The sequence below is a fragment of the Shinella sp. M27 genome (assembly GCF_049199905.1).
Classification (GTDB): domain Bacteria; phylum Pseudomonadota; class Alphaproteobacteria; order Rhizobiales; family Rhizobiaceae; genus Shinella.
This window is the reverse complement of sequence record NZ_JBLZPK010000027.1, coordinates 69,528-124,346: the sequence shown is the minus strand read 5'-3', so window position 1 is coordinate 124,346 and position 54,819 is coordinate 69,528. Positions and strand designations below refer to the sequence as shown.

Annotated in this window: 56 protein-coding genes and 1 riboswitch (1 of these 57 cut by a window edge); of the genes, 33 read left to right on the top strand and 23 right to left on the bottom strand. The window is 63.5% G+C overall.

The window, feature by feature from the left end; all coding sequences use genetic code 11:
- Positions 1–623, top strand: the 3' end of a protein-coding gene (locus ACOZK4_RS10430; RefSeq protein WP_421591832.1) for a trimethylamine methyltransferase family protein. Its footprint begins 919 nt before the window's first position; only the last 623 of its 1,542 coding nucleotides appear in the window; its start codon lies off the left edge, out of view; the stop codon is at positions 621–623.
- A gap of 60 nt (positions 624–683) precedes the next feature.
- Here the strand turns inward: ACOZK4_RS10430 and ACOZK4_RS10425 are convergent, their stop codons facing one another.
- From ACOZK4_RS10425 to ACOZK4_RS10405, 5 genes are all read right to left on the bottom strand, one after another.
- Positions 684–1,364: a PRC-barrel domain-containing protein gene (locus tag ACOZK4_RS10425; protein ID WP_421591831.1), complete on the bottom strand. Its 681-nt coding sequence runs from the start codon at positions 1,362–1,364 to the stop codon at positions 684–686.
- A 221-nt stretch (positions 1,365–1,585) separates the two neighbouring features.
- The gene (locus tag ACOZK4_RS10420) at positions 1,586–2,470 is read right to left on the bottom strand and encodes an SMP-30/gluconolactonase/LRE family protein (protein WP_421591830.1); all 885 of its coding nucleotides are present in this window, start codon (positions 2,468–2,470) and stop codon (positions 1,586–1,588) included.
- Positions 2,467–3,105 (bottom strand): 2-dehydro-3-deoxy-6-phosphogalactonate aldolase, encoded by a 639-nt coding sequence (locus ACOZK4_RS10415; protein WP_421591829.1) that lies wholly within the window; start codon positions 3,103–3,105, stop codon positions 2,467–2,469. Before ACOZK4_RS10415 ends, ACOZK4_RS10420 begins: the two co-directional genes overlap by 4 nt.
- A gap of 23 nt (positions 3,106–3,128) precedes the next feature.
- Complete coding sequence (locus ACOZK4_RS10410) at positions 3,129–4,046, bottom strand: 2-dehydro-3-deoxygalactonokinase (protein WP_421591828.1); 918 nt, start codon at positions 4,044–4,046, stop codon at positions 3,129–3,131.
- Positions 4,046–4,807, bottom strand: coding sequence for an SDR family NAD(P)-dependent oxidoreductase (locus ACOZK4_RS10405; protein WP_421591827.1), 762 nt, complete (start codon positions 4,805–4,807; stop codon positions 4,046–4,048). Before ACOZK4_RS10405 ends, ACOZK4_RS10410 begins: the two co-directional genes overlap by 1 nt.
- A 106-nt stretch (positions 4,808–4,913) precedes the next feature.
- On the opposite strand from ACOZK4_RS10405, the gene ACOZK4_RS10400 reads away from it, so the two are divergent.
- The 14 genes from ACOZK4_RS10400 (at position 4,914) to ACOZK4_RS10335 (ending at position 18,476) form a co-directional block, all read left to right on the top strand.
- A complete protein-coding gene (locus ACOZK4_RS10400; protein WP_421591904.1) occupies positions 4,914–5,696 on the top strand; it encodes an IclR family transcriptional regulator in 783 nt (260 codons plus the stop codon).
- A 263-nt stretch (positions 5,697–5,959) separates the two neighbouring features.
- The gene (locus tag ACOZK4_RS10395; RefSeq protein WP_313531896.1) at positions 5,960–6,697 is read left to right on the top strand and encodes a LuxR family transcriptional regulator; all 738 of its coding nucleotides are present in this window, start codon (positions 5,960–5,962) and stop codon (positions 6,695–6,697) included.
- 84 nt (positions 6,698–6,781) lie between these two features.
- Positions 6,782–7,525, top strand: coding sequence for a helix-turn-helix transcriptional regulator (locus tag ACOZK4_RS10390; RefSeq protein ID WP_421591826.1), 744 nt, complete (start codon positions 6,782–6,784; stop codon positions 7,523–7,525).
- A gap of 121 nt (positions 7,526–7,646) precedes the next feature.
- The gene (locus tag ACOZK4_RS10385; RefSeq protein ID WP_421591825.1) at positions 7,647–8,846 is read left to right on the top strand and encodes an Mrp/NBP35 family ATP-binding protein; all 1,200 of its coding nucleotides are present in this window, start codon (positions 7,647–7,649) and stop codon (positions 8,844–8,846) included.
- Positions 8,847–9,000: 154 nt separating this feature from the next.
- A complete protein-coding gene (locus ACOZK4_RS10380) occupies positions 9,001–9,984 on the top strand; it encodes a magnesium transporter CorA family protein (RefSeq protein WP_313532390.1) in 984 nt (327 codons plus the stop codon).
- 14 nt (positions 9,985–9,998) lie between these two features.
- Positions 9,999–11,900 (top strand): potassium transporter Kup, encoded by a 1,902-nt coding sequence (locus ACOZK4_RS10375; protein ID WP_313532391.1) that lies wholly within the window; start codon positions 9,999–10,001, stop codon positions 11,898–11,900.
- A 503-nt stretch (positions 11,901–12,403) separates the two neighbouring features.
- Positions 12,404–13,633 (top strand): hypothetical protein, encoded by a 1,230-nt coding sequence (locus ACOZK4_RS10370; RefSeq protein ID WP_421591824.1) that lies wholly within the window; start codon positions 12,404–12,406, stop codon positions 13,631–13,633.
- Positions 13,634–13,642: 9 nt separating this feature from the next.
- Positions 13,643–13,963 (top strand): hypothetical protein, encoded by a 321-nt coding sequence (locus ACOZK4_RS10365; RefSeq protein ID WP_421591823.1) that lies wholly within the window; start codon positions 13,643–13,645, stop codon positions 13,961–13,963.
- Between the two features lie 326 nt (positions 13,964–14,289).
- Complete coding sequence (locus ACOZK4_RS10360) at positions 14,290–15,465, top strand: cell wall hydrolase (protein ID WP_409530437.1); 1,176 nt, start codon at positions 14,290–14,292, stop codon at positions 15,463–15,465.
- 268 nt (positions 15,466–15,733) lie between these two features.
- A complete protein-coding gene (locus ACOZK4_RS10355) occupies positions 15,734–16,129 on the top strand; it encodes an AtpZ/AtpI family protein (RefSeq protein WP_421591822.1) in 396 nt (131 codons plus the stop codon).
- Positions 16,130–16,189: 60 nt separating this feature from the next.
- The gene (locus ACOZK4_RS10350) at positions 16,190–16,942 is read left to right on the top strand and encodes a F0F1 ATP synthase subunit A (protein WP_313532393.1); all 753 of its coding nucleotides are present in this window, start codon (positions 16,190–16,192) and stop codon (positions 16,940–16,942) included.
- A gap of 65 nt (positions 16,943–17,007) precedes the next feature.
- On the top strand, positions 17,008–17,235 hold the full coding sequence (locus ACOZK4_RS10345) for a F0F1 ATP synthase subunit C (RefSeq protein ID WP_117368645.1): 228 nt from the start codon (positions 17,008–17,010) through the stop codon (positions 17,233–17,235).
- Between the two features lie 90 nt (positions 17,236–17,325).
- Positions 17,326–17,979 carry a F0F1 ATP synthase subunit B gene (locus ACOZK4_RS10340; protein ID WP_313532396.1) on the top strand — a complete coding sequence of 218 codons (654 nt, stop codon included), beginning with the start codon at positions 17,326–17,328 and terminating at the stop codon, positions 17,977–17,979.
- Between the two features lie 11 nt (positions 17,980–17,990).
- Positions 17,991–18,476: a F0F1 ATP synthase subunit B gene (locus tag ACOZK4_RS10335; protein ID WP_421591821.1), complete on the top strand. Its 486-nt coding sequence runs from the start codon at positions 17,991–17,993 to the stop codon at positions 18,474–18,476.
- A 130-nt stretch (positions 18,477–18,606) separates the two neighbouring features.
- On the opposite strand, the gene ACOZK4_RS10330 is transcribed toward ACOZK4_RS10335, so the two are convergent.
- Positions 18,607–18,783, bottom strand: coding sequence for a hypothetical protein (locus ACOZK4_RS10330; RefSeq protein ID WP_298099928.1), 177 nt, complete (start codon positions 18,781–18,783; stop codon positions 18,607–18,609).
- 160 nt (positions 18,784–18,943) lie between these two features.
- Between ACOZK4_RS10330 and ACOZK4_RS10325 the strand changes: the two genes are divergently transcribed.
- Positions 18,944–19,372 (top strand): VOC family protein, encoded by a 429-nt coding sequence (locus ACOZK4_RS10325; protein ID WP_421591820.1) that lies wholly within the window; start codon positions 18,944–18,946, stop codon positions 19,370–19,372.
- A gap of 50 nt (positions 19,373–19,422) precedes the next feature.
- On the opposite strand, the gene ACOZK4_RS10320 is transcribed toward ACOZK4_RS10325, so the two are convergent.
- Positions 19,423–20,076 carry a ribonuclease HII gene (locus ACOZK4_RS10320; protein ID WP_421591819.1) on the bottom strand — a complete coding sequence of 218 codons (654 nt, stop codon included), beginning with the start codon at positions 20,074–20,076 and terminating at the stop codon, positions 19,423–19,425.
- Positions 20,077–20,363: 287 nt separating this feature from the next.
- The gene (locus ACOZK4_RS10315; RefSeq protein WP_313532768.1) at positions 20,364–21,521 is read right to left on the bottom strand and encodes a PA0069 family radical SAM protein; all 1,158 of its coding nucleotides are present in this window, start codon (positions 21,519–21,521) and stop codon (positions 20,364–20,366) included.
- Positions 21,522–21,681: 160 nt separating this feature from the next.
- Between ACOZK4_RS10315 and ACOZK4_RS10310 the strand changes: the two genes are divergently transcribed.
- On the top strand, positions 21,682–22,215 hold the full coding sequence (locus ACOZK4_RS10310; protein WP_421591818.1) for a glycosyl transferase: 534 nt from the start codon (positions 21,682–21,684) through the stop codon (positions 22,213–22,215).
- A gap of 13 nt (positions 22,216–22,228) precedes the next feature.
- On the opposite strand, the gene ACOZK4_RS10305 is transcribed toward ACOZK4_RS10310, so the two are convergent.
- The 5 genes from ACOZK4_RS10305 to ACOZK4_RS10285 form a co-directional block, all read right to left on the bottom strand.
- Positions 22,229–23,218, bottom strand: coding sequence for a calcium-binding protein (locus tag ACOZK4_RS10305; protein ID WP_421591817.1), 990 nt, complete (start codon positions 23,216–23,218; stop codon positions 22,229–22,231).
- Positions 23,219–23,294: 76 nt separating this feature from the next.
- Entirely contained in the window at positions 23,295–23,843 is a 549-nt protein-coding gene (gene moaB, locus ACOZK4_RS10300; RefSeq protein WP_421591816.1) for a molybdenum cofactor biosynthesis protein B, read from the bottom strand.
- 9 nt (positions 23,844–23,852) lie between these two features.
- Positions 23,853–24,734, bottom strand: coding sequence for a 4-(cytidine 5'-diphospho)-2-C-methyl-D-erythritol kinase (locus ACOZK4_RS10295; protein WP_421591815.1), 882 nt, complete (start codon positions 24,732–24,734; stop codon positions 23,853–23,855).
- Positions 24,735–24,738: 4 nt separating this feature from the next.
- A complete protein-coding gene (locus ACOZK4_RS10290; protein WP_421591814.1) occupies positions 24,739–26,580 on the bottom strand; it encodes a tetratricopeptide repeat protein in 1,842 nt (613 codons plus the stop codon).
- A gap of 164 nt (positions 26,581–26,744) precedes the next feature.
- Complete coding sequence (locus tag ACOZK4_RS10285) at positions 26,745–27,761, bottom strand: polyprenyl synthetase family protein (RefSeq protein ID WP_257947931.1); 1,017 nt, start codon at positions 27,759–27,761, stop codon at positions 26,745–26,747.
- A 108-nt stretch (positions 27,762–27,869) separates the two neighbouring features.
- Between ACOZK4_RS10285 and ACOZK4_RS10280 the strand changes: the two genes are divergently transcribed.
- The 6 genes from ACOZK4_RS10280 (at position 27,870) to ACOZK4_RS10255 (ending at position 32,393) form a co-directional block, all read left to right on the top strand.
- Positions 27,870–28,091: a DUF2007 domain-containing protein gene (locus tag ACOZK4_RS10280; protein ID WP_421591813.1), complete on the top strand. Its 222-nt coding sequence runs from the start codon at positions 27,870–27,872 to the stop codon at positions 28,089–28,091.
- Positions 28,088–28,885: a tRNA1(Val) (adenine(37)-N6)-methyltransferase gene (locus tag ACOZK4_RS10275; protein WP_421591812.1), complete on the top strand. Its 798-nt coding sequence runs from the start codon at positions 28,088–28,090 to the stop codon at positions 28,883–28,885. The genes ACOZK4_RS10280 and ACOZK4_RS10275 overlap by 4 nt, the downstream gene beginning before the upstream one ends.
- 77 nt (positions 28,886–28,962) lie before the next feature.
- On the top strand, positions 28,963–29,838 hold the full coding sequence (locus ACOZK4_RS10270) for a S49 family peptidase (RefSeq protein ID WP_421591811.1): 876 nt from the start codon (positions 28,963–28,965) through the stop codon (positions 29,836–29,838).
- Positions 29,839–29,862: 24 nt separating this feature from the next.
- On the top strand, positions 29,863–30,054 hold the full coding sequence (locus ACOZK4_RS10265) for a hypothetical protein (RefSeq protein ID WP_421591810.1): 192 nt from the start codon (positions 29,863–29,865) through the stop codon (positions 30,052–30,054).
- 206 nt (positions 30,055–30,260) lie between these two features.
- Positions 30,261–31,340 carry a dTDP-glucose 4,6-dehydratase gene (locus ACOZK4_RS10260; RefSeq protein WP_421591809.1) on the top strand — a complete coding sequence of 360 codons (1,080 nt, stop codon included), beginning with the start codon at positions 30,261–30,263 and terminating at the stop codon, positions 31,338–31,340.
- Positions 31,341–31,433: 93 nt separating this feature from the next.
- A complete protein-coding gene (locus ACOZK4_RS10255; RefSeq protein WP_421591808.1) occupies positions 31,434–32,393 on the top strand; it encodes a glycine--tRNA ligase subunit alpha in 960 nt (319 codons plus the stop codon).
- Between the two features lie 199 nt (positions 32,394–32,592).
- Here the strand turns inward: ACOZK4_RS10255 and ACOZK4_RS10250 are convergent, their stop codons facing one another.
- Positions 32,593–32,790 carry a hypothetical protein gene (locus ACOZK4_RS10250; protein WP_421591807.1) on the bottom strand — a complete coding sequence of 66 codons (198 nt, stop codon included), beginning with the start codon at positions 32,788–32,790 and terminating at the stop codon, positions 32,593–32,595.
- A gap of 198 nt (positions 32,791–32,988) precedes the next feature.
- Between ACOZK4_RS10250 and ACOZK4_RS10245 the strand changes: the two genes are divergently transcribed.
- The 4 genes from ACOZK4_RS10245 (at position 32,989) to ACOZK4_RS10230 (ending at position 38,185) form a co-directional block, all read left to right on the top strand.
- Positions 32,989–33,537 carry a LemA family protein gene (locus tag ACOZK4_RS10245; RefSeq protein WP_421591806.1) on the top strand — a complete coding sequence of 183 codons (549 nt, stop codon included), beginning with the start codon at positions 32,989–32,991 and terminating at the stop codon, positions 33,535–33,537.
- A gap of 14 nt (positions 33,538–33,551) precedes the next feature.
- Positions 33,552–35,486 carry a DUF2207 domain-containing protein gene (locus tag ACOZK4_RS10240; protein ID WP_421591805.1) on the top strand — a complete coding sequence of 645 codons (1,935 nt, stop codon included), beginning with the start codon at positions 33,552–33,554 and terminating at the stop codon, positions 35,484–35,486.
- 85 nt (positions 35,487–35,571) lie between these two features.
- Positions 35,572–37,686, top strand: a complete 2,115-nt coding sequence (glyS, locus tag ACOZK4_RS10235; protein WP_421591804.1) for a glycine--tRNA ligase subunit beta — start codon at positions 35,572–35,574, stop codon at positions 37,684–37,686.
- 13 nt (positions 37,687–37,699) lie between these two features.
- Positions 37,700–38,185 (top strand): DUF523 domain-containing protein, encoded by a 486-nt coding sequence (locus ACOZK4_RS10230; RefSeq protein ID WP_421591803.1) that lies wholly within the window; start codon positions 37,700–37,702, stop codon positions 38,183–38,185.
- A 100-nt stretch (positions 38,186–38,285) separates the two neighbouring features.
- On the opposite strand, the gene ACOZK4_RS10225 is transcribed toward ACOZK4_RS10230, so the two are convergent.
- From ACOZK4_RS10225 to ACOZK4_RS10215, 3 genes are all read right to left on the bottom strand, one after another.
- The gene (locus tag ACOZK4_RS10225) at positions 38,286–38,750 is read right to left on the bottom strand and encodes a plant virulence effector HPE1-like domain-containing protein (RefSeq protein WP_421591802.1); all 465 of its coding nucleotides are present in this window, start codon (positions 38,748–38,750) and stop codon (positions 38,286–38,288) included.
- Between the two features lie 106 nt (positions 38,751–38,856).
- A complete protein-coding gene (gene purD / locus ACOZK4_RS10220) occupies positions 38,857–40,128 on the bottom strand; it encodes a phosphoribosylamine--glycine ligase (RefSeq protein WP_421591801.1) in 1,272 nt (423 codons plus the stop codon).
- Between the two features lie 77 nt (positions 40,129–40,205).
- Positions 40,206–40,445, bottom strand: a complete 240-nt coding sequence (locus ACOZK4_RS10215; RefSeq protein WP_244760133.1) for a hypothetical protein — start codon at positions 40,443–40,445, stop codon at positions 40,206–40,208.
- Positions 40,446–40,612: 167 nt separating this feature from the next.
- Between ACOZK4_RS10215 and ACOZK4_RS10210 the strand changes: the two genes are divergently transcribed.
- Positions 40,613–41,422 carry a MipA/OmpV family protein gene (locus ACOZK4_RS10210; RefSeq protein WP_421591800.1) on the top strand — a complete coding sequence of 270 codons (810 nt, stop codon included), beginning with the start codon at positions 40,613–40,615 and terminating at the stop codon, positions 41,420–41,422.
- 60 nt (positions 41,423–41,482) lie between these two features.
- A complete protein-coding gene (gene ubiA / locus ACOZK4_RS10205) occupies positions 41,483–42,448 on the top strand; it encodes a 4-hydroxybenzoate octaprenyltransferase (RefSeq protein WP_421591799.1) in 966 nt (321 codons plus the stop codon).
- Positions 42,449–42,458: 10 nt separating this feature from the next.
- On the opposite strand, the gene ACOZK4_RS10200 is transcribed toward ubiA, so the two are convergent.
- The 3 genes from ACOZK4_RS10200 to ACOZK4_RS10190 all read right to left on the bottom strand — a co-directional run bounded on the left by ACOZK4_RS10200 (position 42,459) and on the right by ACOZK4_RS10190 (position 44,918).
- Complete coding sequence (locus ACOZK4_RS10200) at positions 42,459–43,829, bottom strand: class I SAM-dependent methyltransferase (RefSeq protein WP_421591798.1); 1,371 nt, start codon at positions 43,827–43,829, stop codon at positions 42,459–42,461.
- Between the two features lie 110 nt (positions 43,830–43,939).
- Positions 43,940–44,110 carry a hypothetical protein gene (locus ACOZK4_RS10195; protein WP_313531497.1) on the bottom strand — a complete coding sequence of 57 codons (171 nt, stop codon included), beginning with the start codon at positions 44,108–44,110 and terminating at the stop codon, positions 43,940–43,942.
- Between the two features lie 244 nt (positions 44,111–44,354).
- The gene (locus ACOZK4_RS10190) at positions 44,355–44,918 is read right to left on the bottom strand and encodes a DUF6101 family protein (protein ID WP_421591797.1); all 564 of its coding nucleotides are present in this window, start codon (positions 44,916–44,918) and stop codon (positions 44,355–44,357) included.
- Between the two features lie 296 nt (positions 44,919–45,214).
- On the opposite strand from ACOZK4_RS10190, the gene ACOZK4_RS10185 reads away from it, so the two are divergent.
- Positions 45,215–47,536 carry a DUF1217 domain-containing protein gene (locus tag ACOZK4_RS10185; RefSeq protein WP_421591796.1) on the top strand — a complete coding sequence of 774 codons (2,322 nt, stop codon included), beginning with the start codon at positions 45,215–45,217 and terminating at the stop codon, positions 47,534–47,536.
- A 3-nt stretch (positions 47,537–47,539) separates the two neighbouring features.
- Here ACOZK4_RS10185 and ACOZK4_RS10180 read toward each other — a convergent pair whose 3' ends face one another.
- Positions 47,540–48,970, bottom strand: a complete 1,431-nt coding sequence (locus ACOZK4_RS10180; RefSeq protein ID WP_421591795.1) for an FAD-binding oxidoreductase — start codon at positions 48,968–48,970, stop codon at positions 47,540–47,542.
- A gap of 14 nt (positions 48,971–48,984) precedes the next feature.
- The gene (locus ACOZK4_RS10175) at positions 48,985–49,959 is read right to left on the bottom strand and encodes an L-threonylcarbamoyladenylate synthase (protein WP_421591794.1); all 975 of its coding nucleotides are present in this window, start codon (positions 49,957–49,959) and stop codon (positions 48,985–48,987) included.
- Between the two features lie 157 nt (positions 49,960–50,116).
- Between ACOZK4_RS10175 and ACOZK4_RS10170 the strand changes: the two genes are divergently transcribed.
- The gene (locus ACOZK4_RS10170; RefSeq protein WP_421591793.1) at positions 50,117–51,166 is read left to right on the top strand and encodes a diguanylate cyclase domain-containing protein; all 1,050 of its coding nucleotides are present in this window, start codon (positions 50,117–50,119) and stop codon (positions 51,164–51,166) included.
- A gap of 58 nt (positions 51,167–51,224) precedes the next feature.
- On the opposite strand, the gene ACOZK4_RS10165 is transcribed toward ACOZK4_RS10170, so the two are convergent.
- Positions 51,225–51,839 (bottom strand): DUF6656 family protein, encoded by a 615-nt coding sequence (locus ACOZK4_RS10165; protein WP_421591792.1) that lies wholly within the window; start codon positions 51,837–51,839, stop codon positions 51,225–51,227.
- A 313-nt stretch (positions 51,840–52,152) separates the two neighbouring features.
- Positions 52,153–52,361: riboswitch (cobalamin riboswitch) on the top strand.
- Between the two features lie 105 nt (positions 52,362–52,466).
- Here ACOZK4_RS10165 and ACOZK4_RS10160 point away from each other — a divergent pair.
- Entirely contained in the window at positions 52,467–53,708 is a 1,242-nt protein-coding gene (locus ACOZK4_RS10160) for an aromatic ring-hydroxylating oxygenase subunit alpha (RefSeq protein ID WP_421591791.1), read from the top strand.
- Position 53,709: 1 nt separating this feature from the next.
- Entirely contained in the window at positions 53,710–54,813 is a 1,104-nt protein-coding gene (locus tag ACOZK4_RS10155) for a 2Fe-2S iron-sulfur cluster-binding protein (protein ID WP_421591790.1), read from the top strand.
- Positions 54,814–54,819 lie beyond the last annotated feature (6 nt).

Genomic DNA, 54,819 nt, shown 5'->3' with positions numbered 1-54,819 from the left:
CCTCCATGTCGCTGCGCTCGGGCTCGCCGACCTTCGGCACGCCGGAACCGGCGATCGGGTCCATGGTCGTCGGACAGCTGGCCCGCCGCCTGAACCTGCCACTGCGTTGCGCCGGCAATTTCTCCAATTCGAAGCTGCCGGATGGGCAGGCCATGCAGGAAGGGCTGATGTCCATGCTGTCAGCCGTGCATTGCGGCGCGAATTTCATCCTGCATTCCGCAGGCTTCCTCGATGGCCTGCTGGCCATGTCCTACGAGAAATTCGTGATGGATGCCGATCTTTGCGGCGCGCTGCATTCCTATCTCGCCGGCGTCGTCGTCGATGACAACACGTTGGCCATGGATGCCTTCCTGCAGGTCGGCCCCGGCAGCCATTTCCTCGGCTGCGATCATACGATGCGCAACTACCAGACGGCCTTCTGGGATTCGACGCTCTCCGACAACGAGCCCTTCGAGAAATGGAGCGAGGAGGGCGGTTCGACCGACATCGCCACACGCGCCAACCGCCAGTGGAAGAAAACACTTGCTGAATATGAGGCCCCGCCGCTGGATGTGGCGATCGACGAAGCGCTGTGTGACTATATGGAGCGCAAGAAGGCCGCGATGGCCGATGCCTGGTATTGAAGCATGAAAAACCCGGTGGCGCAGGGAGCGCCACCGGGCTGGAGGTCAGAAGACTGACGCTTATTCAGCCGGCTGGGTCGTGGCCGGAGCCGTGCCCGTTGTGGTCGTCGACGAGGTCGTCGAGGTATCGACCGGGGTGTTGGCCTGGCGTTCGGCGACCTGCTGCGACTTGGTCTTGAATTCCGGCGCAGCCTGCAGGCTTTCGGCGGTTTCCGTGGTCGTCAGCTTGACGTCGTCGGAGTCCGGAACCTGCGTGATCGCGATCTTCTCGAACGGAACGGCGACCCACTTTTCACCGATGCCCAGGAAGCCGCCGACACCGATGATGGCTGCGTCAACGCCGCCGGTCTTGGCCATGATCAGGTCGGAGATCTTGCCGATGCTTTCATCGCCGCTGTTATAGACAGACTGGCCGATATAGGTGTTGGCGCTGATCTGCTCATCCGACTGGGCTGTCAGATAGTCGCCACCTGCGGCCGGAGCCTGGGCGGTGTCTTCCGTAGCGGTACCCGTTGCCGGCGTCTGGGCCGTGTCTTCGGTCGGCGTCGTGGACGGGTTGGCGGCGGTGTCGCCCGGAGTGGTGCCTGTGGCGGCGTCACCGGTCAGGCCCGGCTGCTGCTCCATGGTCTGGGTCTGGTCGGCCGCGGGCTTGGTGGTGTCCTGCGCATAGGCCGCGGGAGCAAGGGCCGCGCCGAGGAAAATCGCACTGGCGGCAACGGAAGTAAGAAGCTTGTTGGTCATTTGGAACCTGCCTTTTCGTCTCTCGTTGGCATCAAGGCGCGGCGGTTATTGAAAGGCCGTCCGCACCCGCTGATGTCTAGAAAACGACGACCCCTCGGTTTGGTTCCGATAAAAATTGCCTTCTTTTTGATCGTCCAGATACTTAAGTCATGCATAAAAGACGGCTCCGGATCGATAAATCCGGAGCCGCGGGGCTCGTACTCAGTTGACTGGACGATGTCTCAGATCGAGAATTTCGGCTCGAAGCGGCCTTTGACGGCGATGCCGAGCTCGAAGGTCCGGCCGGCATTGGGGTCGGCAAGGCGGGCCGCCTCATCCATGTCCGCCCAGGCTGAGGTGACCAGCAGGCGATCCGCCTTCGCGCCGATGAAGGCAGGGCAGCTGGATTGCGAGGCCGGCACGCTGTAGCGCGCGACCTTCGTGCCGTCGGGCTTATAGACATCGACCGCACCCTGGCCCCACCGGGCGTTCCAGATGAGACCGTCGGCATCGCAGACGGCGCCGTCCACGTCGCCCGGCTCGCCGCTTTGATCGGCCAGCACCTGGGGTTCGCCTGAGGGGAGGCCGGTTTTCGGATCGAGCGGCACGCACATGATCTTGTTCACAGCGGAATCGACGAAATAGCCGGTGCCGCCATCCGGCGAGAAGCAGATGCCGTTGGGAATGGTGATATCGGAAAACAGCTTCGTCACCGTCGTGCCGGCCACATGATAGATCGCGCCGGAATGCTTTTGCGCCGTGCGGCCCATCGTGCTGGCCCAAAGCGCACCGGAGGGATGCACGCGGCCGTCGTTCGATCGGTTTTCGGCCTTGTCCTCCAGCGTTGCGAAGGGAGCCAGCGTGCCATCCGAGACACTGCGGATGAACAGGCCCTGATCGGAAACGATGAGCTGGCGCTCCGCGTCGATGACGGCGAGCACGCTGCCCAGGAAGGGCAGGTCGTGCACGGTCTTCTTCATGGTGGAGAGATGCAGTTCGTGCAGTTTCCGGCTCTTGATGTCGAACCAGAACGCCGTGTCGGTCGCCGGATCATAGGTCGGGCCTTCGCCGAGCTGGCAATCGACCGCGTCGAGAATGCGGCCGGTGAAGGAATGATTGTCGCTCATCGGCTGGCTCCATAGACGGCGTCATAGGCTTCTATCGTTGCCTTGGCCCGCGCCCGCACCTCGTCGGCACCCATGCCGACCTTGTAGAGGCTGGAGCCGAGGCCGAAGCTGCGGATGCCGATGGCGGCATAATCGCCAAAATTCTTTTCCGACACGCCACCGACGGCCGCGATCTCCAGCTCTGCCGGCAGCACGGCGCGGATGGCCTGGATGCCGGCCGGACCGAGCACGCTGGCGGGGAAGAATTTCAGGCCGGTCGCGCCGGCGCGGGCGGCGGCGAGCGCCTCGGTCGGCGTGAAGACGCCCGGCATCGTCACCATGCCCCTCGCGGCAGCCGTCGCGATGACGTCGGGCTCGACATTCGGGCTTACCATCAGCTTGCCGTCGACGGCGTCGAGCCTCAGCACGTCCTCCACCGTCAGCACGGTGCCGGCGCCGATCAGGCAGCCTTCCTGCGCCATCTTCGCGGCGATCTCGATGGATTTGAACGGCTCGGGCGAATTGAGCGGGATTTCGATGGCGGTAAAGCCGGTCTCGATCAGCGCGCCGACAACGGCCTCGGTCTCGCTCGGCTTCAGCCCGCGCAGGATGGCGATCAGCGGATATTTCATCGGGGGAAAGGGAATGCGGCTCATCTGTCTGCTTTCGTGGGGAGGAATTAGAGGGACCAGAGCGCCTTGGCGCCAGCGGCAAGGCCGTTTCGCACGGCGGTATCGGCATCGATGACGACGGGGGAAAGGCCGGCGGCGGCAAGGGCTTCACCATAAAGCACGCCAAGCCCGCCGGAAACGACGAGCGCCACGGGCGTGCCCTCGGCGACGAGCGACAGCGCGCCGGCGATCTCCAGCCCGATCAGGGTGCCGGAGAGGCGGGCCTTCGCATCGTCAGGCGTAAGGCCTGATATCAGGGCACCGGCCCGCACCGAAAACAGCTGGCTCGTCGCCAGTGCCGGGTTTTTCACCATACGGCTGACGGCGGCGCGGAAGGCATCGCTGCCGCCTGAGACTGGACCGGCCTCGGCAATCGAATGGCTGAGGATGGTGTTCTTCGCGATGGCGTCGAACAGTTCGCCCGTCATGAAGGTCGAGAAGCCCTCGACCCTGCCGCCCGAGAGGCGCACCCATTTGCTATGCGTGCCGGGCATGCAGACGAGATGGTCACCATTGCCGAGTTCCGCAGCGGCGCCGAGCAGCTGCGTTTCCTCGCCGCGAATGACGTCCGGGGCCGCCGGATCGCGCTGGGCAAGGCCGGGCAGGATGCGGATATCGGCCTCGACGCCGGGAATGCGCACGGCGGCGGCCGGAATATCGAGAAGGGCGGCGGGCGTATCGAGATAGCCGGCCTCGACCCAGCCCTGCTTGGCACCGGCCATGCCGCAGATCAGGACGGGCAGACCTGCCGGCGCGGCAATGGCAGAAAGGTGGCTGTTCAGCACCTCTGCAAACCCCGTGCGGGCGGCGGTCGTCATGCCTTCGCCGCTGCGGCGTTCGGCGAGCACGCCGCCGTCCTTGCCGATGAGCCAGAGGCGGAAGCTGGACGTTCCCCAGTCCACCGCGACGTAAGCGGGTTCAGTCATCAGAGCATGCCTCCATCGACAATCAATGTTTGTGCGGTGATGGCGGCGGACGCATCCGACGCCAGGAAAAGACAGGGGCCGACCAGATCGTCGGCAATGAGCGAGCGCTTCAGGCATTGCCGGGCGATGCCGCCGGCAATGTCGGCCTCGTCGATCCACAGGCGCTTCTGGCGCTCCGTCAGCACCATGCCGGGCAGGATGGCGTTGACGCGGATCTTGTCCGGGCCGAGCTTGCCGGCGAGCGACTTCGTCAGGCCAACGATGCCGGCCTTCGCCGCCGCATAGCCGGGAAGCTCGCCCATGTTGAGCAGATAGGCGATGGAGGAGAAATTGACGATCGCTCCACCGCCGGCCTTTTGCATATGCGGTGCGACCGCCTGGGCGGCGAAGAAATGGTGGCGGAGGTTGACCGACTGGTTCTCGTCCCAGTCATCGGGCTCGACCGCCTCCAGATCGTGCCGATCGTCGCGCGCGGCGTTGTTGACGAGGACGCGCAGGCCGCCGAGCGCATCGACCGCTTCGACAATGGCCACGCGCAGTGCCGCGATATCGCGCAGATCCACCCTTATATAATGGGGCCGTTGTACGACCTTGCCGTCGAGGCTGGCAACGAGCGCGCGGCTATCCGCCTCGGCGATGTCGAGGAAGGCGACGCGCGCGCCCTGCGCCGCAAAGCCGGCCACCAGCGCCGCGCCGATGCCCGAGCCCCCGCCGGTGATGAGCACGCCCTGTCCGACAAGGTCGGGATAACGGCCGGCCATGGGTTTCTCCAAATTTGTTCCAATATTTGGAACTGAGTTTGATTATTCGGAATTATTCCGCTAGCTTTGTCGCAAGTCAAGACAGGCGGGGTGCGGCACGATGGAAATGGAGCGGGACGGCGAGGGTGGTACGGGCACGCTCGGCAAGGCCATGGCGATCCTCGAAACGGTGGCGCTGTCGGATCGCCCGTTGCGCTTCACGGATGTGCTCGCCGTCAGCGGCCAGCCGCGCGGTACGCTGCACCGCCAGCTTACCCATCTCGTGCAGGAGGGCCTCTTGGAGCTTCGCCCAGACCACGCCTATGTGCCGGGTCTGCGCCTGCTCAAGCTCGCCTCGGCAAGCTGGGCGCGCAACGAGGTCCGCGCCGTCTCCGCGCCCTTTCTGGAGGCGTTGCACCGGCAGACCGGCGAGACCGTGCATTTCGGCGTGCTGCGCGGCCGGGAGATCATCTATCTCGACAAGGTGGAGAGCCGTCAGGCGGTGCGCATGAATTCGCAGATCGGCAATGCCTCGCCCGCCTTCTGCACGGGAGTGGGCAAGGCCGCCCTTTCCACGCTCGACGCCGGGGCGCTGGACACCATCCTCGCCGATATGGAATTCCGCCGCTTCACCCCGCACACGATCACCGACCAGCCGTCCTTCATCGCCGAACTCGACCGCATCAGGCAGAGCGGCATCGCCTTCGACCGAGAGGAGCACGAGCCGGGCATCCGCTGCGTCGCCGCACCGGTTTTCGACGAAAGCCGTTCGCTCGTGGCGGGCGTTTCGGTGACGGGACCGGCCTATCGCGTCAGCGAGGAGCAGCTTGCGGCATGGGCGCCGCTGGTCGGCGAAGCGGCCCGCAGCATCATGGGAGAACTCGCGGCACGGCTTGGCCCGCAACGATAAGTCGTGGTGAATGGTCCGTAAATGGTCACATGGTTGTCTTGTGCCCCCATTTTACGGTAAATTAGAAAATCACGCTGGACGTGGATGGGGGCCGCCATTAGCTTCCGTGACGACCAGCTTCTAAGTTGCGTCGCTTGCCGCGAACTTGAGCGCGGTTCATCGAACATACTTGCATTGGGATACGGGGGTTCCTGAAGCAAGCAGTGCATTGTGCCGGCAGGGTCTGCCGCGCGGTTGCGTGCGTTGCTGAAGGAAGATTGGACATGGCGGATCGATTCCATACGATATCTGCGCAATCCCAGACGCGTTGGGGCCGTGCCCCCTTGGCCATGGGTTCGCAGGACGATGTTGCTGAAAAGCTTGATGGTCTCGCCAAGCGCTTTGACCTGCGCGGCTACCTGCTGATCAACGTTCCCTCGGAAACCTCGACGGATTTTTCCTCGAACGTGCTGATGACGTCCTGGCCGGACGAGATGCTGAAGACCTATGACCATGCCGGTCTGATCTTCGGAAGCCCTGTCATCGAGCGCCTGCGCCAGAGCACCAATCCCTTCGCCTATGATGCTGACGGCACCAACCGCCGCCGCACCGATGGCAAGGCGGCGATTGCGGCCTCGCTTTTCGAGAAACACGGCATGACGCGCGGCGCTTATTTCCCGGCGCACAATTCCGCCGGCCTGCGCGGGGCCCTTGCCTTCGGCGGCACGCGTGAAGCGCTCAATCCACGGGAAATGGCCGAGCTGAATGCCATGGCCAACCTCATCTTTACCGAAGTCGTCGAGCTGAAAGCCGCCGCGGGGCAGCACGTTTCGCTGTCGCGCCGCGAGGTCGAATGCCTGTCCTGGGCCTCGGCCGGAAAGACGAGCGTGGAAATGTCCGAAATCCTCGGCCTCTCGGAATATACGGTCAATCACTATCTGAACCGGGCGACCCGCAAGCTCGATGCGGTTAACCGGGTCCAGGCGGTCGCCAAGGCGATCCGCGCCGGTCTTTTGAACTAATGCATAAAAAACACCTTGAGATAGTCTGGAATGCGCACGGTCCCGCTCCAAATGCCCAAGGCGACAAAAGAAATGCGGGGAACAATGACAACGGATGAAACGAGCGGCGGTGAAAACCAGCTCCAGGACGACGGCAGCGAGATCGCTGCCCTTGAGACCCAGTTCGACATCGTGCGCTATATGCGGCGCAAATGCGAACAATATGGTCTGAAATATTTTATTGTCTTCACGCTGCCCGGCTTCGAGGCGGAAAAGCTCTCGGCCTATTCCATCGTCAGCAACTGGCCGCAGGAAATCATCGGCAAATACGATGCGTTGCGCATGGTGCGCCACAGCGCCGGCATCCGTAAACTGCGGCTGACGACGGTGCCGTTCACCTACGACATGCGTGAATGGATTGGAGAATCGTCGGAACAGACGGATTTCACCGAGCTGCTCGACGTGATGAACAATCACGGCATGCTCGTCGGTCACTTCTTTCCGGTGCACGACGCGCTCGGCAATCGCGGCGCGATCGTCTGGGGTGGAGACAATGCCGCGCTCAGCCGCGATGACCGGCTGATGTTGCAGATGATCTCCGTACACCTCTTCAACCGGCTGGCCGAAATCGGTGCGGCCTGGAAGTCGGGGCAGGTGGTGCTCACCGAGCGCGAGATCCAGTGCCTGAGCTGGACCGCGGCGGGCAAGACCAGCCTGGAAATCGCCGAAATCCTCGGCCTCTCCGAGCACACGGTCAATCACTATCTCAACCAGGTCACCCGCAAGCTGGAGGCGGTCAACCGCACCCAGGCCGTGGTGAAGGCGATCCGCCGCGGGCTGATCGCCTAGGTTCTTGCCGTCAGGCAAAGATGCCGCTGCCCTTCGTCCGTAAATTCGTTTGGCTGCCGCCTTTTCGTGCACTATCTACGAAGGCGGCGGGCCGATCCCGCGGCAGGTTGATGAGGATTTCATGACGGACGTAAGCAAGGAACAGGTGCTGGAACGGCTGCGCACGGTGCGCGGTCCTGACATGGACGGCAACATCGTCGATCTCGGCATGGTTTCCGACGTCTTCATTTCCGACGGCAAGGCCTATTTCTCGATCACCGTGCCGGCCGAGCGCGCCCGCGAGCTCGATCCCATGCGCGCCGCCGCAGAGCGTGTCGTCAAGGAAATCCCCGGCATCAAAGCGGCCATGGTGGCATTGACGGCCGACAAGCGCGCCGCCACCGGCCCCGCCGCCGCCCGCGCGCCCGCACCGCCACCGCCAGGCCGCGGTGCCGCCGAGCACAGCCATGCCGGCCACAATCACGCTGGCCACAGTCATGCCGCGCCGGGCCAGCCGCAGCAGCGGGCCAAGTCGGGCATTCCCGGTGTCGGCGCCATCATCGCGGTCGCCTCGGGCAAGGGCGGTGTCGGCAAGTCGACGACCTCGGTCAATCTCGCGCTGGCGCTGAAGGCAAACGGCCTGCGCGTCGGCATTCTCGACGCCGATATCTACGGCCCCTCCATGCCGCGCCTCCTGAAGATTTCCGGTCGGCCGCAGCAGATCGAAGGCCGCATCATCAAGCCGATGGAGAATTACGGCATCAAGGTCATGTCGATGGGCTTCCTCGTCGACGAGGAGGTGGCGATGATCTGGCGCGGGCCGATGATCCAGTCGGCACTGATGCAGATGCTGCGCGAGGTCGCCTGGGGCGATCTCGACGTGCTCGTCGTCGACATGCCGCCGGGCACGGGCGATGCCCAGCTCACCATGGCCCAGCAGGTGCCGCTTGCCGGCGCCGTCATCGTCTCCACGCCGCAGGACCTCGCCCTCATCGATGCCCGCAAGGGTCTCAACATGTTCAACAAGGTCGAGGTGCCGGTGCTCGGCATCGTCGAGAACATGAGCTATTTCATCGCGCCTGACACCGGCAACCGCTACGATATCTTCGGCCATGGCGGCGCGCGCAGGGAGGCCGAGCGCATCGGGGTGCCCTTCCTCGGCGAGGTGCCGCTGACCATGGATATCCGCGAGACCTCGGATGCCGGCACGCCCGTCGTCGTCTCCAATCCGGAGGGCGCGGCGGCCAAGACCTATCGCGCGATCGCCACCCGCGTCTGGCAGGAGCTGGAAACCGTGCAGGGCAAGGGCGCCCGCGGTGCGCCCGCCATCGTCTTCGAATAGCCGAACCTTTCCGGTGCCGGGACGTTCCGGCTGGTAACTTGATTTTTATGTTGCGCCGCGCAATATGCGCGGCCGACCGCTGATGGTGGCGTCCAATCACGCGCGGATTGCGCGAGGGAGTGTGAGCGATGGTCCGTTCCGGAGCCATTCGCCTGTGATCACGGTTTTCCGTCCCAACGGCGAGGCGCTTGCCTTGCCCACAGAGACCGATTCTGCCGCCGCCGTCGCGCTGGCCAGCGCCGTCTGGGTCGATCTTCTGGAGCCGACGCGCGAGGAGGAACTTCTTGTCGAGCGCGTGCTCGGCATAGAAGTGCCGACCCGCGACGAACTCAAGCACATCGAACCGTCGAGCCGCCTCTATACCGACGGCGCCTCCACCTACATGACCGCCTCGCTGGTCGTGAAGGCCGAGGGCGATCTGCCCCACCTGACCGATGTCGGCTTCATCCTGGCGGCCGGCAAGCTTTTGACGGTGCGTTACGCCGAACCGCGCTCTTTTGCCCTGTTCAAGAGCGCGATGCCCCGCATCGCGGGCGGCTGTTCCACGTCGACCGTCATGATCACGCGGCTGCTCGAAACCATCGCCGACCGCACCGCCGAAATCCTCGAGATCGCGGTGTCGCGTGCCGACAAGCTGTCGTTGGAAGTGTTCGGCGAAAACCGGCATCTGTCACACCGTCCACCACGCTATCTCGAAGACCGCGTCGTGCAGGTCTCCGCCCTTCACCGGCTGCTGGCCAAGGCGCGCGACAGCCTCGTGTCGCTCTCGCGCATGCTGACCTTCCTGCATGCGCTGCCGGCGCTGCAATCCGACCGGGCGAGCCTCGAACTCTGCCGCACCGTGCAGCGCGACGTGCAGTCGCTGCTGGAGCACGCCAATTTCGTCGCCGGCAACATCACCTTCCTGCTGGATGCCTCGCTCGGCCTCATCAGCCTCGAGCAGAACGCCATCATCAAGATTTTCTCGATCGCTTCGGTGGTGCTTCTGCCGCCGACGCTGATCGCTTCCATCTACGGCATGAATTTCGAGTTCATGCCGGAATTGCACATTGCCTATGCCTATCCGCTGACGCTTGCGGGGATGGTGCTGTCGGCAATCCTTCCGTTTTATTTCTTTCGCTGGAAAGGCTGGCTCTAGAGCCTGATCGCCCCATGCAACCACATGCCGGTAGCGCACCGCACACCCAAAGCCGGGCGCGCACGCTTTTTCTGCTCTCCCTCGGTTCGATCGGCGTCGTCTATGGCGATATCGGCACCAGCCCGCTCTACGCCTTCCGCGAAGCGCTGCGCCCGGTCGCCCATGACGGCATCCAGCGCGTGGAGGTCGTCGGCCTCATTTCGCTGATGATCTGGACGCTGACGATCATCGTCACGCTCAAATACGTGCTCTTCCTGCTGCGCGCCGACAACCACGGCGAGGGCGGTACGCTCTCGCTCCTGGCGCTGCTCTCGAAGACGGCGGGCAACCATGCCCATATCCTGTTCTTCATGGGCGCCATCGGTGCGGCACTGTTCATCGGCGATGCCATGATCACGCCGGCGCTTTCGGTTCTCTCGGCCGTGGAGGGCCTGGAACTGGTGACGCCGACGCTCGGCGATTATGTCGTGCCCATCTCCGTGGTCATTCTCGTCGCGCTGTTTGCCGTGCAGTCCTGGGGAACGGCCGCCGTTTCGAAATTCTTCGGGCCGATTACCGCCGTCTGGTTCATCGTCATGGGCGTCGCCGGCCTCAATCACATCAGCGACGATCTGGGCATTCTTGCGGCATTCAATCCGTATTACGCCGTGGTGTTCATGCTCAACGAGGGCTTTGTCGGCCTCGTCGTGCTCGGCGCCGTCTTCCTGACAGTGACGGGGGCGGAAGCCCTCTACGCGGACCTTGGCCATTTCGGCCGCCGGCCGATCCAGTGGGCGTGGTTCTGTCTGGTGTTTCCGGCGCTGACGCTCAACTATCTGGGCCAGGGCGCGCTGGTGCTTGCCCATCCCGAGACGATCGCCAACCCGTTCTTCCTGATGTTCCCGAAATGGGCGCTGCTGCCGGTCGTCATCCTCGCGACCTTCGCAACCGTCATCGCCAGCCAGGCGGTGATCACCGGAGCCTTCTCGCTGACGCGCCAGGCCATCCATCTCGGCTTCCTGCCGCGCATGGAAATCTATCACACCTCGGAAACCCAGACCGGCCAGATCTATCTGCCGGGTGTCAACACCGTGCTGCTGTTCGGCGTGATGCTGCTCGTCTTCATCTTCGGCTCTTCCGAATCGCTGGCGACGGCCTATGGCATCTCCGTGACCGGCGCGATGGTGGTGACGACGGTGCTGGCTTTCGAATTCCTGCGCAAGCGCTGGCGCTGGAAGCCGCTCGCGGCCGTCGCGGTCCTGACGCCGCTTTTCCTGCTCGAACTCACCTTCCTCGGCGCAAACCTGCTCAAGGTGCATGACGGCGGCTATGTGCCGGTCATGATCGCTGGTGCGGTTGTCATCCTGATGTGGACCTGGACGCGCGGCACGCGCATCCTGCGCGACAAGACGCGGCGCATCGAAGTGCCGCTGCCGGCCTTCATCAAGTCGGTGGAAAAGCAGAGCGCGCATGCGCCCGTGCAGGTCACCGGCACGGCGATCTTTTTGACGAGCGATCCGGATTTCGCGCCCGCCGCGCTTCTGCACAATATCAAGCACAATCACGTGCTGCACGAGCAGAACTTCATTCTGACGGTCAAGACCGCCAACACGCCGCGCGTCGCGCGCGCCGAGCGCTTCAAGGTCGAGAAAATCTCCGAACGCTTCTCGCGCATCGAAATGCATTTCGGCTTCATGGAGACGCAGAACGTTTCCAGCGCGCTCGGCCTGATGCGCAAGGCGGGGCACAAGTTCGACATCATGTCGACATCGTTCTATCTCGGCCGGCGCAAACTCGTTCCGGATGCCCAGTCCGGCATGCCGATGTGGCAGGACCGCCTCTTTATCGGCCTCGCCAACCTCGCCACCGACCCCTCCGACTATTTCCGCCTGCCGACCAACCGCGTGGTCGAGCTTGGCTCGCATGTCGTGATCTGAGCCATTCCAGCAAGGGCGCGCAACGTTTTGGGATGCATCCCTTTCGAGCGCCCTTGATGCCGTACCATCAGGGCGAAGGTGCAGATGAGGCCGGATTCTGCTTTCATCTGAAGGGCGGAGTCAAGCGAAGGCGCTTGGCTGCCTGCGCGTCGGGTAAGTTTTCGCAAGCGTGGCAGGCGCAATAGCCCGACATGTTCAGCAATCTAAGCTATAGTTTGTTCATAAATTTTTAAAGTTTAAGTTGCCGCCGCAACTCGCGCATGTTAGAAAAAGCTGTTCATTCAGTATTCTTTAATGTGGGGGTAAAGATGCGAATTGTAACGCCTTCCATACTGTTCTCTCTGTTTCTCTCATGTAACGCCTTGGCGTACTGTCCTGATTCTGCGGATGAAAATACGGTGAAGGCGTGGTTCCCAAATACGCCGATACCGTCATATGATGTAAAACCGCCAGCACATCCCGCATCCGATTGCCCTTTTTACGTCCAGTCCTGGCACAATTTCATGTTTGACGGCATGCCGGATAAAGAGGGCAGGGCAAATTTTCTATCATTCCCCACGATGGGCAACTTGTTCGACAAGGAAATCGTCTCTTCGAAAATACTGAGACTGTCGCCGCGCAGCATCCAGTTGCCGAATGATGCTTCCAGCTTGCCGTCGACGGTCTTGCTAAGCCAGATTGCAGGTTCGGGCGCCACCCCTGTGGATGCGGGTATCGAACAGGCGGGCAATGCCGCGATCCTTTTCGATCAGCAGGGATATCCGATCTATTACGGCATTCACGTCAATGATCAGTTCGCAGCCTTTGCGAGGGACAACGGGCTCACCACAAAATCGGCGATCGAAAACGCCAGCGAGACCCTGTCTTTTCCCGAAGGTGTCGTTGAACTCAAATCCGCTTGGCGTGTTTTGACCGAAGAAGCGCAGGGAAGCCCCTATATCACCACCCTGGCGGAGGTTCCGACACTTCACGTTGTCAACAATCGAATTGAGATCAATGCGGCCGCGGCCCCGCGAAGGGTCGTTCTGGGTTTGGTCGCGCTTCACGTCGTCTTCACGCTGAGGGGGCATCCCGAATTCATCTGGTCGACCTTCGAGCACGCGGACCTCAATGGCGTTACCGATCTGGCGCCATCTGCGGTGGATAATCCGGATTCCAATGGCTCTGGGCCTGCGACGGCAATCTCGCCATTCGATTATCTCCTTTATCATGGAGGCGAACTCGGTACCGTGGCCAATCTCGCACCAACCTTCAGCGAACAAGCTGCGGCCTTTAACGAACTGACGCAACGGTTGGATCGAGGTGGCGTTCTTCCCACCTCGGTCTATCGAGCTTTCCCGGCAGCCAAGGCCGTGACGACAGAGCAAGATGGAGACCTGCAAGAGTTGAACGCCTTCATGCTTAGGCAGTTTCAAGATGGCAAGTTACCCTCTTCCGACAAGCGCCGGTTCTACCGCTTGGTCGGCGCGACTTGGCTCGACAAGCCGGAAGAAAGCTTTTCTCTGAACAAGGCCTTCGTTAATCAGCCGGGAGAAAGCTCGGACGACGGCATCGTGGCCGGTGAGGATGCGCTTTCGAGCCTCGCCATGGAATCCTTTACCCAAATAGAACAGCCCAACTGTTTTAGCTGTCACGATACGAAGAGGGTCAAGTCCGTAACCGGGAAAGTCATCCTGAAGCCCCTGCTCCTCAACGTCAGCCACGTTTTTTCGAAATTTGTCAGCGAGCACTAGGAGGACGTCATGGGCTTTGCACGGGTGCAGCAGATTTTGAACAGCGGCCTGAAGGCTTGGGCGGTTGCGAATGGCTACGATCCCGATCTTTCCGGTCATGGGGCGCAGTTCTCTTGGGGGACCAAGGCGGATCTTTTGGCTGCCGTGGGCAAGCATCGGCGTTTGATCCAGCCGGAACTGATCGGAACTGCCGATGCAAAGGATGCCAACCTGATCATCGACCTGCGAGTGGGTTTTGGCGGCAACCGCATGCCGCAGGGAGGGCCCTACTTTCCGGATGATCAAATCGACGAGATCGAACAATGGATAGCGGAGGGCTGTCCGGATTAAGTGCGAGACCCGATAGGCAAAGGCCACGCCGAGGCCGAAGGTCAGTCCGAGCAACCTCTGTATGATGCCGCGTGGCGACTTCTTTACCCGTTTGACGCAAATGTGAAGGGGAGGTGAGCGCCTCCCCCAAAGCGGTTTATCAGCATTAACCAACCATCAAGGTTAATGCTTCATTTTACCCTGAGAACGAGCCGTCAAGAGGCCCGTGCTTCGGCGCGGATAGGCTCCCTACGAACATTCCGGGCAGGAAACACACGCCGATCAAAGCCGGCGCGGGAGCCTGTGTGCGCATCAGGGTGCGGAGTAGTCAGTTGCGTAAGCGTAGCATTCGACATGCAGGTGCAGGCCGCTTCTTCGCGTATCTGAAGCGGGAATGGAAAATCCCCCTGGCGCTCGGCCTGGGCATCGCCGCCGTCCTGCCCACGCAGGCCGCCCATACGGACCTTGCCACCTATCTCGCCGGTCTCAACCGCAAGGGCGGCAACCAGACCATGGTGCTCACCCGCTCGCCGGCCGGCTCCGTCCACGAAATCGAGATCGAATTCGCCGATGCGATGATCACGGGCGGCGTCGAGAACGGGGCAGGGGTGCAGCTTCCCGACGGCATGCAGGCGGCGCTGCGCAGCGAACACAAGGGCCAGGGCGAAATTCCCGACGAGGACCGCGTCAACCGTCGCGACAAGAAGGGCCGAATCGTCGCCGTCATGCCCGTCCTGCCGCCGAAGGATTTTACGGCGGGCTCGATCCTCGAGCGCACGAGCTCGCTGCTCTCGCCGGTCTTCGACACCGGACAGCGCATGGCCTTCGCCAAGGCGGAGATCAAGGGCAAGGAAATTCAGATCGCCACGGCCTTCTACAAGAAGACGCCCGTCCGCAAGGACATAGGCGTCTCCTCGGCCATTGCCGAACTTGTGACCAGCGACAAGGCCGATGTCCTGGCGACGGCCTATGCCCGCGTCGAGCCAGACTATGCCCGGGAATCACCCTTCGATTCGATCCTGAAGCCGAAGAAGGAGCTCGGCCGGTTCATTCCCGAGATCTCGCCGGATGACCATGCCTGGGCCGCAAGCGTGCTGCCGGCGGAGGTCTTCTCCGCGAAAGAGCAGAAATGCCTCGCGGAAGGCATCTATTTCGAAGCCCGCGGCGAGGAGCTGAAGGGGCAGGCGGCCGTCGCGCAGGTCATTCTCAACCGCGTGCGCAATCCGTCCTACCCGAAAACCATCTGCGGTGTCGTCTATCAGAACGAAAACTGGCGCAACCGCTGCCAGTTCTCCTTCGCCTGCGACCGCATTCCCGATCTGATCCTCTCGCCCTGGCATTGGAAAACCGCCAAGGAGATCGCTATGGCCGTGACGGCCGGCAAGATTTGGTTCGACGATGTGGGCTCGGCCACGCACTACCACGCGACCTATGTGAACCCGCCCTGGGGCCGCACGATGAAACGCGTCGCCAAGATCGGCAAGCACATCTTCTATCGCACCTATGGCGGCGGCTGGAGCTGAGGCTTCCGCTTTCAAGGTGTGGTGAGTCCGTGCCATCGCGCGGACGATTCCCAGGACGAGAAGTCGCGAGCATAACGCGATTCCTCGCAAATCATTGATTTATCTCAATATATTTGGCGTTGCACAAAGCTTCGCCATGCCTTGACTATGCGGGCACCTAAAACTATGTTGCGGCCGACTTCGAAAGGGGTCGGTATGGCTTGAATCCTAGCCTTCAATATGTCCGCAATGGGGCGAAAGCGCCGCGGAAAGAGAAACGAGGAACGCCATGGCCGACGATCAGAAGAGAAGTCTGGAAGACCGGCTGAAGCGCCTGGACGCGGAACTCGCGGACAAGCGCAAGACGGACGGGGCGGATGAAGCCGCCGAGGCAAGGGCAGCCGCAAGCCGCACAGGCTATGCAGTCGCCATGAAGCTCTCGAGCGAGTTTGTCGCCGCCGTCATCGTCGGGGCGCTTCTGGGCTATCTTTTGGACCATTTTGCGGGTACAGGGCCCTGGGGGATGATCGTTTTTCTTCTCCTCGGCTTCGGTGCCGGCGTTCTGAACGTCATGCGCGCGGCAGGCATGGTGGCATCGCCCCATCCCGTCGACAGGCTGGCGGGGCGAGAGCTCCAAAAGCCGCCGCGCGGACGCGAAGAGACCGAAACGAGGGATGACGCCTGACGGCGAAATCCCACATTGGGTGACTTCCGCCGCAAGGCGGGCAAGCGAAAGAGATAAACGGTGTCCAACGATCCGACCCACCAGTTCCTGGTCAACAAGATTGTTCCGATCGAAATCGGCGGTATCGATTTCTCGTTCACCAATGCCTCGCTCTTCATGGTCGCCACCGTCGCGGTCGCCACGGGCTTCCTCTACTTCACGACCGGCCAGCGCGGCCTGGTTCCGAGCCGCATGCAGTCGGTTTCGGAAATGTCCTATGAATTCATCGCCTCCATGCTCCGGGAAGGGGCGGGCAGCCACGGGATGAAGTTCTTCCCGTTCGTCTTCTCGCTCTTCATGTTCGTGCTCACCGCGAACCTGCTCGGCATGATGCCCTACTTCTTCACCATCACCAGCCAGATCATCGTCACCTTTGCGCTGGCCATGCTCGTCATCGGCACGGTCGTGGTCTACGGCTTCTACAAGCACGGTCTCGGCTTCCTCAAGCTCTTCGTGCCTGCCGGTGTTCCCGGCATGCTTCTTCCGCTGGTCGTCTCGATCGAGGTCATCTCGTTCCTCTCGCGTCCGATCAGCCTCTCGATCCGTCTCTTCGCCAACATGCTGGCGGGTCACATCACGCTCAAGGTCTTCGCCGGCTTCGTCACCTCGCTCAGCGCCCTTGGCGCCGTCGGTGTCGCCGGTGCGATCCTGCCTCTTTTCATGACCGTCGCTCTGACCGGTCTCGAATTCCTCGTGTCGTTCCTGCAGGCCTATGTCTTCGCAGTTCTGACATGCATGTACCTGAACGATGCCGTGCATCCGGGTGGTCACTAAGGAAAAAGTCGCCGGCGCCCTCGGGCGTCGCTCATAGCCGCAACAACCCATTCAAGGAGTTCAACATGGAAGCGGAAGCAGCAAAGTACATCGGCGCAGGTCTTGCCACGTTCGGTCTCGCCGGTACGGCTCTCGGCCTCGGCAACATCTTCGGCAACTACCTGGCCGGCGCTCTTCGCAATCCGTCTGCTGCTGACAGCCAGTTCGGCCGTCTCGTATTCGGCTTCGCCGTTACGGAAGCTCTGGGCATCTTCTCGCTGCTCATCGCTCTCCTCCTCCTCTTCGCCGTCTAAGTTCGGCTGAGGACTGGACCATGGCCCTTGCGGGGCCGTGGTCCATCGTACGTTTCGTACATGATTTGAGAGTGCCCCCTGGAGGTCAGCATGTCTGTGACCTTGGCATCGGCCGAGTCCACCCCCTTCGAAATCGCCCAGGCGGAAACTCCTGCGGATACGCATGAGACCCCTGCGGATGCGCATGCGGCTCAGCCGGCAGGCGAAGTGCACACCGAAACTGGTGTTGCCCATGGTGAGGAAGCCGGTTCCGGCGTATTCCCGCCTTTCGACCAGACCACCTTCGCATCGCAGCTCCTGTGGCTTGCGATCACCTTCGGTCTTTTCTACCTTCTCATGTCGAAGGTCGTCATTCCGCGCATCGGCGGCATCCTCGAGACGCGCCATGATCGCATCGCGCAGGACCTCGACGAAGCATCCCGCCTGAAGGCGGAAGCCGACGCCGCGATCGCCGCCTACGAGCAGGACCTCGCGTCCGCCCGTGCCAAGGGCAACGGTATCGCTTCGGCCGCCCGAGACGAAGCCAAGGCCAAGGCCGACGCGGAACGCGCCAAGATCGAAGCCTCGCTGCAGGACAAGATCGCCGGTGCCGAAACCCGCATCGCCGAAATCAAGGCCAAGGCGCTTGCCGATGTCGGCACGATCGCCGAGGAAACGACGACCGCTCTCGTCGAGCAGCTCATCGGCTCCAAGGCCACCAAGGCCGAGATCGCTTCCGCCGTGAAGTCGGTCGCAGGCAAGTAAGGGAGGTTTCGATGCATTTCGACGCAACATTCTACGCCTTTGTCGGCCTCCTGCTGTTCCTCGCCCTCATCGCCTACCTCAAGGTTCCCGGCATGATGGCAAAGGGTCTCGACGCCCGCGCCGAAAAGATCCAGAACGAGCTGGCGGAAGCCAAGCGTCTTCGCGAGGAAGCCCAGCACCTGCTCGCCGAATACCAGCGCAAGCGCAAGGATGCAGAAGCGGAAGCCGCCAGCATCGTCGCCGCCGCTGAACGCGAAGCCAGCGCTCTGACCGCCGACGCCAAGCAGAAGACCGAAGAATACGTCACCCGCCGCACGGCGCTCTCGGAACAGAAGATCAAGCAGGCGGAAGCCGACGCGATCAACGCCGTCCGCGCCGCCGCCGTCGATCTCGCAGTTGCGGCCGCCGAAAAGGTGATCGCTTCGAAGTCCGACGCCGCCATCGGCAAGGCCCTCTTCGACAACGCCATCAGCGAAGTGAAGACCCGCCTCAACTAAGCGGTTTCATGGGAATGATCTGAAAAGGCCGGCGGAAACGCCGGCCTTTTTGTTTTGGTATAACGGAGAAACAAAAGACCCGGATGCAGGGGAACATCCGGGCCTTCGGGGAGGTCAGGGACGGGGTCGCTTAGCGGCAGACCTTGATGCGCTTGATGACGACATTGCCGTAGTAGTCGTAGGACTTGATCTTCTTGATGAAGCAATAGGGCTGATAATCGTAGCTGTAGTAGCCAGCCTGGGAAGGTGCCGCGAAGGAGACGGCGGCGATAAGGGCAACGGTGGCGGAAACGATGAACTTGCGCATGGGGTCTCTCCTGATCTCTGGTTGAGGATGAGCCTCTCTCATCCGGTGATCTGAAGGTCTCATATTCCCCCTTGGAGCGCTGTTCCTGACGGAACAGGGTGTTGACGGGGCGGGCGGGCGACCTAGCTAGGAGGCTTTCCACGTCAAGGGAGAGCAGGGCATGGAAACGCAGGAACTCCATCGCGGCCGTCTCATCGACCATATCCAACTGGTCGTGCGAGACCTGCCGGCCAGCCGACGCTTCTACGAAGCCATTTTCGACGCGTTGAAAATTCCGATCGGCGGGACCGGCGCGGATTATTTCTGGGTGGACGAATTTTTCATCTCGAGCGTCGACAGCGAGGCCGCCGCCGGTAAATTGACCGGGCGGCATCATCTCGCCTTCCAGGCGGCGGACCATGCCATGGTCAAGGCCTTTCACGAAGCGGGCCTTGCCGCCGGCGGAAAGGACAATGGCGGACCGGGCGAGCGGCCCTACCATCCCGGCTATTTCGCCGCCTTTCTGCTTGATCCCGACGGCAACAATATCGAGGCGGTCCTTCACGGCGAGGCGCATCGCAGCGCGCCGTCGGTGAAGATCACCTTCTAGCGGCTATCGAGGTCGTGCCAGATGAGGCGAGGTTTCCCGGGCGGGGTGGATCAATCGTCCTGCCGCAGCGGCCGGAAACTCATGCGGTGGAGGCGGCAGGGGCCGAGGGTCTGGATCGCGGTGCGATGCACCTCTGTGGCATAGCCGGCATGGATGGTGAAGCCGTAGCCGGGGAAGGTGGATTCGGCGCGCGCCATCATGCGGTCTCGCGTGACCTTGGCGACGATCGAGGCGGCGGCGATCGAGACGGACAGGGCATCGCCCTTGACGACGGCGCGGCCCTCGCAGGCGAGGCCCGGCGGCACGTCGCGGCCGTCTGTCAGCACCAGCTTTGGCGCGATCTCCAGCCCCGCCACGGCACGGCGCATGGCGTCGAGGCTGGCCTTGCGGATATCCGTCTCGTCGATACGGCGCGACCCGCTGGAGGCGACGGAGACGAAGGCCGCTTGCAGGATCTGCGTGAAAAGCACCTCGCGCCTTGCGGCCGTCAGTTTTTTGGAATCGTTCAGCCCTTCCGGAATGTTATCCGGATCGAGGATCACGGCGGCGGCCACGACGGGGCCGGCGAGTGGCCCGCGCCCGGCCTCGTCCGTGCCAGCGACGGGCCAGAAGCCGCGCTTGCGGGCAGCGATCTCCATCGCAAAATCCGGCCCGTCGGGCAGCTCGAAAAGAAGGCGGGAATCGGAGAATGTGCTCTTGGCCATGCGGGGACCTTGCACATCCGTCCGATTCCCTGCAAGTCCTCCGACAGGGGCGGCGGTCGGAGGAACGCCCGGCGCGTCCAGGGGCTGACGCTGCCGGAAGTGGTTTTGCGACGCCCGCACCGGAATGGAGCGGACCCCGTAGATTCGTTCAAGTTCCGCCGCCCGCTACCGGCAGCGCCGTCACAACAGCAGAACTACCGCATGTGCGTGGAGGGCTTGCCTCCTGCCTTTCTCCCCGAGGGGGAGAAGGGAAAGGCGAGACCGTCGTCTCCCATGCGAAGCCGTGCTCACAGCAGCGATAGCTGCACGCCGCTGCCCGATGGCGGGATGAACTGGTCGCTGGCGAGGCTGCGCCGGGTGCGGGTCAGCCCCAGCCGCTTGGACGCCATTTCGAAGCGCCGGGCGATCTGCCAGGCATAGGGACCGGCGCCCTTCATGCGCTTGCCGAATTCGGCGTCGTAGTCCTTGCCGTCGCGCATCGAGCGCACCAGCGACATGACATGGCGGTAGCGGTCCGGGTAGTTGCGCAGCAGCCATTCGCGGAAGAGCGGGCTCACCTCCAGCGGCAGGCGCAACAGGACATAGCTTGCCTCCAGCGCCCCGGCCGCCTTGCCCGAATCGAGCACGCGCTCGACCTCATGGTCGTTGAGGCCCGGAATGATCGGCGCCATCATGACGGCGGTCGGGATACCGGCCTCCGAAAGCGCGCGGATCGCTTCCAGCCGGCGCGACGGGGTCGCGGCGCGCGGCTCCATGGTGCGGGCGAGCTTGCGGTCGAGCGTCGTGACGGACAGGCCGACCCAGGCAAGGCCGCGGGCGGCCATGCGCGAGAGAATGTCGATGTCGCGCATGACGAGCGCCGACTTGGTGACGATGGAGACCGGATGGTTCGCCTTGTCGAGCACTTCGAGGATCTGGCGCATGATCCGCCATTCCTTCTCGATCGGCTGGTAAGGGTCCGTATTGGTGCCGATGGCGATGACGCGCGGCTTGTAGCCGGGCTTGGAAAGCTCGCGCTCCAGAAGTTTCGGCGCATCAGGCTTGGCAAACAGCTTCGCCTCGAAGTCGAGACCGGCCGAAAGGCCCATGAAGGCATGCGTCGGCCGGGCGAAGCAATAGATGCAGCCATGCTCGCAGCCGCGATAGGGATTGATCGACCGGTCGAAGGGAATGTCGGGCGATTCGTTGCGGGTGATGATCGTGCGTGGCTTTTCCACCTGCACGTCCGTGCGGAAGGGCGGCAGGTCTTCCAGCGTCTGCCAGCCGTCGTCGAAGCCTTCCCGCGTCAGCGGTTCGAAGCGGCCGGTGAAATTCAGCCCGGCGCCGCGGCCGCGCCGGCGATCCCCGTCGATGCGCATGCCCGTTTCAGCCAGCAGTGCTTCGGCAACGTCTTTCGTGTGGCCGGGCGCAAGCGCGCCCTGCCTGAGGCTCACAAGATCGTTCATGGCTGTCTCCGGGGAGCTATGGGCTCCGGTTCAATGACTATATTCCTATCGCCGGAACGAGAACAATGCAAGAACAAAATTCCGTTTCGCCGCTAACCATCACCCGAAGTCGGCTTGGGCGAGCGATGGAAATCCATGCTGCAATGCGGTATTGAAGGGGATGCTGACGATCATCATGGAATGCCGGGACAACGAAGCGGAACTGGCGCAGACCCTTTCGGCGCTGGTGAGCGGCGCGGTCGAGGGCGTGGTGCGCGACGTGATCGTGCTCGACCAGGGCTCGCGCGACGGCTCCTCGAAAGTGGCGGACGCTGCCGGGTGCCGCTTCCTCACCGAGTGGGACATGAAGGATCTGGTGCGCTCGGCGCGCGGTGACTGGCTGCTCTTGCTGGAGCCCGGCGCGCGGCCGCTTTCGGGCTGGGTGGAGGCGGTGGTCGACCACGTGGCGATCAGCGGCAATCCGGCGCGCTTCCTGGGATCGCGCAATCACCGCCGGCCGTTCTTCCAGCGGCTTGGGCGCCGGATGGCGCCCTTGGAGCACGGCTATCTCGTCAGCAAGCGCCAGGCCTCTGCGGCGGCGCGCTCGGGCATGACGCTTGCGGATCTGGCAAAGGGTGCCGGTGTACGGACCCTCGTTGCCGAGATCGTGCCGGCCTGGGCGGTAAAGGCTCTTCGCGCCGGCATGACCCCCTAAAATATTGTCCTATTTAGAGCAGGAAGTCACCGACCACCAGGCTGCTGGCGCCGCGCACCTCGATCTGGAAATCGGCACGCCCGTCGCCATTGACGTCGCCGGAGACGATGCCGCCTGCGAAGCGCACTTCGCCGGCCGTGTTGGAGAAGGCGTGGCTGCCGACGAAGCTGAAGGCCTGGTTGCCGCCCGTGCCGGTGTTGGCGTCGATGTCGCGCAGGTCGATTCTGTCGCCTTGGCCATGGTTGAAGTCGAGGATGACGTCGCGGCGGGCGCCGACGACGGTTTCCGCAATGGCGTTGAAGTCGAAGCGATCCGCACCGGCATCGCCCTGCAGGAGGTCCATGCCGCGACCGCCGACGAGCACGTCATTGTTGCCGCGGCCGGCCAGCGCGTCGTCGCCATTGAGGCCTTTCAGCGTGTTGGCGGCACCCGAGCCGAAGATGGCGTCGCCGGCATTCGTGCCCTCGGCGTTTTCGATGCTGACGAGGGTTTCGAAGCGGTTGGCGCCGGTCTGTGCAAGGCCCTGCTGCAGGTCGATGCCGACGCCGGAGCCGCCCAGAATGTTGTCGTCGTCGCGGGGCAGGTAGCTGATCGAATCGACGCCCGCGCCGCCGTTGAAGGTGTTCTGCTGGCCGACCGAGAAGAACTTGTCGTTGCCGTTCTCGCCGAAATAGCTGCTCTTGAAGGTGCTGACGGCGATCGTGTCGTTGCCGTCGCCGGCCCGGACCGTGTCGCCAAGTTCATTGGAGAAGGAGCCGAAGCCCGTGCCGACATAGGTGTCGTTGCCCGCGCCGAGCAGGATGACGTTGCCGTCTTCCTTAACATTGACGACGCTGTCATTGCCGGCGCCGGCATCGACGAAGTTCCGGCCGCCGAAATCGTCGGAGCGATCGAGAATGATCGTGTCGTCGCCGCCTAGCGTGCGAAGGGTGACCTCGGTGTTGTTGATATTGCCGCCCTGGGTGAAGCGGTCTGCGCCGTTGGTGCCGGTGATCGTTGCCATGTCGCTCTCTCCTTTGCTCTCTGTGATGAGAACCTTAGGGGAGGGTGGAATGGCGCGCAGTGTCCTATGGAACAGGTCAGCCGGCCGAGCGCTTCAGGTGCTCATCGAGGCGCGGCATGATCTCCACGAAGTTGCAGGGCATGTGGCGGTAGTCGAGCTGCGCCTTCAGAATGCCGTCCCAGGCATCCTTGCAGGCGCCGGGCGAGCCGGGCAGCACAAAGATGAAGGTGGCGTTGAGCACACCGCCCGTCGCGCGCGACTGGATCGTCGAGGTGCCGATCTTGTCGTAGGAAATGCGGTGAAAGACCTCGGAAAAGCCGTCCATGCGCTTTTCGAAGATCGGCTCCAGCGCTTCCGGTGTCACGTCGCGGCCGGTAAAGCCCGTGCCGCCCGTGGTGATCACCACGTCGATGGTCTCGTCACGGGTCCAGGCCTCCACCTGCGCGCGGATGGCGGCCACGTCGTCCTTGACGATGGCGCGGGCGGCAAGGCGATGGCCGGCCTCTGCAATGCGGGCGACGAGCGTGTCGCCGGAGCGATCGTCTGCAAGGATGCGTGTGTCGGATACGGTCAGCACGGCAATGCCGACGGGAATGAAGGGCCGCGTCTCGTCAAGCTTCGCCATGGGGCGCTCCTATTCCAGCGTCATCGTGGCGGTGAAGAACCACTGCGGGTGTTTTTCCGAGAGCGCCGCCGCCGCCGCTTCCGCCGCCTTCATGGAATTGTATAGCGCGAAGCAGGTCGCGCCGGAACCGGACATGCGCACCACGCGTGCATCCGTCGCGGTTAGGTCGTCGGCGATCGTCGATATCTCGGGGCACAGCTGTCGGGCCGGGGGCTCGAGATCGTTGCGCAGCCGCGCGATGGCGGCGGGCCACTCCTGCGGCTGCGGCTCCAGGAGGAGCGGCGGATTGTGCCGGGAGGCGAGCGCCTTGAAGACGGCGGGCGTCGAGACGCCGACGAGCGGATTGCCGAGCACCACGGGCATGGCGGGCAGGGCGACGGGCGTGATGTCCTCACCGATGCCGCGGGCGATCAGTGGATGGCCGGCAAGGCACATCGGCACATCGGCGCCGAGGCTGATGGAGATGGCGTGCAGGACATCCGGCGGAAGGCGACCCTGCCACAGCCGGACAAGGCCGCGCAGCGTTGCCGCCGCATCCGCCGAGCCGCCGCCGATGCCGGAGGCGATGGGCAGGTTCTTTTCGAGATGGATATGGACGGGCGGGGCCGGTTGCCCCCGCTCCGCGAGGGCCGCGCGCAGCCAGTCGCGGGCGCGGGTCACGAGGTTGTCGCCATCGGCATCAAGCACCGCGCCGAATCGGCCGGAAATCGTGAAGCGATCTTCCGCTGCCGGAGAAAAGCCGAGGCGGTCGCCGAATCGGGTGAAGGTGACGAGGCTGTCGAGCAGGTGATAGCCATCGTCGCGCTGCCCGACGACGTGCAGCGCCAGATTGATCTTTGCCGCCGCCTGTTCGACGACGGCAAAGCCTTGAAGGCTGTCAGGGACCGGCATGCGGTCAGGACTTGCGGTCGACCGCCGTGCTCTCTGGCGTCGAGTTCTGCACCGGCTTTTCGTCCTTGGCTTCGGCCGAAGCGGGCTCAGTCTTCTTCACCTCGGGCAGGCCGTTTTCGATCTTCAGCTTGATCTTCGGGATTTCGGCCTCTTCCGGATTGAGGCCGAGCGTGCGGTTCCACTGGAAGGTCGCTTCCAGCTTGCGACCGACGCGCCAGTAGGCATCGCCGAGGTGGTCGTTGATCGTGGGATCACCGGCCTTCAGCTCCGCCGCCCGCTCCAGTTCCGCCACCGCATCGTCGAAACGGCCGAGGCGGAAATAGGCCCAGCCGAGCGAATCGACGATATAGCCGTCATCGGGCTTCAGGCTCACGGCCTTGCGGATCATGTCCAAGCCCTCGTCGAGGTTCTTGTTCATATCCACCCAGGAATAGCCGAGATAGTTCAGCACCTGCGGCTGGTCCGGATTGAGCTCCAGCGCCTTGCGGAAGTTCGGCTCGGCCTTGTCCCATTCCTTCAGGCGCTCATGCGCGATGGCGCGCTGGAAGAAGATGCTCCAGTGATTGCGCTGCGCCACCGGGCCGATGACATCGGCCGCCTTGTCGTAGAGCGCGGCCATCGCCTTGTAGTCCTTGGCGTCTGACAGCACGCTGCCGAGCGCCAGATAGCTGCGCAGGTCGGACGGATCGGTATCGATCAGTTGCTGCAGATGCTTCTTGGCCTCCGGCACCTTGCCGGTATCGGCGAGGTTCAGGCCGAGCTGCAATTCGGAAATGCGGCGCATCGGCGATTTTTCCGGCACGGCGCGGTAATATTCGATGGCGCGTTCCGGCTTCTTCTGGTTTTCGGCGAGACCGCCGAGCAGAACCAGCATGTCGTCGCTATCGGGATCGAGCGCACGCGCCGTCTGGAGATAGAGCGAAACGATGTCCTCGGCGCCGTCGCGGTTCAGCGCGCCGCCGATGGAAAAGAGCACGGCGGCAGCACCCTGGGATGCGGTGCGGACCTGCTGTTCCTGCTTCTCGCCCGCTTCGATGCTCTGGCGCAGTGCCTTCAACGGCGCATAGCTGGTGATGAAATTGTCGCCGACGGAAACCGCGTCGAGCGCCTTCTGCTTGTTACCGTCGCGCGCTTCGAGGCGGGCGAGCGCCATCACGGCGCGCAGGAACGTATCAGGAGCGGCGCTCGCGCCATTGCGGTCGAGGATCGCCTCGTTGAGCCGCGCGCGGGCCGTCGCCTTGTCACCGGCAGCGGCAGCAAGCGCACCCGCATGATAGTTCTTGAAGATGGCGAGCCATTCCGGCCCTTCCATGCCCGCGATCAGCTTGAGCGCGTCCTTCGGCTTGCCGTCGCCGAACTTGGCCCAGGCGACCAGGAGGTCGTTCATCATCTTGTCGAGATCGTTCGGCCCTTTGTAGGCGAGGATCTTCTCCGCCGACTTGTATTCCCGCTTGCGGATCGCCTCCATGCCGCGCACCACGGCGGTGATGCGCTCGACGGCCGGGTCGTTCTTCAGGGCATCGGCGAGTTTGACGCCTTCCTCGAAGTCGCCGTTCATCAGCTGCGTCACCATGAGGCGCTGCTTGACGTCGGCATTGGTGGCGTCGAACTGCAGCGCGATCTTGTAGAGCGCGACGGCGGTCTCATAATCCTTGTCGAAATCCGCCGTGCGGGCGGCGAGGAAGGCGCCGGAGAAGGTGTTGACGCTCAAGGGGTCGAACGGCTTTTCTTCGGCGGCCACCACAGCGGGCTTTTCCTCCGCGAAGGCCTCGAGAGGGCCGGTCAGCGCGATGCTGGCCGCGAGCGCGACGCCGGAGAGGAGCCGGAGGAGGAGGGAATGCCGCATCAAAATGCCTTTCGCCAGCAGGTATGAAAGAAGCCCGGAAACCACGCATGACAATTCATGCCACGATGGCGCCCAAATCAGGCAAGGACTCATGACGGCAGAGAATGGCTTTTTTGGCGCGGTGCGGCAAGAAAATCCTGCCGCACTCTTTTAGGTCTGGGGGATCAGCTGACGCGCGAGATGCAGAAGTCGATGACTTCGAGCAGCGCGTCCTTCCAGGGCGAGGCGGGAAGCGGCGCCAGCGCGTCACGGGCGATCATGCCGTAATGCTGCGCGCGGGCGATGGTGTCGGAAAGACCATTGTAGCGCGAGATGAGGCCGAAGGCGCGCTCGAGGTTCGCATCGTCGCTCTTGCCGCCTTCGATCGCCTCGCGCCAGAAGGCGCGGTCCTCGGCCGTGCCGCGCCGCCAGGCCAGGATGACCGGCAGCGTGATCTTGCCCTCGCGGAAATCGTCGCCGGTGTTCTTGCCGAGATCGGCCGCCTTGCCGCCATAGTCCAGTGCGTCGTCGACGAGCTGGAAGGCCAGCCCGAGATTCATGCCGTAGGATTTCAGCGCGTTGCGCTCGGCCTTGCTGGTATTGGAGACGATCGGGCCGACTTCGGCGGCGGCGGCGAAGAGCGCTGCCGTCTTGGCGCGGATGACCTGGAGATAGTCGTCCTCGGTCGTTTCCATGTTCTTGGCGACGGAGAGCTGAAGGACTTCGCCTTCCGCGATCACGGTCGCGGCCGTGGAGAGCACGTCGAGGGCTTCCAGAGAGCCGACCTCGACCATCATCTTGAAGGCCTGGCCGAGCAGGAAATCGCCGACCAGCACGCTTGCCTGGTTGCCCCAGATCATGCGGGCGGTGGATTTGCCGCGCCGCAGGTCGCTTTCGTCGACCACATCGTCATGCAGCAAAGTTGCCGTATGCATGAACTCGACGCTGGTCGCGAGCTTGATGTGATGATCGCCGTCATAGCCGAACATCGAGGCGGAGGCGAGCGTCAGCATCGGGCGCAGGCGCTTGCCGCCCGAGGAGATCAGGTGGTTGGCGACCTCCGGGATCATCTGCACGTCGGAGCCGGCTTTCGACAGGATCAGCTGGTTCACCCGCTCCATGTCGGCCTTGGTCAGGTCCACCAGCGGCTTCACCGATGCCTGTTTGTTTTTGCCTTCTTCAAGCGGTATCACGACGCCCAAATGCCCGGACTCCTGTTCATTTTTGTTGAAAGACAATAGAAAGCGGGGCTCCATGCGGCAAGAGGCGAATTGTCCCGCCTCCCCAATTATGGCTGGAAAACGACCGGAATGATCGAAGTGATCCGCACCAACGACGCCGTCCTGCTTTCCTTCGCGGAAAGCCTGATGAAAGAAGCGGGCATCCATTGCCTGATTGCCGACGAGGGCATGAGCATCCTGGAGGGCTCGCTCGGCATGCTGCCGCGCCGCTTCCTCGTCGAGATCGACCGGGAGACCGAGGCGCGCCGGATCCTCAAGGATGCGGGGTTGGAAGCGGAGCTGAGGACGTGAGCGAAACGGCTCAGAAGCCCGTCACCGAAACCATCGACGCCTTCCATTACGGCCGCTTCCATCTGGTGCAGCCGAAGGGCATCGGCCATCGCTCGGGCATGGATGCCATGCTGTTGGCGGCCCTCGTTGCTGGCGATGGCCCGATGCGCGTCGCCGATCTGGGCGCCGGCGCGGGGGCTGCCGGCCTTGCCGTTGCCGCACGCATCGAAAAAGCCGAAGTGCTGCTCGTCGAGCGCTCGCCGCTGATGGCCGGTTTCGCCCGCAAGACGCTGGCGCTCCCCCAGAACGCCGCCTTCGCGCCGCGTATTTCCGTGCTGGAAGCCGATGTCGGCCTTTCCGGCAAGGCACGCCTCGAAGCCGGCCTTGTGGATGACGCCTACGACCACGTCATCATGAACCCGCCCTTCAACGACCGCATCGACAGCCGCACGCCCGATGCCCTGAAGGCCGAGGCGCATGCCATGGAGCACGATCTCTTCGAACGCTGGATCAAGACGGCGGGCGCCATCATGAGGCCGGGCGGCCAGCTCTCGCTGATCGCCCGCCCGCAATCCATCGCCGAGATCATCGCCGCCTGCGGCCGCCGCTTCGGCGGCATAGAGATCACCGCGCTGCACGCCCGCGACGGCGAACCGGCGCTGCGCATCCTCGTCACCGCCATCAAGGGCTCGCGCACAAAGCTCGCTTTGCGCATGCCGCTCGTCATGCACGAACCCGGCCGGCACGACTTCACCCCCTTCGTCAACGACCTCAACAACGGCCTTACGGCCTATTCGCGCCTGCCCAGAAGCTGAATTTTCAGCTCCGCCATTGTGTTTTCTCCGCTCGTGCATACATCAGCCGGGCAATTCAACGGGAGACAGAGCGCACGATGGCCGGATTTTTGAAGACGCTGGTGCCGAAGAGATTCCGCAAGCAAGGTGTTGCAATCCCGGTCGTCAGGCTGCATGGCGCGATCATGGCGGGCGGCAGCCAGTTCCGGCCGGCGCTCAATCTCGCGACCGCCTCCGCCGCGCTGGAAAAGGCGTTTTCCTACAAGGATGCGCCGGCCGTCGCCATCTCTATCAATTCGCCCGGTGGTTCGCCGGTGCAGTCGCGGCTGATTTTTCAACGCATTCGTGACCTCGCCGAGGAAAAGCGCAAGCGCGTCTTCGTCTTCGTCGAGGACGTCGCGGCCTCCGGCGGCTATATGATCGCCCTGGCGGGCGACGAGATCTTTGCCGATCCGACCTCCATCGTCGGCTCGATCGGCGTCGTTTCGGGAGGCTTCGGTTTTCCGGAAATGCTGAAGAAGATCGGCGTCGAGCGCCGCGTCTATACGGCCGGCACCAACAAGGCGATCCTTGATCCGTTCCAGCCGGAAAAGGAGCACGAGATCGATTATCTCAAGACGCTCCAGCTCGAAATCCACCAGGTCTTCATCGATATGGTCAAGACGCGCCGCGCCGGCAAGCTGGCCGACGATCCGGATCTTTTCTCCGGCCTGTTCTGGACGGGCGGGCGCGGCCTGTCGCTCGGTCTCATTGATGGCCTTGCCGACATGCGTTCGGAACTGAAGAAGCGCTATGGCGAAAAGACGCGGCTGGAACTCGTCTCCGCGCCAAAAGGGCTGTTTGGTCGCAAGGCGCCGGGCGTCGGGGGGCTTTCCGAGGATATCGCCGGTCGTATAGGCTCGGCGGGCGTGGCGGCGGTTGCCGATCTCGCGGAAGAAAAAGCGCTGTGGGGCCGCTTCGGGCTCTCCGGATAAAACAAGACTCTTGGGGGAGGGGCGATGGCCCAGATCATCTTTCTGCTTCTGGTCGTCGGCCTTGCCTGGTTCGGCTATCGCAAATTCGTTGGTGATGCCGAGCGGCTCTCCCGGTTGCGCAAGCGTGCCGAAGAGGAACGCCAGACCGGCGCGACGGGTACGCTCGTCAAGGATCCGAAAACCGGCGAGTACCGCCTGCGCCGCGACGACGAGTAGTTTCGGCACGATCCGTGCCGTTGCGGGAATGGACAAAGACCGGTTTCGTACTGGTCTGATACATTAACCAAACCCCGTAAGGTTAATACTGGATTTACACTGCCGCATCCCTGGGTTTTGCTTGCTCCCGCGCGTGGGAAGGCCGATCTAACGGCAAAGGCCGCATGATGCGGCCCGTCTATGCATGCAGTGAACGGAGTAAAATCATGGCCTCGCTCGACCTCGACCGGATCCGCACCATCGTCGTGACCGGTGGCGCTGGCTTCCTCGGCTCGCATATCGTCGACGATCTCCTGCATCACTGCCCGAATGCCCGCATCCGCGTGCTCGACAGCTTCACCTATGCCGCCGACATGGCGCATCTCGACGCCGCCTTCCGCTCCGGCCGCGTGACGCTGCAGGAGGGCGATGTCGGCAATCTCGATCTCGTCACCGAAGTCCTGAAGGATGCCGACCTCGTCGTGCATGCCGCCGGCGAAAGCCATGTCGAGCGCGCCTTTTCCGTACCGGAACGCTTCACGCTCGCCAATGCGCTCGGCACCCAGGTGCTGGTGGAGGCCATGGGCCGCCGCCGCGTGCCGCTGATGATCCATATCAGCTCCGCAGAGGTCTATGGCGCCGGCACGGGCGGCAATGGCGCGCCGGTCGGCGAGCTCGCGCCGCTCCTGCCCGACAATCCGCACGGCGCCTCCAAGGCCGCCGCCGAAATGCTGATCGCCGGTCTCACCCGCTCCTTCGGCGTCGATATCCGCGTCCTGCGCCCGGTCAATGTCGTCGGCACGCGCCAGAACACCGAAAAGCTCCTGCCGCGCTTCCTGGAACTCGCCGCCGTCGGCCGGCCGCTGCCGGTGCATGGCGACGGCGCTCAGATGCGCGCCTTCGTCACCATGGCGGATGTCTGTTCGGCCCTGCGCACGGTCGTGACCAAGGGTGCGGAAAACGCCACCTACAATGTCGCCGGCGATGAGCTCTTCGATATCCTGACGGTTGCCCGCATGGTGCTCGATGCCGTGCAGGAGCCGGTCTCCGGCGTCAATTTCGTGACCGGTCGCCCTGACAATGTCAGCCGCCCGCCGCTCGATACGCGCGCTCTGAAGGCGCTCGGCTGGGAGGCGAAGGGCACGCTGCGCCGCGAACTGCCGGCCCTTGCGGCCTGGTACGGCGCGCGCATCCCGCCCGGCCTGCGCCGTCAGATCCGCAATGTGCCGGATCTCGCGCCGCAGCGCGTGCAGGCTGTGACACAGGCTGCCGGTTCGGGTCTGTTCCGTTCGCTGGAGCGGCACTGAGGGGTCGCGGGCACCTGCCCGAAACTCTTGACCCCCCGGCCGCATCGTGGCACCAGTCCGCCAGCTTTTCAAAGAATGCCCGGATCGACGCCGATGACCTCTGCCCTGCCTGATCACATGAACCCGACCCGCTCCTTTCAGGGGCTGATCCTGACGCTCCATAACTATTGGGCGGACAAGGGTTGCGCGGTTCTCCAGCCCTACGACATGGAAGTCGGCGCCGGCACGTTCCACCCGGCGACCACGCTGCGCGCGCTTGGGCCCAAGCCGTGGCGTGCCGCCTACGTGCAGCCCTCGCGCCGCCCGTCGGACGGCCGCTACGGCGAGAACCCGAACCGTCTTCAGCATTATTACCAGTATCAGGTCATCCTGAAGCCGAACCCGTCGAACCTGCAGGAGCTCTATCTCGGCTCGCTCGCCGCGATCGGCCTCGATCCGCTGCTGCATGACGTGCGCTTCGTGGAAGACGACTGGGAAAGCCCGACGCTCGGCGCCTGGGGCCTTGGCTGGGAATGCTGGTGCGACGGCATGGAAGTCTCGCAGTTCACCTATTTCCAGCAGGTCTGCGGCATCGAATGCGCGCCCGTCGCGGGTGAACTGACCTATGGTCTGGAGCGCCTCGCCATGTATGTGCAGGGCGTCGACAATGTCTATGACCTCAACTTCAACGGCCGCGAGGGCGACGAGAAGATCACCTATGGCGACGTCTTCCTGCAGGCCGAGCAGGAATATTCCCGCCACAACTTCGAATTCGCCGACACCGCCATGCTGCACCGCCACTTCATCGATGCGGAGAAGGAGTGCATTGCGCTGCTTGCCGCCGGTGCGCCGGGTGATGCCGATAACCAGCGCCTGCACAAATGCGTGCTGCCGGCCTATGACCAGTGCATCAAGGCGAGCCATGTCTTCAACCTGCTCGATGCGCGCGGCGTGATCTCCGTTACCGAGCGCCAGAGCTATATCCTGCGCGTGCGCACGCTGGCCAAGGCCTGCGGCGAGGCCTTCCTGCTGACCGATGCCGGCGGCGTGAACTGGACGAAGGACGCGGCCTGATCCGCTCTTTTGGTTGCTGGCGCCATCACACCTCTCCTCCGTCATGGTCGGGCTTGACCCGACCATCCATCCACTGGCACGCCGTGCATGTGGATCCTCGGGTCAAGCCCGAGGATGACAACTGAGGGAGGTGCAAGCGCCTCTTAATGCAAAAAGCCATCCGGACCGGATGGCTTTTTTGTTTGCGGTTGAAAATACCTCAAGCCTGCGAGGAGACCTTCACGCCGAGTTCCCATACGGGCTTCAGGGTGGGGAAGGCGCCGGTGGGGAGCTGGCCGGCATAGGTCTGGAGAGCTCGGCGCACACCCGTCGGACGGTCGACCGAAGCGCCTGTCGTGTAGGCGAGGAACAGGGCGGTGAAACCGAGGACGTTGAGGGTGAGGACGAGGGCTTTCATGGCAGTGGCTTCAAGGTTCGTGTTGTTGATGAAGCAACTATCGGTCAAAGCGCGTCCGCGCGCGGTTCCCGCGGTGACAGGTCTCGAACGCGTTGATGCTATTGATACAAGGACTGCCGGTGCCGAGCCTCGAAAGGGCTTTCCTGCTGCGCGGCGAGTGCTAAGTTTCAACGAGAGAACAGAGGAGCGGAGAACCCCATGATCGGTTTGGCAATTGCGGCGGTGGTCGTCATCTACGCCATCATCATCTACAACGGCCTCGTGCGTGCGCGCCAAGTCAAGGAAGAGGCCTGGTCGGGCATCGACGTGCAACTGAAGCGTCGCGCCGACCTGATCCCCAACCTCCTGGAAACCGTGAAGGGCTACGCCGCGCACGAAAAAGAGACGCTGGAAAAGGTCGTGGAACTGCGCAACCGCGCCCAGGCCGTGCCGGCGGGTGACGTTGCCGGCCGCGCTGCCGCCGAGGGCATGCTGAGCCAGGCGCTCGGCCGCATCTTCGCGCTCGCCGAAGCCTATCCGGACCTCAAGGCCAACCAGAATTTCGCCGAATTGCAGCAGACGCTGGAGACCACCGAAGGCGAGATCCAGATGTCGCGGCGCTACTACAACGGTGCCGCACGCGATCTCAACGTCAAGGTCGAGAGTTTCCCCTCGAACCTCGTGGCAAACGTCTTCAAATTCGCCAAGGCACCCTATTTCGAGATCGACAATCCGGCCGACCGCGCCGTGCCGACCGTTAAATTCTGATCCCGGAGCTTTAGATGACGCGGATTGCTGCGCTGCTGACGCTCTGCTTCTTCGTCCTCGTCGGTGGCGCGGCGCGGGCGGAGGAATTTTTCGACCGCTACGATTCCGATATCAAGGTGGCGAAGAACGGCACGCTGACGGTGACGGAGGTAATCCGCGTCTATGCCGAGGGCAACCAGATCCGCCGCGGCATCTACCGCGATTTTCCGCTGACATTCGTCGACGCGAACGGGCGGGAGTTGCAAGTCGGCTTCAAGATCCTGAGCGTCGAGCGCGACGGTAAGCCCGAGCCCTATCACACGGAAAACATCCGCCGCGGCGTGCGCATTTATTTCGGCTCGGCCGATGTGCTGCTCGATCCCGGCTACCATGATTACCGCCTGACCTACGAGACGACGCGGCAGATCCGCTTCTTCGACAGCCATGACGAGCTGTTCTGGAACGTCACCGGCACGGAATGGGCCTTCCCGATCCGTCAGGCGACCGCGACCGTCACCCTGCCGGAGGGCGTGAAGGCAGAGGAACTGACCTACTTTACCGGCCCGCTCGGCGCGACGGACAAGAACGCACGGGCGGAAAATCGCGGCAACCGGGCCACGTTCGAAACGACCCGTCCGCTCGGTGTCATGGAAGGGCTGACGATCGGCGTGAAGATGCCGGCCGGCAGCATAAGCAAGCCGACGGCGGCGGAGGAACGCCTGCTGTTCCTTCAGGACAACAAAAGCCTCTTCCTCGCCTTCGGCGGCTTGATCCTGGTCGTCTTCTACTATCTCTGGGCCTGGCTCTCCGTCGGCCGCGATCCGCCGGCCGGCGTCGTCGTGCCGCGCTGGGATGCGCCCGAGGGCCTGTCGCCGGCGCTCGTCAATTATATCGACGAGAAGGGGTTCGGCGGGCAGGGCTGGACGGCGGTATCGGCCTCCTTCCTCAACCTCGCGGTCAAGGGGTTGGTCGAGCTCAAGGACCTCAACAACTCCATCACCGTCACCCGCACGGCCAAGCCCATCGACGGGCCGCTGCCGACGGGGGAGGCGACCCTGATGTCGTCGCTGCGCGCCGAGGGCAGCCTCTTCGTCATCGAAAAATCCAACGGCAAGCGCGTGCAGACGCTCGGCAAGGATTTCCGCGAGGCGATGGAGCGGGAGCACCGCCGCAAATATTATATCGCCAACTGGCCGCAGGCGATCGGCGGTGTGCTGCTGTCGCTCGTCTGCGTGGCGGCACTGCTCATCTTCGGTTCGCTGCCGGAAGAAGGGATCGCGCTGGTCGTCGTTCCCATCTTCGCCTCGGTCTTCATCTCGATCTTCGCCGTGGCGCTCGGCCAGAACCTGCGGCAGGCGCGGTCGCTCGGCGCGCGCATCTTCGCGGTCGCCATCATCGCCTTCGTCGGCTTCATCTTCCTCACGGTGTTCGGCGGCCTCGCCGTCGGCTTCTTCGTGACGGGGGCGGCGAATGGCCAGATGCCGTTGCTCGCCGCGCTCTGCGGCATCCTCGTCACCAATCTCGTCTTCTTCTTCCTGATGGGCGCGCCCACCCCGCTCGGCCGCAGGATGATGGATGGCATCGAGGGGCTGCGGCAATATCTGACGCTGGCCGAAAAGGACCGCATGAACATGGCCGGCGCGCCGGACATGTCGCCCAGCCATTTCGAGAAGCTTCTGCCCTATGCCGTGGCGCTCGGCGTGGAAAAGCCTTGGGCCGAGACCTTCGATCGCTGGCTTCTGGCGGCGGCTGCTGCCGGTGCGGCGGCGAGCTATCAGCCCGTCTGGTATCACGGCGACGGTTTCTCCTCCGGCAGTTTCTCCGATCGCATGGGCGGTTTTGCCGGCTCGATGGCCGGCACCATGACCGCCTCGCTGCCCGACCCGCCGAAAAGCTCGTCCTCCGGCTTCTCCTCGGGCGGCGGCTCCTCCGGTGGCGGCGGAGGCGGGGGCGGCGGGGGCGGCTGGTAGACTTTTCGGCATTGAGCGGATGACATTTGCGCTGGGGCTTGCTAAGTCCCCGACCAGTTGAAAAATCAGATGTTTGTGAACGCCCATGCCCGATCTTCTGCTTGAACTCCGCTCCGAGGAAATTCCCGCCCGCATGCAGCGCAAGGCGGCAGGCGACCTGAAGAAGCTCCTGACCGATGCGCTGGTCGAGGCGGGCCTGACCTATGAGGGCGCGCGCGAATACTGGACGCCGCGCCGCCTCACGCTCGATATCCGCGGCCTCAATGCCCGCTCGAGCGATGTGCGCGAGGATATCAAGGGCCCGGCAACATCGGCCCCCGAGCAGGCGATCCAGGGTTTTTTGCGCAAGGCCGGCCTGTCCTCGATTTCCGAGGCGCATGTTCACTCGGATCCGAAGAAGGGTGATTTCTACGTCGCCCATGTCGTCAAGCCCGGCCGCCCGGCAGACGAGATCATCGCCGATGTGATGCCCGGCATCATCAGGAATTTCCCCTGGCCGAAGCCGATGCGCTCCGGCGCCGGCTCGGCCAAGCCCGGCTCGCTGCAATGGGTGCGCCCGCTGCAATCGATCGTCTGCACCTTCGGCTCGGAAACCGAGGAGACGCGCGTCGTGCCCTTCGAGGTCGGCGGCATCGTCGCCGGCAATGTCACCTATGGCCACCGCTTCCATGCGCCCGAGGCCATCACCGTGCGCCGCTTCGAGGATTATGCCTCGAACCTCGAAAAGGCCAAGGTCGTGCTCGATGCCGAGCGTCGCAAGCAGATCATCGCGACGGATGCCAACAACATTGCCTTCGCCAATGGCCTGGAACTCGTCGAGGACGAGGGCCTGCTGGAAGAAGTCTCCGGTCTCGTCGAATGGCCGCAGGTGCTGATGGGCACCTTCGAGGAAGAGTTTCTGGCGATCCCCTCGGAGATCATCCGCCTCACCATCAAGACGAACCAGAAATGCTTCGTCACCCGCAAGCCCGGCGCCGAAACGCTCTCCAACCACTTCATCCTCGTCTCCAATATCGAGGCGAAGGACGGCGGCAAGGAGATCGTGCACGGCAACGGCAAGGTCGTGCGCGCCCGCCTGTCGGACGCCAAACATTTCTGGCTGCGCGACCAGGGCAACCTGCCCGATCTCGAAACGCTCGAAGCTTCCGCTGCGAAATTCAACCTCGATCTCGCCAAGCCGCTCGACCAGCGCATGGCAAAGCTCGATGCGCTGAACGTGACGTTCCACGCCAAGCTCGGCACGCAGGGCGCACGCGTCGAACGCATCCGCAAACTCGCCGCCGAACTCGCGCCCGTCGTCGGTGCCGATCTCGCGCTTGTCGACCGCGCCGTGGTGCTCGCCAAGGCGGACCTGCGCACGGAAGCCGTCGGCGAATTCCCGGAACTGCAGGGCATTATGGGCCGCAAATATGCGGCGTTGCAGGGCGAGGACGCCGCCGTCGCGGCCGCAATCGAGGATCATTGGAAGCCGAACGGCCCCTCTGACCGTCTGCCTGCGGAAAAGGTCGGCCTGACCGTGGCGCTCGCCGACAAGCTGGATACGCTGGTCGGTTTCTGGGCCATCGATGAAAAGCCCACCGGCTCGAAGGATCCCTATGCGCTGCGCCGTGCCGCGCTGGGCGTCATCCGCATGCTGCTCGAAAAGAATGTCCGCCTGCCGCTCGCTTCGGTGGCGAAGGACCCGGATCTCATCGCCTTCTTCCACGACCGCCTAAAAGTCTATCTCCGCGACATGGGCGCGCGCCACGATCTCATCGACGCCGTGCTGACGCCCGAGGCCGACGATCTCCTGATGGTCGCTCGCCGCGTCGAGGCGCTGACGGCCTTCATTACCTCGGAAGAGGGCCAGAACCTGCTCGCCGGCACCAAGCGCGCCACGCAGCTTCTCGCCGCTGAGGAGAAGAAGGGCACCGTCGTCGATGGTGCTGTTTCGCCCGCCCTCCTGCTGCTCGATGCGGAAAAGGCGCTGTACGCCGCCGTGGAAAGCGCCTCGAAGGATGCGGCCGCCGCCGTCGCCAAGGAAGACTTCCGTTCGGCCATGGAGGCGCTGTCGACGCTGCGTGGGCCGGTCGATCAGTTCTTCACAGACGTGCTCGTCAACGACGAGGACCCGGCGATCCGCGCCAACCGCCTCGCGCTTCTCGCCGCCATCCGTTCGGCGACCGGCACGGTTGCCGACTTCTCCAAGATCACGGGGTAAGGGACGGGCGCTGATGGCCGGGAAAATCCTCATCAGCGCCTGCCTTGCCGGTCTGCCGGTCCGTTACAACGGCTCGGCCAAGCCACTGATCCACGATGCCGTCGAGCGCTGGAAGGCGGAGGGGCGGCTGGTGACGCTTTGCCCGGAGCTGGCAGGCGGCTTCCAGGTGCCGCGTCCGCCGGCGGAAATCGAAAACGGTCTCGATGGCGACGACGTGCTCGACGGGCGCGCGCGGGTGCTGGAAATCTCCGGTGGGGATGTCTCGGCCGCCTATATCGACGGCGCGCGCATCGCGCTCGATGTGGCGCGTAAGAATGGTTGCCGCCATGCGCTGCTCATCGATGGCAGCCCGTCCTGCGGTTCCGGCTTCGTCTATGACGGCTCGTTTTCCGGCCGGAAACATGCGGGGCAGGGGGTGACGGCGGCGTTTCTGCGCCGCAACGGTATTGCCGTCTATTCAGATCGTGAGGTCGATCAACTCGTGGATGCGATCGGCTGACACGAATACGCCCCTGCTTGAGGTCAGGGGCGCATCGTCCGCTTGCGCGGAGTCCTGTCAGTCTGGAGGGACCGAGAGGCAGGGTCTAGATAATATGGGGTCAGTTGACCCGCAATTCAAACCCTGCCGGATCAAACTCCTGTGAAGAGGCCACGGTGGCCGTCTTCGCATCGCGTGCGGCGCCGCTGTCGAGCGCGCTCGTCTTGGCGGTGGCATCGACAGCAATTGTCGTGTCTTCTTCCGCAGGGGCTGCTGCATCCGCTGCCTGCACCGTCTCGGCCGGGGCCTTGCTGACGAAGAGCACGGGCGAGCCGCCCATCCAGGCTTCGGTGCGGTAGATCTTGCGCTCGCCATTGGCCTCGCGGATCTCGACCTTCTGCGTGCCGGGGTCGATGGCATCGACGTGATAGGTGTTTGCTTCGCGCTTCGGCTTTAGCGCCGGGCAATCGTCGCAGCTGACGGTTTCGATGCTTCCGGCCGTCGTCGTGCCGCTGACGGGCTCAAACGAACCGGCAAAAGCGGGGGCGGCGGCAAGCAACGCGGCAAAGGTCAGCAGGGTGCGCATCAAAGGGTCTCCCTCATGGTTGAGAGGAGAATAGCGTCCGCCGGTTACGGTCCCGTCAGGGGAAATGGTAAACTTTGAACTATCGTGCGTTTTTCGCTTGGGTCGCTTAGGCCTGTTCGCGGGCGACGGCACGCCAGCCGATGTCGCGCCGGCAGAAACCGTTGCCCCATTCGACCTTGTCGAGCGCCTGATAGGCCGCGGCCTGCGCCTCGGCCACCGTCGGTGCCACGGCTGTCACGTTGAGCACGCGCCCGCCGGTCGCGACCAGCTGGCCGTCCTTCAAGGCTGTGCCGGCATGAAACACCTTGGTCGCGGCGTCATCGGCGGGAATGGACCGGATCGGCGTGTTCTTCTCATAGCCGGCCGGATAGCCCTTGGAGGCCATGACGACCGTCAGTGCCGGGGCGTCACGCCATTCGGCCGAAACCTTGTCGAGCCGGCCGATCGCGGCGGCATGCAGGATCGGCAGAAGGTCGCTGTCGAGGCGCATCATCAGCACCTGGCATTCCGGATCGCCGAAACGCACATTGTATTCGATGAGCTCGGGGCCTTTGGCAGTGATCATCAGGCCGGCGAAGAGCACGCCTTGGAACGGATGGCCGTCGGCCGCCATGCCGCGGATCGTCGGCTCGATGATCTCCTTCATCGTGCGCTCGACCATTTCTTGCGTCATGACGGGAGCAGGGGAGTAGGCGCCCATGCCGCCGGTGTTCGGGCCGGTATCGCCGTCGCCGACACGCTTGTGGTCCTGGGCTGAGGCGAGCGGCAGCGCGTTCACACCGTCGCAGAGGCAGAAGAAGCTCGCCTCCTCGCCATTGAGGAAGGCTTCGACCACCACTTCCGCACCGGCCGCGCCAAAAGCGCCGTCGAAGCAGTCGTCGACGGCGGCCAGCGCCTCGTCGAGCGTCATCGCCACGGTCACGCCCTTGCCGGCCGCAAGCCCGTCCGCCTTGATGACAATGGGTGCGCCTTCGGCCCGGATATAGGCCTTGGCTGCGGCGGCATCGGTGAAGCGCTGGTAAGCACCGGTCGGGATGTCGTATTTGGCGCAGAGATCCTTGGTGAAGCCCTTGGAGCCCTCAAGCTGGGCGGCAGCGGCGGACGGGCCGAAGACGGCGATGCCTTCGGCGCGCAGCACATCGGCAATGCCGGCCACCAGCGGCGCTTCTGGGCCGACGACTACGAAGCCGACACCGTTTTCCTTGCAGAAAGAAACGACGGCGGCGTGGTCATCGATGTCGAGCGAAACGAGTATGGCGCATTCTGCGATGCCGGGATTGCCGGGCGCCGCATAGAGCGTGTCGAGGAGCGGAGACTGCGCCAGCTTCCAGGCGAGTGCATGCTCGCGTCCGCCCGATCCGATCAACAGAACCTTCATGCCCGTACCCTCGATCCGTCCTTGGTTGTGAGGGCGGGTTAAGGGCAAAGCGGCGAAAGATCAAGGGCTGCGGGGCGTCAGAGGGTAGCCGCGCCCTTTTCCTCCACGCTGCGGCCTAGGTTTTCCAGTTCGGTGTCGATCAGGTGCACGTCTTCGTACCAGCCGTCGTCCTCCACCATGGCGCTTTCGGTGGCGGCGCGCTGGAGGGCGCGGGCTTCGGTGCGCAGCTTTTCCAGCTTTGCGATCTTCTCCTTGCGCGAAAGGCCGGTGTCGCTGCGGATCGCGTTGAGTTTCAGTTCCATCGTGCTGACGGTCATGACATGTCTCCTTCTGTCGTCGGGAGAACGTCGGCGCTTGCGAATCGTTCCGGATGTCGGCATCCGGTAGATGGTTAGCGAAACGGTAATGAAACGCGGCTATTCCTAATGAAATCGAAGGTTTCGGCGGCCCGCGGCGGGTCTGCCGGCAAAGCGAGGATTGTGTTTTGCGTATCCGTATCCCGACCGCAATGACTGCGGCCGCCCTCATTCTTGCGCCCGTTTCCGCCTTGGCTGGCGACGGCGAGCATTTCTGGTCCGGTGACTGGTATCTGAAGGTCGGCGCCGCCGGCTTTGCCGCACCGCGCTATCAGGGCGCCAAGTCCTATCTCTTCCAGGTCACGCCGATGATCTCGCTCGGCAAGGCCGGCAGCACGGTGCGCTTCTCCTCGCGCAACGACAATCCGTCCTTCGCGCTGATCGACAATGGCGGCTTCCGCGCCGGCGCCACCGGCAAGCTGGTCATGCCGCGCGACGAAGACGATTCCAAAGATCTCAAGGGCCTGACGCCGGTCAAGCTCGGCGGTGAACTCGGTGCCTTCGCCGAGGCCTATCCGACGGACTGGTTGCGCGTGCGCGGCGAAGTGCGTCATGGTATCCGCAGCCATCACGGCGTCGTCGCGGATCTCTCGGCCGATGCCTTCGTCGATGTCCGCCCGGATGTGCGCATCTCCGCCGGCCCGCGCATGACGCTCGCCTCGAAGGATTACATGAACGCCTATTACGGCGTGAAGCCAAGCCAGACCGCCGAGTCCGGTCTTGCTGCTTACAATCCGAACGGCGGCGTCGAATCCGTCGGCGCGGGGGCGGCGATCACCTGGCAGGTCAACGAGAAGATCGAGACCAGTGCGTTTGCCGAATACAAGCGCCTCGTCGGCCCGGCCGCGGATTCCAGCCTCGTCAAGCAGCGCGGCGATCGCGACCAGTTCCTGATCGGCCTTTCGGCGACCTATCGCTTCGATTTCACGCTGCGGTAAGACCATGCGGCCTCGTGGCGGCTTGACCCCGGTCAAGCCGCTTGCGATCTAGGCTGCATGATGAACCAGACACCCGATTCAAACCGCCCCGATACCGGCCGCGTCGCCGACGCCCCCTCCCAGAACTGGGTCTACCGCGTCCTGCCGCGCGGCCTCTGGCCCTATGCCCAGCTCGCCCGCTGGGATCGGCCGATTGGCTGGCAGCTCCTGATGCTGCCGTGCTTCTGGTCGGCGGCGCTGGCGGCCAATGTGGCGGCCTCCGCCGGCACGTTCAGCGGCGCGCGCCTCGTCTGGCATCTCCTGCTGTTCTTCGTCGGCTCCGTCGCGATGCGCGGCGCCGGCTGCACCTATAACGACCTCGTCGACCATGAGATCGACAACGCGGTGGCCCGCACCCGCTCGCGTCCGCTGCCATCGGGCCGCGTTAGCCGCAAGCAGGCGAAGATCTTCATGGTGCTGCAAGCGCTGGTTGGCCTCCTCGTGCTTCTGCAGTTCAACACCTTCTCGATGCTGCTCGGCGTCGCCTCGCTCGCCATCGTCGCGATCTATCCCTTCGCCAAGCGCTTTACCGACTGGCCGCAATTCTTCCTCGGCATGGCCTTTTCCTGGGGCGCGCTGATGGGGTGGGCAACCGAGTTCGGCACGCTTGCCGCCGCACCCGTCGCGCTCTACATCGCCGCCATCGCCTGGACGATCGGCTACGACACGATCTACGCCCATCAGGACAAGGAAGATGACGCGCTGATCGGCGTGCGCTCCACCGCCCGCCTGTTCGGCGAGAAGACCGCGCAATGGCTGATGGGCCTCTACGGCCTGACGGTCGCGATGATCGCCGTCGCCTTCTGGCTGGCCGGTGTGGGGTTTGTCGCGTGGTTTGGCCTTGCCGTCGTGGCGCTGCTTCTCGCCCGTCAGATCGGTTCGCTGGAAATCGACGACCCCGAACAGTGCCTGGCGCTGTTCAAGTTTAACGGGGTCGTCGGTCTGATCCTGTTTGTCGGACTGATCGCCGCGCTGCCGTTCGCCTAGCGACGACTGATCACGCGGTCTTCAGAACGCTTGCCGGTACGTCCGCGTCGATCCGGCGCGCGCCGCCATACTCGGTCGTGCGATCGAAACCGATGCCCGAGGCGCCGGAGCGGCGGCTGGTGGCGACGACCTGGAACGCGTTGAGCGCTCCACGGTGGAAGGACAGCGCGCAGAGCGAGAGATAGAGCAGCCAGATGCGGGTCTGCGGCATGCCGACGAGGGCGGCACCCTCTTCCTTGCGGTCGTAGAGGCGGCGCACCCAGTGCTCGGTCGTGTAGCCGAAATGCTCGCGCACGGCTTCCACTTCATGCACTTCGAAGCCGGCTTGTTCCAGCGCGCCGGTGGTCATGCCGATATGGTCGAGCTCGCCACCGGGGAAGATGTACTTGATGATGAACTGCATATAGGGCGTCAGCCGCGGGAAATCTTCCGGGCGCGCCGTGTTGCGGCGGAAGCTGGCCTGGCCGAAATAGACGCCACGCGGACGCATGTGCTTGCGCAGGTACTTGTAGAAGTCCTGGTGGTTGGCGATGCCGACATGCTCGATCATCTCGACCTGGGCGATCTTGTCGAAGACCTGGTCGTCGGCAAGGCTGCGGCAGTCGCGCAGCTCCACCTTCACGCGGTCGCCGAGGCCCATATTGGCGACCTTGGTCTTCACATGGGCGAACTGCTCTTCCGACAGCGTCGTGCCATAGGCTTCGACGCCGTAATGCTGGGCGGCATAGCATAGGAGACCACCCCAGCCGCAGCCGGGGTCGAACAGCTTGTCGCCGGGGGCGAGCCTGAGCTTGCGGCAGATGAGGTCGAGCTTGTTCAGCTGCGCTTCGTCGAGCGAGCTATCCGGTGTGGGGAAATAGGCCGAGGAATAGACCATCTCCTTGTCGAGGAAGAGCTCGTAGAATTCGTTGGAGAGATCGTAGTGGAAGCCGATCATCTCCTTGTCGTTGCGGCCGCTGGAGGGCGTCGCCGCCGCCGTCTTGGTGAAGCGCTTGACGAAGGAGGAAACGGAATAGCTCTTCAGAAGAATGGGTAGCGCCATCTTCAGCATGCGCACCTTGTTGATCTTCTTCGGCAGCGAGAGGAATTGCAGGTGATCGACCCGGCGCATCGCATCGACCGGGTTGGCGCCGACGATGTCGAGATCGCCGGTCGCATAGAGTTCGGCCACGCTGATCAGCGACGGCGCGCGCAGCAGGCGGCGCAGCACGTTGGCGGAAGCGATGACGAAACGGATATCGTCCTTGGCGCCGGTGCCGAGCGGGATGATCGTGCCGTCCCAAAGCTCAAGGCAGATATTGACGTCGAGGTGTCTCGCCAATTCTCCGATGACGGCCTTGGTTGCTTGCAATTCCCGTTCCGTACCAAGTTCACGCGACATAAAGAGGCTTCCCGACGTTTTTAAACCGGAGTGCAATGTGCTGTTTCACGGACTGTTGTCAACCGCTGCGGGCGAGATGTCGGGGAAAGCAGGGCGTTCGAAGCCCTGATTTACCGATAGCGCGGCGCCCGCGCACCGGTCGCGCTGCGTTCTTCGAGCCGCCGCAGGGTTGCGGGATGCACGGCCAATTCAAAACCGCGGCGCGGCGGGCGGCCGCGCTCGATGAGGGCGGCATCGGCCTTGCGGATCTGGACGAGGAGGGTGGTGAAGAGCTTTGCCATGTGATCGTGTCCCTTGCGTTCGCTGCGGCTTCGGCCGCTCGTGTTGAACGCTCTTTCCCACGCGGCGGGCGTGAAAAGTGTTCCGGAGGGAACAGGGCACGAAAAAAGCCGGCCGCAGGGGACGGCCGGCTTTGGGGCCATTCTCTGACGCGAGGCGGTCGCGTTCGGAAGGACCGAAGGGAAAGGGCGTCGTCGCGACTGGAGGAAAGCGCAGACGCCCCAAGGGCTCACGGTATCGGCATGCTCAACGGCGGGCGATAATCTCCCGTCCGTCGATCTTCATCTGGACGCCGAGCTTGCCCGTCGTGCGGCGGACGAGGAAGCGCGGGCGGCGGTCTGCGAAATAGGAGTGGCGGCGGCGCGGCATGGCCGGCCGGTTCGCGCCGGTCAGGTGGTCGTCGAGCGGGCGGGCGACACCGTCGGCTTCCACCATCAGCATGGGAATGCGGTAGGCTTCCGCCCAGCTACGCCAGTCGGCGGCGATGTCGCAGAGATCGTGCGCCACCAGCAGCGGGATGCAGAGATCCGGATCGTCATGGTGCAGTTCCAGCGTCACGGTCACGTCGCCGTTGCCATGGTCGATGGCGCGGGCGGCCACACCCTTGAAGGCGCGGGCCGGAAGCGCAATCGAGAGCGGCAGGCCGCTCGACGGCAGGACCTTGCGCAGCACGGCGCCGCGTTCGTCCAGCGTGATGGTGGCATCGGTTCCCTCGCTGCGCAGCTCGAAGGTCACCGCCTGCGGGAAGCGCTTGGGATCGAGCCGGAGCGTGGTGCCGGCCCAGGCCGGCTTGGAAACGGTATTCAGCATGTCTTTCGCCCTTGTTTTCCTTGAGAGCCGGTGTCCGGTCTTCTCATCGGGACTTTTCGTCCTCTGAGGGCGAGAATAGGCGTGGCCCCTTCCTCGTCGCTTAAAAATCGCGGTTAAAAAAACTTTGCGCTTTCTGATGGTTATCAAAACCGCACGGGCTACGGTTTAGGAGACGTGAACATCGTCCGGGGCATTTGAACCGTTGCGGAGAAAGGCCCGGACAAGGCCCGGACAAGCCACGCGCGCGAGAATGCGGTATAATCGGCCTGCGTATGATCCGAAGGAAGAGTGCCTCGATGTTGTCGACCTATACGAGCTACAACCTCATCGCGAAGGACATGTTGAAGTCGCTGAACCGGACGGCGGCCGAGACGACGAATGCCCGCGACGCAGAATATTACAAGGAAAACATCGGCAAGGTCACCTCGGTCGACGCGTTCCTCGACGACTACCGGCTCTATTCCTACGCCGTGAAAGCCTTCGGTCTCGAGGAGATGACCTACGCCAAGGCCTTCATGAAAAAGGTGCTGGACAGCGACCTGACGGACAGCGCGAGCTTCGCCAACAGCCTGACGGACGAGCGCTACCGCAACTTCGCCGCCGCCTTCAGCTTCGCCGACTCGACCGCGTCGGCGCAGACCGAAGTGCAGCTCGACGAGACGATCGGCCTCTACACCGCCACCGCCAACAATGCCGGCGACGCCATCAAGGAAGAGACGCGCTACTACAATATCGTCATCGACAGCACGACCAATGTCGATCAATTCCTCAACAATGATCGCCTGCGCAACTACATGTTCACGTCCTACGGCATCGACCCGGACACCTATTCGCGTGCGACCGTCCGCGGCGTGCTGACGAGCGATCTCAACGATCCCGCAAGCTTCTTCAACACGCAGTTCGAGACGAAGAAGACGGCGGCCGTGGCGGCGATCCAGACGGCGGCGGACGAGCTTTCGATGCTGACGAACAACGCCACCAATGCCGCGCGCATCGCCCAGCTCAAGGCCGAGATCACCAGGCAGAACGCCGTCATCACGGGCGTTGAGAAATACCGTACGCTGGCGGAGGCCTATAATTTCAACACGGACGGCACGGCCACGGCCGGCACCGTTCAGGATGCCGGCCAGAAGGCGACGACGAACGAGCGCTACACGCTCTCCAATCCGCGCGTGACCTCGGCTGCGGCGCTGCTCAACCGGGCCTATTTCGAGGAGAAGATCGGCTCCGTCACGAGCGTCAGTGAGCTTGTCAGCGATCCGCGCATGCTGAGCTACGTCAAGACGGCTTTCGGGCTCGACAAGCTCTCGGTCGTCAGCTCGACCATCACCAACATTCTGACGAGCAGTGCGGACCCGAGCGACACGTCGAGCTACATCAATATGTTCGGCGCCGAGGACAAGGCGAAGTATTTTGCCCTGCGCAACGCCTTCAATTTCCAGGAGGACGGCACGCTTGCGGCCGGCGATACCGCCCAGACGGCCGCGCAGACCGCGGTCACGGGCGGCGCCTATATGAACACCTACAACGACAAGGACGACGAGGCGGATGCGACCGCCATCAAGCGCTTCAAGAGCCAGATCAGTGCCGTCAAGACGGTGGCGGACTTCGTCGGCGAGGCGTCTGTTTACGACTTCGCGTTGAAAGCCTTCGGCCTCGATCCGACGAAGGTTTCCGCCCTGACGATCAAGAACGTGCTGAAGAGCGACCTCAACGATCCCAAGAGCTATGTGTATCAGCTCAAGGACGAGCGTTACGTCGAGCTTGCCAAGGCGTTCAATTTCGATGCGAAGGGCAATATCAGCGCGCCGAAGCTGGCGCAATCCGAGGCCGAGATCATCGTCACTTCGCGCGCCTATGTGGTGGAAAAATCCCGTTTCGGAACGGACGACGACAAGACGAAGGCGCAGGACGAGGCGAAATATTACTCCGTCCAGATGCAGAAGATCGAATCCGTCGATGAACTGCTGGCCGACAAGCGCCTCGTCAATTTCGTACTCGAAGCCAACGATATCGACCCCAAGAGTGTCGATAACACCTTCCTGAAGAAGATTTTCGCCTCCGACCTCGACGATCCCAAGAGCTTCGTTAACCAGCAGAGCGACCGCGCCTATCGCAAGATCGTCGCCTCGTTCAATTTCAACGCCGAGGGCAAGGTCCAGCAGCCCGACGACGCGCAGATCCAGTCGCGGCGCGGCATCTACGAGACGATCGACAACTATGTGCGCCAGCAGATGGAAGAAGAGGCGGGCAACGACAATGCCGGTGTGCGCCTCGCGCTCTATTTCGAGCGCAAGGCCGGCACGATCTCCAGCGCCTACGACGTTCTGGCCGACGACGCGCTGTTCCAGGTGTTCAAGACGCTCTTCCAGCTGCCGGACGAGGTGGGCAGCGCCGACATCGACGCGCAGGCCGACATGGTCAAGCGCTACCTGAAGCTCGAAGATTTGCAGGACCCGGAAAAGGTCGCCAAGATGATCACCAAGTTCTCGGTGCTCTACGATCTCGACAACCAGTCGACTGACGATCCCGCTTTGTCGGTGCTGACCAGTTCCGGCTCCGCCAGCATCAGCGCCGACACGATGATGTCGCTCGCGCAGCTGCGCACCGGCGGTTAAGGTTCAGATCGCGACGACCTTGCCGGGGTTCATGATGCCGGCCGGGTCGAAGGCTTGCTTGACCCTTCGCATCAGGTCCATCTCGATCGGCGTGCGCACTGCCGCAAGTTCGTCGCGCTTCAGCTGGCCGATGCCGTGCTCGGCGGAGATCGAGCCGTTGTATTTCAAGACGATGCCGTGCACGAGATGATTGATCTCGCGCCAGCGGCCGAGGAAGGCCTGCTTGTCGGCGCCGACGGGCTGCGAGATGTTGTAGTGGATGTTGCCGTCACCCATATGGCCGAAGGAGCAGATGCGCGCGCCTGGCATCGCCGCCATCACGGCCGCATCGGCTTCCGCCATGAAAGCCGGAATGGAGGAGACCGGCACGGAGACATCGTGCTTGATCGAGCCGCCCTCCGGCTTCTGGGCCGGCGACATGCTTTCGCGCATATGCCAGAGCGCCTTGCGCTGCTCCTCGCTGGAGGCGATCACGGCATTTTCGACCAGCCCCGCCTCGATGCCTTCGGCCAGCAGCGCCTCCATCATGCGGCGCGCCGTCTCGGCGGCGTCCGAAGTGGAGATATCGATCAGCACATACCAGTCATGCCGGGTGGCGAGCGGATCGCGCACGCCGGGAATATGCCGCGTGGTGAAATCGACGCCGAGGCGCGGCATCAGCTCGAAGCCGGTCAGCGCCGTGCCGCAGCGGCTGGACGCACGCTCGAAGAGGGCGAGGGCATTCTCAACGGATTTCAGCCCGGCAAAGGCCACTTCATGACCGAGCGGGCGCGGAAAGAGTTTCAGCACCGCCCCGGTGATGACGCCGAGCGAACCCTCCGCGCCGATGAAGAGATCACGCAGGTCGTAGCCGGTATTGTCCTTCTTGAGGCGGCGCAGGCCGTTCCAGACTTCGCCGGTCGGCAGCACGACCTCGAGGCCGAGGCACAGCTGGCGCATATTGCCATAGGCGAGCACCGCAGTACCGCCGGCATTGGTGGAAAGGTTGCCGCCGATCTGGCAGGTGCCCTCCGAGCCGAGCGACAGCGGGAAGAGCCGGTCGACGTCTTCCGCGGCCTTCTGGATCTCCGCCAGCACCGCGCCGCCATCGGCGACGATGACATTGCCGACCGGATCGACGTCGCGGATGCGGTTGAGACGGGAGAGCGACAGCACGACATCCGCCATGCCCTCACGCGGCACGCTGCCGCCGACATGGCCGGTATTGCCGCCCTGCGGCACGATGGCCGTGCCGGTTTCCGTGGCAAGCGCCAGGATGGCCGAGACTTCTTCCACCGAGCCGGGCCGCAGCACCAGCGGCGAGGTGCCATGGTAAAGCCCGCGGCTTTCGACGAGATAGGGCGCGATGTCCTTGTCATCGACCAGCGCATGGGCCGGACCGGTGATTGTGGCGAAGCGGGCGATGAGTTCGGGGGGAAGTGTTGCCGCAACCATGGTCGTCTCCATTCTTATCCGCGCGGGGCGGCGGCCCTCTGCAAACGGTCGTTGATCGCCTCGCCGAGGCCCGTGGCGGGAATGGGCGAAAAGGCGATTGCACTGCCGCCCGCCGCATCCGCCTGCTTCATGTAGCCGAAGAGATTGGCGGCGGCTTCGGCAAGGTCGCCGGAAGGGCTGAGGTCGAGCACCAGCGCCGCTTGCGCCTCGCCGGGAAGCGGCGTGCCCCCGAAGCGGATCAGCACTTCGCCCGGCCGCACGTCGCTGGCATCGAGCCGCACCGGCGCATCGGGCGCATAATGCGAGGCGAGCATGCCGGGTGCCTCGATGGTCGCGCCGGCCGTCTCGTTGCGCAGAACGGGCAGGCCGGTGACGCGCTCGATGTCGGCTGCGTCCAGCCCGCCGGGCCTCAGCAGGCGGATCGTCCCGCCCTCGACCTTGATAATCGTCGATTCGAGCCCGACGACCGCCGGCCCGCCATCGAGGACCAGCTCCAGCTTCGCGCCGAAATCGTCGGCGACATGGCGGGCCGTGGTCGGGCTGATGCGGCCGGATGTGTTAGCGCTGGGCGCGGCGAGCGGCTTGCCGAAGGCGGCGAGCAGCCGGCTGGCAAACCCCTTGGGAATGCGGATGCCGACAGTATCGAGCCCGGCGCGCGCCAGCGGATGGATGGCGCTCTCCGGCCGGATCGGCAGAACCAGCGTCAGCGGCCCCGGCCAGAAGGCCTCGGCGATCCTGCGCGACAGCGGGTCGAAGACCGCGTGTTTTTCCGCCATGGCGAGATCGGCCATATGGCAGATCAGCGGATTGAAGCGCGGCCGGCCCTTCATGTCATAGATGCGGGTGATGGCGAGCGGATTGGTGGCATCGGCGGCAAGGCCGTAGACCGTCTCGGTGGGAATGGCGACCGGCACGCCGCGGCCGAGCGTTTCGGTGGCGCGCGCCAGCGCTTCCTCCGCATCCGTGCGCGTGTCAACGATATCAGCCATCTCGCCCTTCCGTCTTTGCCGCTTCCTTTACAGGCCTTTGCCGGCAAATGCCAAGAGTTCGGCGGATGGCTAAAATTCGAACGGCCGGATTAGATCGGCCGAAAGACTGGGCTGTTACGGTCAGGGTGAAAAGTCCCGCAAGCAGGTCCGCATCTGAATGGCTAACAGGAAATCCTCGACCACCGACGTCGCCTTGCGCGTTGCAACGGCCATGAAGCAGATGGGCATAGACGGCCTGCCGCGCAATTACGAACTGGTCTACGAGGCCTATGCCGGCAGCAATCCGGATCTCGTGCGCGACTTCATCGCACTCGGCAAATACAAGACCCAGGCCGCCCTCGATGAACTGGGCCGGAAATACCTGCCGCACCAGCACGAGGCGAGCGTGCTGCAGCGCTCCGCCGGCGCGATCAGCAACGAGATGAGCAATTTCATGGACCTGCTCAGCCAGGAGCGCTCCTCGCTGAACGACTACGGCCGCCTGATCGGCGAGGCCTCGCAGGTGATCGGCAGCGTCGGTGGTGCGCTCGGCAGCTCGCTCGAAGCGTTGCAGCGCGCCACCGAGCAGCGCGTCACCCACACGGCGGAGATGGCGGAAAAAGTTGCGGCGCAATCGGCCACGATGGACGGCATCCAGAAGGAGATGGTGGAATTCGAGGCGATGAAATTCGTCGATCCGCCGACCAAGCTCGGCAATCGCCGCGCCTTCAACAAGGCGCTCGCCCGCGTCTATGCGAACCCCTCCCTGCCGATGCTCTGCGGCGTCGTCGTGGCGGAAGTGGACGCCGAACGCCGCTTCTCGCCGGCCCAGATAGAGGCGCTGTCCGACCATCTCGTGACCTTCTACGGCGGCCTGATCCGCCAGGCCTTCCCGTCAAACGACCTCGCCGTGCGTTTCGACGGCCTGCGCTTCGGTTTCCTGTTCAACACTTCGGATGAGGGGGAGGTGGAGCGGCTGATCGATCTGCTGCGCGCCGCCTTCCAGACGGTGGCGCTGCGCGATCCGCGCACCAACCGCAATCTCGGCCATCTTACCCTGTCGGCCGGTGTCTGCATGTCGGATCGCGCCGACAGCGCGCTCGACCTGTCCTCGGCCTGCGAGCGGGCTCTCCTTGAAGCCAAGGCCTCCGGCGGCGACCAGATCGTCGTCTACGGCCGCGGCGACGAGGTGCCGGCGGGCAAGGAGTGGATGCTGTACAGGGCGTGAGAAGCCGTTCCAGCAAAAGGGTGAAGCGGGTTTGCGTCCGGAATTGCGTTCGGGAAACTTAAAGCGCGCTGATGATCTTGCGCAGCGCCTCGTTGCGGGCGCCGAGCATCAGTACGTTCTTCATGGCGAGCTTGGGATCATCCGTGCGGAAGATCACGCCGTTGCCGCGCACCTTGCGATCGATCGTCAGGCGGCCTTCGTGGTCCGTCGGCGTGATGGCGACGGCGAAATACATGCGGCTCTGCTTTTTCGAAATGCCGGCGAAGAACTGCTCTTCCTCGCCGATTTCGGCAAAGAAATTGGCCATGTAGAAGGCCCATTGCACGTTCTGGAAATCCGCGAAACTCGAATTGGCCACCGTGATGTGGCAATAGCCGAGGTGCGGCGTTTCCGTAAGCGTGCGGTGGAAGATCAGTTTCGGGAACTGGATCGAGCGGTGAAAACCGTTGATGCGGTCGTGGGTAACGGTGCCGGCGCGTTCCAGCTTGCGGCCGGTGCGTTCGGCCACCTCGGCATAGGAGAGGTAGCGCTTTTCGCTCGGGCTCCAGTTGTCGGGGGTGCGGTCGATGCGGCCGGTGCGCAGGAATTCCGTGTGCACGGCGGATTTCGGCGGGTTCTCGCGCTTGTAGGCGACGGCGTCGTAATAGCGAAACTTCGTCTGCTGTTGCTGCACGCCCAGCACTCCCTGCTCGCGTGGCGCTTTGCGCGCACGCCCTGATGGCGGAAGTTTATGGAAACGCCGTTAAGCATTCCTTTCCGTCCGGACCCTCAATCCTTGCAGGGCGGTTTCGATGGTCGCAATATGACAAGCTGCCGCTTTGCTCATCCCCGTGCCCATTCTCGCGCCAATTCGTGCGATTAAAAGGCATATTATATTGATATATATCGATAAATATCAGAGATAGAAGCGGCTCACTCATTTTTTGATTGTCGTCAAATCATGAAGGCGCGTCGTTTTTTGACATGTCGGCCGGCGATTCTTGCGGTTAGATAAAGACACTCAAGGTGTCGCCTTCTAGGGAGGGCGAAGAATTGGGAAGCCGGTTGAAATCCGGCGCTGCCCCCGCAACGGTGTTGGAGCAAAAGCGGCAAAAAGCCACTGGACGGAAGTCTGGGAAGGCGCCGTGTCGGTCGCAGGCTCTGTCCTGCATGGCCACTCCTCAGCCCGGAAACCAGCCTGGAGAAAAGATCGTGACTGGCTGCGGCGGGCGGCCGGGAAGCGTGCACGCCGGGCGTTTTCACGCCTGGATGCCGTCTCCTCCGTGCGCCTCATCCCCAAACTGGACCTATGAGGATTGCCATGGATATCCGCAGCGACGTGCTCCGCAAGCTCAAGAACCGGCGTGAAGGCCACAGCCTCGAACAGGCCTTCTACATCGACCCCGACCACTACAAGCTCGACATGGAGACGATCTGGTATCGCGACTGGCTGTTCATCGGCCATGACTGCGAAATCCCTAAGGCCGGCAACTATTTCACTGTGCAGGTCGGCGATTATCCCGTCGTCATCACCCGCGACCGCTCGGGCACGATCCGCGCGCTGCACAATTCCTGCCGCCACCGCGGCTCGCGTGTCTGCACCCAGCACAAGGGCACCTCGGCCAAGCTCGTCTGTCCCTATCACCAGTGGACCTACGAGCTCGACGGCTCGCTGCTTTTTGCCCGCCACATGGCTGAGGATTTCGACAGGACGCAGCACAGCCTGAAACCGATCCATTGCGAGACCCTCGGCGGCTACATCTTCATCTGCCTCGCCGACGAGGCCCCGGATTTCTCCGCCTTCCGTGCCACTGCCGAACCCTATCTTGCGCGCCACCGGCTCGGCGAAACCAAGGTCGCCTTCGAGAGCACGATCATCGAGAAGGGCAACTGGAAGCTCGTCTGGGAAAACAACCGCGAGTGCTATCACTGCGCCGCCAACCATCCCGAACTCTGCCGCACCTATCCGGAAGCGCCGACGGCGACGGGCGTGCAGGGTGCTAAGGACGATCCCGTTATCGCCGCGCATTGGGCGAAATGCGAGGCCTCCGGCCTGCCGAGTGAATTCCGGATGTCGCCGACCGGCCAGTTCCGCGCGGCCCGCATGCCGCTCATCCAGGATGCCGAGAGCTACACCATGTCCGGTGCGCGCGCCGTCCAGCGCCCGCTGTCGAACGACGTCTCGGAAAGCGGTATCGGCACGCTGCTGCTCTTCCACTATCCGACGACGTGGAACCATGTGCTGGCCGATCATGCTATTACCTTCCGCGTCCTGCCGCTCGGCCCGGAGCTGACGCAGGTCACGACCAAGTGGCTGGTCAACAAGGATGCCGTCGAGGGTGCCGATTACCGGCTCGACGAGCTCACCCATGTCTGGACCGAGACCAACGACCAGGACCGCCAGATCGTCGAGGAAAACGCCTTCGGCATTCGCTCGCCGGCTTACCAGCCCGGCCCCTATTCCCCGGAGGACGAGGGCGGCGTCATGCAGTTCGTCGAATGGTATTCGAATTTCATGATCGACCGGCTGGACAACAAGCAACCGATGTCGCGGGTGGCCTGACATGACGATTTCGAGCCATTTCCGCCATTTCGACGAACTTCACCCCTGGCATGATCGCCATAACCTCTTGGAATGCATCGCGGCAACCGTGGAGACGGCCGACGTGATGACCTTCACCTTCAGTTCCGATCAGAAGAACTGGTTCCGCTATCTGCCGGGCCAGTTCGTCACGCTGGAACTGCCGGTGTCGCCGGACGAGCCCGTGATGCGCACCTACACGCTCTCCTCGACACCCTCGCGGCCCTTCTCCGTCGCCGTGACGGTGAAGGCGCAGAAGAACTCGATCGGCACGCGCTGGATGTTCGATCATCTACGCCCCGGCATGAAGCTGAAGGCCTTCGGGCCGCTCGGCGATTTCTCCTTCGTGCGCTATTCGGCGGAAAAATACCTGTTCATCTCGGCCGGCTCCGGTGTGACGCCGATGATGTCGATGACGCGTTGGATGGCGGATTGCGCGCCGCAATCCAACGTCGCCTTCGTCTCCTGCGCCCGTAAGCCGGAGGACCTGCTGTTCAAGCCGGAACTCGAATGTCTGGCCGCCCAGATGCCGAACCTCGCGCTCGGCTTCGTCGTGGAAGGCCACAATCCGCGCGACGGCTGGCACGGTCTGCGCGGCCGTATCGATGCCGCGCGTCTCTCGCTGCTCGCGCCCGATTTCCGCGAGCGCACCGTCTTCTGCTGCGGCCCGGAACCCTTCATGCGCGGCGTCAAGGACATGTTGAAAGTCTGCGGCTTCGACATGAACCGTTACCACGAGGAAAGCTTCCAGCCGGCCAATGCGCCCGCGCCGGAAGAGATCGCCATCCGTGCCGGTGCCGGCGAACAAGCGGCCGACGTCAACGCCATCTCGACCGTCACCTTCACCATGGCCGGCAAGGATGCCCAATGCCCGCCCGGCCAGACGATCCTGCAGACAGCCCGCGCCGCCGGCGTGCGCATCGGCGCCGCCTGCGAGGGTGGCCTCTGCGGCACCTGCCGGGTCATGAAGGTCTCGGGTGAAGTCGAGATGCACCATAATGGCGGCATTCTCGATGACGAGATCGAGGAAGGCTACATCCTCGCCTGCTGCTCGCGGCCGATCGGGGATGTACAGATCGAGGCGTGAGAGAGG

What these genes read in the sequence shown, in the direction of transcription:
- purD (WP_421591801.1), bottom strand. Translation starts at nt 40,128, where the DNA reads ATGAAGGTTCTGTTGATCGGATCGGGCGGACGCGAGCATGCACTCGCC.
- ACOZK4_RS10155 (WP_421591790.1), top strand. Translation starts at nt 53,710, where the DNA reads ATGACGATTTCGAGCCATTTCCGCCATTTCGACGAACTTCACCCCTGG.
- ACOZK4_RS10185 (WP_421591796.1), top strand. Translation starts at nt 45,215, where the DNA reads ATGTTGTCGACCTATACGAGCTACAACCTCATCGCGAAGGACATGTTG.
- ACOZK4_RS10260 (WP_421591809.1), top strand. Translation starts at nt 30,261, where the DNA reads ATGGCCTCGCTCGACCTCGACCGGATCCGCACCATCGTCGTGACCGGT.
- ACOZK4_RS10385 (WP_421591825.1), top strand. Translation starts at nt 7,647, where the DNA reads ATGACGGACGTAAGCAAGGAACAGGTGCTGGAACGGCTGCGCACGGTG.
- ACOZK4_RS10215 (WP_244760133.1), bottom strand. Translation starts at nt 40,445, where the DNA reads ATGACCGTCAGCACGATGGAACTGAAACTCAACGCGATCCGCAGCGAC.
- ACOZK4_RS10290 (WP_421591814.1), bottom strand. Translation starts at nt 26,580, where the DNA reads ATGCGGCATTCCCTCCTCCTCCGGCTCCTCTCCGGCGTCGCGCTCGCG.
- ACOZK4_RS10270 (WP_421591811.1), top strand. Translation starts at nt 28,963, where the DNA reads ATGGCCGGATTTTTGAAGACGCTGGTGCCGAAGAGATTCCGCAAGCAA.
- ACOZK4_RS10175 (WP_421591794.1), bottom strand. Translation starts at nt 49,959, where the DNA reads ATGGCTGATATCGTTGACACGCGCACGGATGCGGAGGAAGCGCTGGCG.
- ACOZK4_RS10200 (WP_421591798.1), bottom strand. Translation starts at nt 43,829, where the DNA reads ATGTCGCGTGAACTTGGTACGGAACGGGAATTGCAAGCAACCAAGGCC.
- ACOZK4_RS10190 (WP_421591797.1), bottom strand. Translation starts at nt 44,918, where the DNA reads ATGCTGAATACCGTTTCCAAGCCGGCCTGGGCCGGCACCACGCTCCGG.
- ACOZK4_RS10375 (WP_313532391.1), top strand. Translation starts at nt 9,999, where the DNA reads ATGCAACCACATGCCGGTAGCGCACCGCACACCCAAAGCCGGGCGCGC.
- ACOZK4_RS10255 (WP_421591808.1), top strand. Translation starts at nt 31,434, where the DNA reads ATGACCTCTGCCCTGCCTGATCACATGAACCCGACCCGCTCCTTTCAG.
- ACOZK4_RS10425 (WP_421591831.1), bottom strand. Translation starts at nt 1,364, where the DNA reads ATGACCAACAAGCTTCTTACTTCCGTTGCCGCCAGTGCGATTTTCCTC.
- ACOZK4_RS10390 (WP_421591826.1), top strand. Translation starts at nt 6,782, where the DNA reads ATGACAACGGATGAAACGAGCGGCGGTGAAAACCAGCTCCAGGACGAC.
- ACOZK4_RS10170 (WP_421591793.1), top strand. Translation starts at nt 50,117, where the DNA reads ATGGCTAACAGGAAATCCTCGACCACCGACGTCGCCTTGCGCGTTGCA.
- ACOZK4_RS10265 (WP_421591810.1), top strand. Translation starts at nt 29,863, where the DNA reads ATGGCCCAGATCATCTTTCTGCTTCTGGTCGTCGGCCTTGCCTGGTTC.
- moaB (WP_421591816.1), bottom strand. Translation starts at nt 23,843, where the DNA reads ATGGCGAAGCTTGACGAGACGCGGCCCTTCATTCCCGTCGGCATTGCC.
- ACOZK4_RS10240 (WP_421591805.1), top strand. Translation starts at nt 33,552, where the DNA reads ATGACGCGGATTGCTGCGCTGCTGACGCTCTGCTTCTTCGTCCTCGTC.
- ACOZK4_RS10280 (WP_421591813.1), top strand. Translation starts at nt 27,870, where the DNA reads ATGATCGAAGTGATCCGCACCAACGACGCCGTCCTGCTTTCCTTCGCG.
- ACOZK4_RS10315 (WP_313532768.1), bottom strand. Translation starts at nt 21,521, where the DNA reads ATGAACGATCTTGTGAGCCTCAGGCAGGGCGCGCTTGCGCCCGGCCAC.
- ubiA (WP_421591799.1), top strand. Translation starts at nt 41,483, where the DNA reads ATGAACCAGACACCCGATTCAAACCGCCCCGATACCGGCCGCGTCGCC.
- ACOZK4_RS10395 (WP_313531896.1), top strand. Translation starts at nt 5,960, where the DNA reads ATGGCGGATCGATTCCATACGATATCTGCGCAATCCCAGACGCGTTGG.
- ACOZK4_RS10345 (WP_117368645.1), top strand. Translation starts at nt 17,008, where the DNA reads ATGGAAGCGGAAGCAGCAAAGTACATCGGCGCAGGTCTTGCCACGTTC.
- ACOZK4_RS10195 (WP_313531497.1), bottom strand. Translation starts at nt 44,110, where the DNA reads ATGGCAAAGCTCTTCACCACCCTCCTCGTCCAGATCCGCAAGGCCGAT.
- ACOZK4_RS10230 (WP_421591803.1), top strand. Translation starts at nt 37,700, where the DNA reads ATGGCCGGGAAAATCCTCATCAGCGCCTGCCTTGCCGGTCTGCCGGTC.
- ACOZK4_RS10370 (WP_421591824.1), top strand. Translation starts at nt 12,404, where the DNA reads ATGTTTGACGGCATGCCGGATAAAGAGGGCAGGGCAAATTTTCTATCA.
- ACOZK4_RS10245 (WP_421591806.1), top strand. Translation starts at nt 32,989, where the DNA reads ATGATCGGTTTGGCAATTGCGGCGGTGGTCGTCATCTACGCCATCATC.
- ACOZK4_RS10295 (WP_421591815.1), bottom strand. Translation starts at nt 24,734, where the DNA reads ATGCCGGTCCCTGACAGCCTTCAAGGCTTTGCCGTCGTCGAACAGGCG.
- ACOZK4_RS10305 (WP_421591817.1), bottom strand. Translation starts at nt 23,218, where the DNA reads ATGGCAACGATCACCGGCACCAACGGCGCAGACCGCTTCACCCAGGGC.
- ACOZK4_RS10400 (WP_421591904.1), top strand. Translation starts at nt 4,914, where the DNA reads ATGGAGCGGGACGGCGAGGGTGGTACGGGCACGCTCGGCAAGGCCATG.
- ACOZK4_RS10420 (WP_421591830.1), bottom strand. Translation starts at nt 2,470, where the DNA reads ATGAGCGACAATCATTCCTTCACCGGCCGCATTCTCGACGCGGTCGAT.
- ACOZK4_RS10310 (WP_421591818.1), top strand. Translation starts at nt 21,682, where the DNA reads ATGCTGACGATCATCATGGAATGCCGGGACAACGAAGCGGAACTGGCG.
- ACOZK4_RS10160 (WP_421591791.1), top strand. Translation starts at nt 52,467, where the DNA reads ATGGATATCCGCAGCGACGTGCTCCGCAAGCTCAAGAACCGGCGTGAA.
- ACOZK4_RS10415 (WP_421591829.1), bottom strand. Translation starts at nt 3,105, where the DNA reads ATGAGCCGCATTCCCTTTCCCCCGATGAAATATCCGCTGATCGCCATC.
- ACOZK4_RS10325 (WP_421591820.1), top strand. Translation starts at nt 18,944, where the DNA reads ATGGAAACGCAGGAACTCCATCGCGGCCGTCTCATCGACCATATCCAA.
- ACOZK4_RS10405 (WP_421591827.1), bottom strand. Translation starts at nt 4,807, where the DNA reads ATGGCCGGCCGTTATCCCGACCTTGTCGGACAGGGCGTGCTCATCACC.
- ACOZK4_RS10335 (WP_421591821.1), top strand. Translation starts at nt 17,991, where the DNA reads ATGCATTTCGACGCAACATTCTACGCCTTTGTCGGCCTCCTGCTGTTC.
- ACOZK4_RS10225 (WP_421591802.1), bottom strand. Translation starts at nt 38,750, where the DNA reads ATGCGCACCCTGCTGACCTTTGCCGCGTTGCTTGCCGCCGCCCCCGCT.
- glyS (WP_421591804.1), top strand. Translation starts at nt 35,572, where the DNA reads ATGCCCGATCTTCTGCTTGAACTCCGCTCCGAGGAAATTCCCGCCCGC.
- ACOZK4_RS10365 (WP_421591823.1), top strand. Translation starts at nt 13,643, where the DNA reads ATGGGCTTTGCACGGGTGCAGCAGATTTTGAACAGCGGCCTGAAGGCT.
- ACOZK4_RS10180 (WP_421591795.1), bottom strand. Translation starts at nt 48,970, where the DNA reads ATGGTTGCGGCAACACTTCCCCCCGAACTCATCGCCCGCTTCGCCACA.
- ACOZK4_RS10320 (WP_421591819.1), bottom strand. Translation starts at nt 20,076, where the DNA reads ATGGCCAAGAGCACATTCTCCGATTCCCGCCTTCTTTTCGAGCTGCCC.
- ACOZK4_RS10355 (WP_421591822.1), top strand. Translation starts at nt 15,734, where the DNA reads ATGGCCGACGATCAGAAGAGAAGTCTGGAAGACCGGCTGAAGCGCCTG.
- ACOZK4_RS10410 (WP_421591828.1), bottom strand. Translation starts at nt 4,046, where the DNA reads ATGACTGAACCCGCTTACGTCGCGGTGGACTGGGGAACGTCCAGCTTC.
- ACOZK4_RS10250 (WP_421591807.1), bottom strand. Translation starts at nt 32,790, where the DNA reads ATGAAAGCCCTCGTCCTCACCCTCAACGTCCTCGGTTTCACCGCCCTG.
- ACOZK4_RS10330 (WP_298099928.1), bottom strand. Translation starts at nt 18,783, where the DNA reads ATGCGCAAGTTCATCGTTTCCGCCACCGTTGCCCTTATCGCCGCCGTC.
- ACOZK4_RS10340 (WP_313532396.1), top strand. Translation starts at nt 17,326, where the DNA reads ATGTCTGTGACCTTGGCATCGGCCGAGTCCACCCCCTTCGAAATCGCC.